The 57,671-nt window shown below is 42.6% G+C and carries 53 protein-coding genes (1 of these 53 running past the window's edge); 29 read left to right on the forward strand and 24 right to left on the reverse strand.

Annotation, left to right across the window (positions count from 1 at the left end; genetic code table 11):
- Positions 1 to 199: 199 nt before the first annotated feature.
- Genes G337_RS0106250 through G337_RS0106260 form a run of 3 tightly spaced genes read right to left on the reverse strand, consistent with a single transcriptional unit; the run spans position 200 to position 2,449 of the window.
- Positions 200 to 847 (reverse strand): hypothetical protein, encoded by a 648-nt coding sequence (locus G337_RS0106250; protein WP_028863126.1) that lies wholly within the window; start codon positions 845 to 847, stop codon positions 200 to 202.
- A gap of 17 nt (positions 848 to 864) precedes the next feature.
- A complete protein-coding gene (locus tag G337_RS0106255; protein ID WP_028863127.1) occupies positions 865 to 1,965 on the reverse strand; it encodes a YcbX family protein in 1,101 nt (366 codons plus the stop codon).
- 25 nt (positions 1,966 to 1,990) lie between these two features.
- Entirely contained in the window at positions 1,991 to 2,449 is a 459-nt protein-coding gene (locus tag G337_RS0106260; protein ID WP_028863128.1) for a methylglyoxal synthase, read from the reverse strand.
- A gap of 356 nt (positions 2,450 to 2,805) precedes the next feature.
- On the opposite strand from G337_RS0106260, the gene G337_RS0106265 reads away from it, so the two are divergent.
- Positions 2,806 to 3,300, forward strand: a complete 495-nt coding sequence (locus tag G337_RS0106265; protein WP_028863129.1) for a hypothetical protein — start codon at positions 2,806 to 2,808, stop codon at positions 3,298 to 3,300.
- Positions 3,301 to 3,401: 101 nt separating this feature from the next.
- On the opposite strand, the gene G337_RS0106270 is transcribed toward G337_RS0106265, so the two are convergent.
- A complete protein-coding gene (locus G337_RS0106270; RefSeq protein WP_028863130.1) occupies positions 3,402 to 3,761 on the reverse strand; it encodes a YijD family membrane protein in 360 nt (119 codons plus the stop codon).
- Positions 3,762 to 4,004: 243 nt separating this feature from the next.
- On the opposite strand from G337_RS0106270, the gene sthA reads away from it, so the two are divergent.
- Positions 4,005 to 5,435, forward strand: coding sequence for a Si-specific NAD(P)(+) transhydrogenase (sthA, locus tag G337_RS0106275; protein WP_051303014.1), 1,431 nt, complete (start codon positions 4,005 to 4,007; stop codon positions 5,433 to 5,435).
- Positions 5,436 to 5,465: 30 nt separating this feature from the next.
- On the opposite strand, the gene nudE is transcribed toward sthA, so the two are convergent.
- The gene (nudE, locus tag G337_RS0106280) at positions 5,466 to 6,035 is read right to left on the reverse strand and encodes an ADP compounds hydrolase NudE (protein WP_028863132.1); all 570 of its coding nucleotides are present in this window, start codon (positions 6,033 to 6,035) and stop codon (positions 5,466 to 5,468) included.
- 157 nt (positions 6,036 to 6,192) lie between these two features.
- On the opposite strand from nudE, the gene yrfG reads away from it, so the two are divergent.
- Entirely contained in the window at positions 6,193 to 6,840 is a 648-nt protein-coding gene (yrfG, locus tag G337_RS0106285) for a GMP/IMP nucleotidase (RefSeq protein ID WP_028863133.1), read from the forward strand.
- 75 nt (positions 6,841 to 6,915) lie between these two features.
- Here the strand turns inward: yrfG and G337_RS0106295 are convergent, their stop codons facing one another.
- Entirely contained in the window at positions 6,916 to 9,480 is a 2,565-nt protein-coding gene (locus G337_RS0106295; RefSeq protein ID WP_037027161.1) for a PBP1A family penicillin-binding protein, read from the reverse strand.
- Between the two features lie 197 nt (positions 9,481 to 9,677).
- On the opposite strand from G337_RS0106295, the gene G337_RS0106300 reads away from it, so the two are divergent.
- The 12 genes from G337_RS0106300 to G337_RS27610 all read left to right on the forward strand — a co-directional run bounded on the left by G337_RS0106300 (position 9,678) and on the right by G337_RS27610 (position 22,573).
- Complete coding sequence (locus G337_RS0106300) at positions 9,678 to 10,736, forward strand: pilus assembly protein PilM (RefSeq protein WP_028863135.1); 1,059 nt, start codon at positions 9,678 to 9,680, stop codon at positions 10,734 to 10,736.
- On the forward strand, positions 10,736 to 11,293 hold the full coding sequence (locus G337_RS0106305; RefSeq protein WP_028863136.1) for a PilN domain-containing protein: 558 nt from the start codon (positions 10,736 to 10,738) through the stop codon (positions 11,291 to 11,293). Before G337_RS0106300 ends, G337_RS0106305 begins: the two co-directional genes overlap by 1 nt.
- Entirely contained in the window at positions 11,293 to 11,862 is a 570-nt protein-coding gene (locus tag G337_RS0106310; RefSeq protein WP_028863137.1) for a type IV pilus inner membrane component PilO, read from the forward strand. The genes G337_RS0106305 and G337_RS0106310 overlap by 1 nt, the downstream gene beginning before the upstream one ends.
- Positions 11,862 to 12,380 carry a pilus assembly protein PilP gene (locus tag G337_RS0106315; protein WP_084605301.1) on the forward strand — a complete coding sequence of 173 codons (519 nt, stop codon included), beginning with the start codon at positions 11,862 to 11,864 and terminating at the stop codon, positions 12,378 to 12,380. Before G337_RS0106310 ends, G337_RS0106315 begins: the two co-directional genes overlap by 1 nt.
- Before the next feature lie 26 nt (positions 12,381 to 12,406).
- A complete protein-coding gene (locus G337_RS0106320) occupies positions 12,407 to 14,545 on the forward strand; it encodes a type IV pilus secretin PilQ (protein ID WP_028863139.1) in 2,139 nt (712 codons plus the stop codon).
- Between the two features lie 172 nt (positions 14,546 to 14,717).
- On the forward strand, positions 14,718 to 15,233 hold the full coding sequence (aroK, locus tag G337_RS0106330) for a shikimate kinase AroK (protein ID WP_019613548.1): 516 nt from the start codon (positions 14,718 to 14,720) through the stop codon (positions 15,231 to 15,233).
- Positions 15,233 to 16,303, forward strand: coding sequence for a 3-dehydroquinate synthase (gene aroB, locus G337_RS0106335; RefSeq protein ID WP_028863140.1), 1,071 nt, complete (start codon positions 15,233 to 15,235; stop codon positions 16,301 to 16,303). The genes aroK and aroB overlap by 1 nt, the downstream gene beginning before the upstream one ends.
- 4 nt (positions 16,304 to 16,307) lie before the next feature.
- Positions 16,308 to 18,020 (forward strand): AAA family ATPase, encoded by a 1,713-nt coding sequence (locus tag G337_RS0106340; RefSeq protein ID WP_028863141.1) that lies wholly within the window; start codon positions 16,308 to 16,310, stop codon positions 18,018 to 18,020.
- Complete coding sequence (locus G337_RS0106345) at positions 18,013 to 18,840, forward strand: Dam family site-specific DNA-(adenine-N6)-methyltransferase (RefSeq protein ID WP_028863142.1); 828 nt, start codon at positions 18,013 to 18,015, stop codon at positions 18,838 to 18,840. Before G337_RS0106340 ends, G337_RS0106345 begins: the two co-directional genes overlap by 8 nt.
- Before the next feature lie 57 nt (positions 18,841 to 18,897).
- Positions 18,898 to 19,572: a ribulose-phosphate 3-epimerase gene (rpe, locus tag G337_RS0106350; RefSeq protein ID WP_028863143.1), complete on the forward strand. Its 675-nt coding sequence runs from the start codon at positions 18,898 to 18,900 to the stop codon at positions 19,570 to 19,572.
- A 134-nt stretch (positions 19,573 to 19,706) separates the two neighbouring features.
- Entirely contained in the window at positions 19,707 to 20,708 is a 1,002-nt protein-coding gene (gene trpS / locus G337_RS0106355) for a tryptophan--tRNA ligase (protein ID WP_028863144.1), read from the forward strand.
- Positions 20,709 to 21,154: 446 nt separating this feature from the next.
- On the forward strand, positions 21,155 to 22,573 hold the full coding sequence (locus G337_RS27610) for an Ig-like domain-containing protein (protein WP_028863145.1): 1,419 nt from the start codon (positions 21,155 to 21,157) through the stop codon (positions 22,571 to 22,573).
- A gap of 73 nt (positions 22,574 to 22,646) precedes the next feature.
- Here the strand turns inward: G337_RS27610 and gloA are convergent, their stop codons facing one another.
- The 3 genes from gloA to plsY all read right to left on the reverse strand — a co-directional run bounded on the left by gloA (position 22,647) and on the right by plsY (position 24,257).
- On the reverse strand, positions 22,647 to 23,051 hold the full coding sequence (gloA, locus tag G337_RS0106365) for a lactoylglutathione lyase (protein WP_028863146.1): 405 nt from the start codon (positions 23,049 to 23,051) through the stop codon (positions 22,647 to 22,649).
- A 92-nt stretch (positions 23,052 to 23,143) separates the two neighbouring features.
- Positions 23,144 to 23,569: a c-type cytochrome gene (locus tag G337_RS0106370; protein WP_051303018.1), complete on the reverse strand. Its 426-nt coding sequence runs from the start codon at positions 23,567 to 23,569 to the stop codon at positions 23,144 to 23,146.
- 91 nt (positions 23,570 to 23,660) lie between these two features.
- Positions 23,661 to 24,257, reverse strand: a complete 597-nt coding sequence (plsY, locus tag G337_RS0106375) for a glycerol-3-phosphate 1-O-acyltransferase PlsY (RefSeq protein ID WP_028863148.1) — start codon at positions 24,255 to 24,257, stop codon at positions 23,661 to 23,663.
- 137 nt (positions 24,258 to 24,394) lie between these two features.
- Here plsY and folB point away from each other — a divergent pair, with 137 nt between their 5' ends.
- The 3 genes from folB to G337_RS0106390 are packed head-to-tail and all read left to right on the forward strand — an operon-like array spanning position 24,395 to position 26,064.
- Positions 24,395 to 24,748 (forward strand): dihydroneopterin aldolase, encoded by a 354-nt coding sequence (gene folB / locus G337_RS0106380; RefSeq protein ID WP_028863149.1) that lies wholly within the window; start codon positions 24,395 to 24,397, stop codon positions 24,746 to 24,748.
- Entirely contained in the window at positions 24,748 to 25,230 is a 483-nt protein-coding gene (folK, locus tag G337_RS0106385; protein WP_028863150.1) for a 2-amino-4-hydroxy-6-hydroxymethyldihydropteridine diphosphokinase, read from the forward strand. The genes folB and folK overlap by 1 nt, the downstream gene beginning before the upstream one ends.
- 30 nt (positions 25,231 to 25,260) lie before the next feature.
- Positions 25,261 to 26,064 carry an undecaprenyl-diphosphate phosphatase gene (locus G337_RS0106390; RefSeq protein WP_028863151.1) on the forward strand — a complete coding sequence of 268 codons (804 nt, stop codon included), beginning with the start codon at positions 25,261 to 25,263 and terminating at the stop codon, positions 26,062 to 26,064.
- A gap of 43 nt (positions 26,065 to 26,107) precedes the next feature.
- On the opposite strand, the gene G337_RS0106395 is transcribed toward G337_RS0106390, so the two are convergent.
- The gene (locus G337_RS0106395; RefSeq protein WP_028863152.1) at positions 26,108 to 26,827 is read right to left on the reverse strand and encodes an ABC transporter permease; all 720 of its coding nucleotides are present in this window, start codon (positions 26,825 to 26,827) and stop codon (positions 26,108 to 26,110) included.
- Positions 26,828 to 26,862: 35 nt separating this feature from the next.
- Complete coding sequence (locus G337_RS0106400; protein ID WP_028863153.1) at positions 26,863 to 28,095, reverse strand: multifunctional CCA addition/repair protein; 1,233 nt, start codon at positions 28,093 to 28,095, stop codon at positions 26,863 to 26,865.
- 76 nt (positions 28,096 to 28,171) lie between these two features.
- On the opposite strand from G337_RS0106400, the gene G337_RS28880 reads away from it, so the two are divergent.
- The 3 genes from G337_RS28880 (at position 28,172) to G337_RS27615 (ending at position 32,580) form a co-directional block, all read left to right on the forward strand.
- Positions 28,172 to 29,887 carry an AAA family ATPase gene (locus G337_RS28880; protein WP_169719611.1) on the forward strand — a complete coding sequence of 572 codons (1,716 nt, stop codon included), beginning with the start codon at positions 28,172 to 28,174 and terminating at the stop codon, positions 29,885 to 29,887.
- Positions 29,888 to 30,106: 219 nt separating this feature from the next.
- Complete coding sequence (locus G337_RS0106410; RefSeq protein ID WP_028863154.1) at positions 30,107 to 31,735, forward strand: AAA family ATPase; 1,629 nt, start codon at positions 30,107 to 30,109, stop codon at positions 31,733 to 31,735.
- The gene (locus tag G337_RS27615) at positions 31,735 to 32,580 is read left to right on the forward strand and encodes a general secretion pathway protein GspB (RefSeq protein WP_028863155.1); all 846 of its coding nucleotides are present in this window, start codon (positions 31,735 to 31,737) and stop codon (positions 32,578 to 32,580) included. The genes G337_RS0106410 and G337_RS27615 overlap by 1 nt, the downstream gene beginning before the upstream one ends.
- A gap of 48 nt (positions 32,581 to 32,628) precedes the next feature.
- Here G337_RS27615 and G337_RS0106420 read toward each other — a convergent pair whose 3' ends face one another.
- The 3 genes from G337_RS0106420 to G337_RS0106430 all read right to left on the reverse strand — a co-directional run bounded on the left by G337_RS0106420 (position 32,629) and on the right by G337_RS0106430 (position 35,328).
- Positions 32,629 to 33,237 carry a TIGR04211 family SH3 domain-containing protein gene (locus G337_RS0106420; RefSeq protein WP_028863156.1) on the reverse strand — a complete coding sequence of 203 codons (609 nt, stop codon included), beginning with the start codon at positions 33,235 to 33,237 and terminating at the stop codon, positions 32,629 to 32,631.
- 126 nt (positions 33,238 to 33,363) lie between these two features.
- On the reverse strand, positions 33,364 to 34,629 hold the full coding sequence (locus tag G337_RS0106425; RefSeq protein ID WP_028863157.1) for an inorganic phosphate transporter: 1,266 nt from the start codon (positions 34,627 to 34,629) through the stop codon (positions 33,364 to 33,366).
- A gap of 18 nt (positions 34,630 to 34,647) precedes the next feature.
- Complete coding sequence (locus G337_RS0106430) at positions 34,648 to 35,328, reverse strand: TIGR00153 family protein (protein WP_028863158.1); 681 nt, start codon at positions 35,326 to 35,328, stop codon at positions 34,648 to 34,650.
- Between the two features lie 177 nt (positions 35,329 to 35,505).
- Here G337_RS0106430 and G337_RS0106435 point away from each other — a divergent pair, with 177 nt between their 5' ends.
- Positions 35,506 to 37,017: a CYTH and CHAD domain-containing protein gene (locus G337_RS0106435; protein WP_028863159.1), complete on the forward strand. Its 1,512-nt coding sequence runs from the start codon at positions 35,506 to 35,508 to the stop codon at positions 37,015 to 37,017.
- 194 nt (positions 37,018 to 37,211) lie between these two features.
- Positions 37,212 to 38,444 carry a methyl-accepting chemotaxis protein gene (locus tag G337_RS0106440; protein ID WP_028863160.1) on the forward strand — a complete coding sequence of 411 codons (1,233 nt, stop codon included), beginning with the start codon at positions 37,212 to 37,214 and terminating at the stop codon, positions 38,442 to 38,444.
- 73 nt (positions 38,445 to 38,517) lie between these two features.
- Here G337_RS0106440 and G337_RS0106445 read toward each other — a convergent pair whose 3' ends face one another.
- The 4 genes from G337_RS0106445 to G337_RS0106460 form a co-directional block, all read right to left on the reverse strand.
- The gene (locus G337_RS0106445; RefSeq protein WP_028863161.1) at positions 38,518 to 38,859 is read right to left on the reverse strand and encodes a hypothetical protein; all 342 of its coding nucleotides are present in this window, start codon (positions 38,857 to 38,859) and stop codon (positions 38,518 to 38,520) included.
- A 2-nt stretch (positions 38,860 to 38,861) separates the two neighbouring features.
- Positions 38,862 to 39,509: a hypothetical protein gene (locus tag G337_RS0106450; protein ID WP_028863162.1), complete on the reverse strand. Its 648-nt coding sequence runs from the start codon at positions 39,507 to 39,509 to the stop codon at positions 38,862 to 38,864.
- 162 nt (positions 39,510 to 39,671) lie between these two features.
- Positions 39,672 to 40,355 carry a PspA/IM30 family protein gene (locus G337_RS0106455; RefSeq protein WP_028863163.1) on the reverse strand — a complete coding sequence of 228 codons (684 nt, stop codon included), beginning with the start codon at positions 40,353 to 40,355 and terminating at the stop codon, positions 39,672 to 39,674.
- A gap of 12 nt (positions 40,356 to 40,367) precedes the next feature.
- Complete coding sequence (locus G337_RS0106460; protein ID WP_019613574.1) at positions 40,368 to 40,781, reverse strand: YjfI family protein; 414 nt, start codon at positions 40,779 to 40,781, stop codon at positions 40,368 to 40,370.
- Positions 40,782 to 41,036: 255 nt separating this feature from the next.
- On the opposite strand from G337_RS0106460, the gene glnE reads away from it, so the two are divergent.
- The gene (gene glnE / locus G337_RS0106465; RefSeq protein WP_028863164.1) at positions 41,037 to 43,877 is read left to right on the forward strand and encodes a bifunctional [glutamate--ammonia ligase]-adenylyl-L-tyrosine phosphorylase/[glutamate--ammonia-ligase] adenylyltransferase; all 2,841 of its coding nucleotides are present in this window, start codon (positions 41,037 to 41,039) and stop codon (positions 43,875 to 43,877) included.
- Positions 43,878 to 43,958: 81 nt separating this feature from the next.
- On the opposite strand, the gene lpxL is transcribed toward glnE, so the two are convergent.
- Positions 43,959 to 44,882: an LpxL/LpxP family Kdo(2)-lipid IV(A) lauroyl/palmitoleoyl acyltransferase gene (gene lpxL, locus G337_RS0106470; RefSeq protein ID WP_028863165.1), complete on the reverse strand. Its 924-nt coding sequence runs from the start codon at positions 44,880 to 44,882 to the stop codon at positions 43,959 to 43,961.
- A 177-nt stretch (positions 44,883 to 45,059) separates the two neighbouring features.
- Here lpxL and G337_RS0106475 point away from each other — a divergent pair, with 177 nt between their 5' ends.
- Positions 45,060 to 47,333 (forward strand): sensor domain-containing diguanylate cyclase, encoded by a 2,274-nt coding sequence (locus G337_RS0106475; protein ID WP_028863166.1) that lies wholly within the window; start codon positions 45,060 to 45,062, stop codon positions 47,331 to 47,333.
- Between the two features lie 11 nt (positions 47,334 to 47,344).
- On the opposite strand, the gene menE is transcribed toward G337_RS0106475, so the two are convergent.
- The 5 genes from menE to G337_RS0106500 form a co-directional block, all read right to left on the reverse strand.
- Complete coding sequence (gene menE / locus G337_RS0106480) at positions 47,345 to 48,730, reverse strand: o-succinylbenzoate--CoA ligase (RefSeq protein ID WP_028863167.1); 1,386 nt, start codon at positions 48,728 to 48,730, stop codon at positions 47,345 to 47,347.
- Positions 48,731 to 48,794: 64 nt separating this feature from the next.
- A complete protein-coding gene (menC, locus tag G337_RS0106485; protein WP_028863168.1) occupies positions 48,795 to 49,775 on the reverse strand; it encodes an o-succinylbenzoate synthase in 981 nt (326 codons plus the stop codon).
- A gap of 11 nt (positions 49,776 to 49,786) precedes the next feature.
- A complete protein-coding gene (gene alr, locus G337_RS0106490; protein ID WP_028863169.1) occupies positions 49,787 to 50,863 on the reverse strand; it encodes an alanine racemase in 1,077 nt (358 codons plus the stop codon).
- Between the two features lie 39 nt (positions 50,864 to 50,902).
- On the reverse strand, positions 50,903 to 52,303 hold the full coding sequence (gene dnaB / locus G337_RS0106495) for a replicative DNA helicase (RefSeq protein WP_028863170.1): 1,401 nt from the start codon (positions 52,301 to 52,303) through the stop codon (positions 50,903 to 50,905).
- A gap of 28 nt (positions 52,304 to 52,331) precedes the next feature.
- The gene (locus G337_RS0106500) at positions 52,332 to 52,688 is read right to left on the reverse strand and encodes a diacylglycerol kinase (RefSeq protein ID WP_028863171.1); all 357 of its coding nucleotides are present in this window, start codon (positions 52,686 to 52,688) and stop codon (positions 52,332 to 52,334) included.
- Positions 52,689 to 52,934: 246 nt separating this feature from the next.
- On the opposite strand from G337_RS0106500, the gene plsB reads away from it, so the two are divergent.
- From plsB to hemG, 4 genes are all read left to right on the forward strand, one after another.
- The gene (gene plsB / locus G337_RS25730; protein ID WP_037027151.1) at positions 52,935 to 55,292 is read left to right on the forward strand and encodes a glycerol-3-phosphate 1-O-acyltransferase PlsB; all 2,358 of its coding nucleotides are present in this window, start codon (positions 52,935 to 52,937) and stop codon (positions 55,290 to 55,292) included.
- A gap of 161 nt (positions 55,293 to 55,453) precedes the next feature.
- A complete protein-coding gene (locus G337_RS0106510; protein ID WP_037027153.1) occupies positions 55,454 to 56,086 on the forward strand; it encodes a YigZ family protein in 633 nt (210 codons plus the stop codon).
- Between the two features lie 14 nt (positions 56,087 to 56,100).
- Positions 56,101 to 57,558: a TrkH family potassium uptake protein gene (locus G337_RS0106515; protein WP_028863173.1), complete on the forward strand. Its 1,458-nt coding sequence runs from the start codon at positions 56,101 to 56,103 to the stop codon at positions 57,556 to 57,558.
- Between the two features lie 58 nt (positions 57,559 to 57,616).
- Positions 57,617 to 57,671: the 5' end (the start) of a menaquinone-dependent protoporphyrinogen IX dehydrogenase gene (hemG, locus tag G337_RS0106520; RefSeq protein ID WP_028863174.1), read on the forward strand. It continues 467 nt past the right edge of the window; only the first 55 of its 522 coding nucleotides appear in the window; it begins with the start codon at positions 57,617 to 57,619; its stop codon lies off the right edge, out of view.

Genomic DNA, 57,671 nt, shown 5'->3' on the forward strand with positions numbered 1-57,671 from the left:
GAAAACTGTTTGAACGCTATTAGTTTTTTATAAGGATTAGTAAGTTTGCGTCATCAGTAAACAACTAACAGCGCTTTAAGAAAACTGTTTGAACGTTATTGATTTGTGATGGTGATCAGTCAAATTCGCTGTCTATAAACAACAGACAGCGCTGTTTATTAACACTGTTTGAATGTTATTGAGCCGCTGCGGCTGCCTGTTATTCCGGGTTCTTAATTAATTTTAGAAATAATTTTGTTGCCTCTTTAAACTGAGGCTGCATCTTTATCATCTGACTTTTTTTGCTCATTTTTCCCACGACCTTCATAGACGGGCGAAAAACCAGTTTAAAGTGCTTGTCATCCTGCTCAAGGCAAAACTCATCTTCTGAAAATACCCCCTGCTTCTCCGGAGCATAGGCTTTAAAAAACTCAACTAATGTCGCCATGCTTGGGCCGGAAACCGTATGCTGCGCTAAAGTCATGCCTGCAGCATTAGAGATAATTATTTCAAAGGGGTTAGAGCGGTAAGCTAATACCGAATATATTTTACGCAGCTGAATTGAAGTCGGTTTCACGGCGGTATGAATTTTCCCGTCAATGCAGAAACGCACCAGCTGCTCCCTGGCCATAAACGCTATCATGTCGGTATCAATAATTGAGTGTTCCTGACCAAGAAAATCCGGCAGCAGTTTCAGAACGTCGAGGTGATTTTTACGTTTAAAGCAGTTACTGCGGTCCAGGTGTAATAAGCGTCCGTCCGGCAGTATATAACCAGCCTCATTAATGTTGCTGGTTAAACCAAGTACCTCAATAAGTTTATCTGTATCGTTTTCCGGGATCTGTGAATTATTGGATTCTGTATTCATGTTTCTCCCATTATTTATTAATGTGCAACGCTGATATCTGACAGCGGAATGCAGCTGCAGGCAAGAATATAACCCTGTTCAATTTCTGAATCGTTTAAACCTTCATTATTAAGGGTTATGACTTCACCTTCGAGCAGTTTCACCTTACAGCGCCCGCACTTGCCGCCGCGACAGGAATAGGGGATATCAATCCCGGCCTGTTCAGCCTGATCCAGCAGCAGCTGCTGGTTATTGCCGCTGATTGTTATATCTGCTCCCTGATAATGTATCTCTACTGATTTTTTACTGCCTGCCTGCTCTTCAAGCTGTGAGCTGTAAAAAGGAGCGCCTTGAGCAGCAGTGACCTGAATTTCATCACCCGTGCGGATCATACCTTGATTCAGCGGGATCAGATTCAGCCCGAAATCCACATTTCCCTGGTAATAGCGGAATTTTTCCAGAGTTGCCAGCGGTTCATTGCTGCCGGCAATGCCGGTTTCAGGATCAACATTGATAAACAAGCAGCGTGAACAAGGCTTGCTGACTTCAAATTCAACTTCTCCAATTTTTATGCGCGACCATGTATCTTCAACAAATGGAAAATCCCCCTTAACAACAATGTTAGGACGAAAATGTAAAGCTGTTACCGGAGTTTCTAAGCGTGCGTTAAGCAGGTCAACGGAAGCCTGATTGATCAGCAGCAGCGGGTAGCCGTCGGCAAATGAAACCTGGGTCTGTTTGTTTTTTACTAAGCGTTTTGTCTGCTCTACAAAATAGAATAACCGGCAGTCCTGCTTCAGATAGTCAGAAAACCATAAATCGTAATCACTACGGCAGTGTAGAGCATCTACCTGATCTGACCAGACTTGTGTCTTTTTCATCTCTTTGCCGAAATCATCCGGGTTGATAATGAGTGTCGGCATATTGGGGGCGTTTACCAGTAGGGTATTTTGTGAAAACTGCACCTGGACCTGCGTCAGCTGCGGCTGGGTACGGCCGGTAATAAATTTGCCCTGCTTATCAACCAGCATATAGCGGCGGTCAAAACTTAAACCCTTTTCTTCAACCTGAGCTGCCGGCTGGCTGATCGCTTTAACCGATTTAATCGGGTAAATGTAGATATCGCTAAGTGTCTGCAATTTTTATTACCTTCCTGCTGTTATTCTATTGCGTACGTTCAGCTAAGTATCCCTGATAATCAGGGATACGAGTCTGATAGCTGTTCTCCAGATGTACTGAATCTATAATAAAATCAGCGGTAGAAATATTGGTGGCAACCGGGATATTCCATACGGCTGCTAAACGCAGTAATGCTTTTACATCCGGATCGTGCGGAACCGCATTCATCGGATCCCAGAAAAAAATAAGTAAATCGATTTCACCTTCCGCGATTTTTGCGCCAAGCTGCTGATCACCTCCCATTGGGCCTGAATACAGGCATTTGATAGGTAAACCTATTTTTTGAGATAATAATGAACCCGTTGTTCCGGTTGCATAAAGATGATGTAGTTTTAAAATTTCACTGCGTTTTTCTGACCAGTCAAGCAGCTGTTGTTTCATATGGTCGTGTGCAACCAGTGCAATACGTTTATGCTTAGGTAGTTCTCGTGTTGTATAGTTCATTTGTATCCCTTTAATAATCTCATAGCCTGTTCAGAGGGCCATACGACACAACAATATGCATTATTGCAGTGATAAGTAATGTGACCAAGCACAGGCTTTCTGCTTGAGCTTTATCGCAAGCAGTACTGTTGTCATAAAACCGCTATAAATCAGTACACGCTAAGTTATAAACTGGTCATTATTTCAGCTGTATGTCTAAAATCTGCTTATGAATCGCTCGTCAGAGTCCGGCATTTTCATCTGCTTCACTTATAGTACTTGTAAAGTAAAAAGTATCGGTTAAGCTTTATTGTCAGTAGTCTTTTATCTTGTTGTATTTGAGTGAGAATCTCAAATATATTTTGTCTGGAGTTTTTATGAAAAACAGTGACCAGTTATCTCTTTATTTTGCAGATCAATTACCAACATTATTGATTGCTCACCCTACTTTTAAGTTTATCGGCTTAAAAATCAATCGAGAAGAAAATCAAACGGCCCTGCATTCAATTTATATTGAAAAAGAAGATGTTTCGGATGAGCTGCCTTTTCGCGCTTTGATTACTATTGCAGAGTGGAACAACAAAAGTGAAGAAGAAGAGTTCTTTTTAGAGGCATTAACAGCTGAGCGCTTAATTGAAAAATTACAGCGTTTTGAAAATATCGGTTCCTTTGTGTTTTTCAAGATCCCCCGCTCAGTGACTATGGACACTGTAAATATGTATCCGCAGCCTATGTTCTGTAAATTATTTCCGGAACTGGGAGAGTTTGATCGTGATTCTTCTGTGCAGGAGTTACAGCAGCTTGAAGAAAAGTCAGTTAAACTGCTTGAAGGTCTGGAACTGCGTTTAAAAGGGGAGCAGCAGTCAGAGTAAGTATCTGAGTATCTGTTTATTCTGCTGTACATAGCAGACTTAATAAAAAGGGCGTATTAATATTCATTAATACGCCCTTTTTTGTTTACGGCAGATAAGCATTAAGCGGAATAATGTTTATCACCGAACATCAGTTTGTACATTAGCCAGATGCTTAAAAGCAGAGTTAATGTAATTGAAATAATGTTGGAACCAAGTTCGGGGTGTAATGCACCGACAACAGCTGCATAGGAGAAAATTCCGATAAAGAAAGCCGCCCAGGCTGGACGGATACTTAGTTCATTATGCGTTTCTTTTATATAAATACTATAAAAATGGTTTACAGCAAAATACAGGGTAAGAAACGGAAAAATTGAAAACGGCACAATAGAGATCGTTAATATCGAAAAACAGGCGTTAACTGAAAGTCCGATCAAAAACGTGTAAGCAAGCCATTTTAAAGAAATGCGGTTTTGATTCATGAAATGCTTCCTTAAAAAATGTTAAAAAATAAATTTTGTTAACCTTAAAAATAACATGATAATTGATATTTTTCCCATTTTTTTTATAACTTTAGCGGCAGCTTAAAGTACTGCTGTGATATTAGTCCTGCCTAGCGCACGCTTTGTTAGCGGAGTGTGTGACAAATGATAATGCATTGTTAATATTCTTTTTTGTTTTATATTTCGATAGTTGAGTGTGTGTTTCTTCATCAGAGGTTGGTCATGTCCGAGCAGAAAAATAATAAGGTTAAGCCAGAATGTTATGATTACGATGCGGTTGTTATCGGCTCCGGCCCGGGGGGAGAGGGGGCTGCAATGAAGCTGGCCAAAGGCGGCTTACGTGTTGCTGTGATCGAAAAATATCATGATATCGGCGGAGGCTGTACACACTGGGGGACAATCCCTTCAAAAGCGCTGCGCCATAGTGTCAGTCAGCTTATCGAGCTGCAGCACAATGCCCTGTTTATTAATAATTACCCGCAAAAACAATCATTCACTTTTGCAGATGTTCTGCGTCATACGGAGCAGGTTATCAGCAGGCAGGTAAGTATGCGCAGCGGTTTTTATAACCGTAATAACTGCTCATTACATTTTGGTGAAGCTTCTTTTATTGATAATCACACTATCGCTGTTAGAAATAAAGACGGCAGCAGTGAGAAGATCACTGCAGAAAATGTGATTATTGCTACCGGATCCCGGCCTTATCATCCTGAAGATATTGATTTTTCAGCTGCGAATATATACGACAGTGACACTATTCTGTCATTGGACTATCAGCCGAAGCATATTGTGATTTATGGCGCCGGCGTTATCGGCTCTGAGTACGCTTCTATTTTTAGAGGTCTGGGGGTTAAAACCGACTTAATTAACACGCAGAACCGCCTGTTGTCTTTCTTGGATGATGAAATGTCCGATGCGATATCTTATCATTTTAGAAATTCAGGCATTATTCTTCGCCATGACGAGGCTTATAAAAAAATTGAAGCGGTCAAAAACGGGGTGGTAATTCATTTCAAGTCGGGTAAAAAAATGAAAGCCGACTGCCTGTTATTTGCAAACGGGCGAACCGGTAATACCGATAAATTAAATCTGCAGTCTGTAGGTTTAAAACCTGACGGACGAGGCCAGCTGGCGGTAAATTCTCATTATCAGAGCGAAGTAAAGAATATTTATGCCGTTGGTGATGTAATTGGTTATCCCAGCCTTGCAAGTGCCGCTTATGATCAGGGACGAATTGCAGCGCATGTCATTCTGACCCGTGAAGGTAAGAAAAAATTAATTAAAGATATTCCAACGGGGATTTTTACTATTCCGGAAATTAGTTCCGTGGGAAAAACTGAGCAGATGCTGACGCAGCAGCAGGTACCCTATGAAGTCGGACGTGCGCAGTTTAAAGATCTGGCGCGTTCACAGATTTTAGGCTCTGAAGTCGGCAGTCTGAAGATTTTATTCCATCGAGAAACAAAAGAGATATTAGGCATTCACTGTTTCGGTGAGCGTGCCGCTGAAATTATCCATATCGGTCAGGCGATTATGGAGCAGAAAGGGGAAGCTAATAGTATCGAGTATTTTGTAAATACCACTTTTAACTACCCCACAATGGCAGAGGCTTATCGTGTGGCCGCTTTAAATGGTTTAAACCGGTTGTTTTAAATTTAGGGGGTAAGTTGTTTATCCCCGCTGTTAAAACTGCTTATTTTCATCTTCGAGTGCTTTCAGTGTTAATAGTAATGCACTAATGCTTCGCGCTTCCTGGAAGTCTTCTCTGGTTAATAATTCATCAACTTTATTCAAAGGCCATTTTATCACTTCAAGAGGCTCCGGCTCATCACCTTCTAATTTTTCCGGATAAAGATCAAATGCCATAAACAGGGTCATCTCACTACTGAAATAGCTGGGAGCAAGACTTACTTTTTTTAACTTTGTTAAACGCCGTGCACCAAATCCCACTTCTTCTTTTAATTCGCGATCGGCCGCTGTTTCGGGCGTTTCGCCGGGATCTATCAGACCCTTGGGGAAACCTAGCTCATAGCTGTGCGTGCCGGCAGCATACTCGCGAATAAGCAGAAGGGTATCTTTATCGTAAAAGGGGACAATTAATACCGCCCCTGGATGATTGCCCTGCATCCGCTCAAATTCGCGCTGCTGGCCGTTGCTGAATTTCAGCTGGACCGCTTCAATATTAAAAAAACGGCTGCTGGCAATCAGGCTGCGTTTTAAAATTTGCGGTAACGTTAGTGATGACTGGCTCATGAATTTTTCTCCACACTGGAATAACCATTCTGTGTTTATTGTGCCTTATTCTGACTTCCGAGTCGGGCTCTGAATCTGTATTTTCAGGTAGTTTAGATATATATCATGTTATCTTACAAGCAACTGTTAATTAATTATAATTTATCGAGGTTTTTTTATGCATCTGCTCAGCGAAGTTGATACCGTGCTGCTGGATATGGACGGCACCCTGCTGGATTTACATTACGACAATCACTTCTGGATGGAGTTTGTTCCTAGTCAGTATGCGCAGAAATTACAGATCCCTTTAGCTGAAGCTCAGCATCATGTATTTGCTCAGTATGCAAAGGTATCAGGCCGTTTAGACTGGTACTGCTATGATCACTGGAGTAAAACCTTCGGCTTAGATATTCATCAGCTGCAGCACAAAACTAAGCATAAAATTCAGGTCCGCAGCGATACATTATGGTTTTTAGAGCGCCTGTCTCAGCTTAATAAACGGGTGGTTATGCTAACTAATGCGCACCGCAGCGGCATTGCTGTAAAAATGCAGGAAACGGGTATCAGCCATTATTTTGAAAAAATCATTTCCAGCCATGACTATCAGGCTGCCAAAGAAAACCCGCATTTCTGGCAGTCGGTTGAATCCGATCTTAAGCTGGATTTATCCCGCTGCTTATTTATTGATGATAGTGAAAAAATATTAAAAGCTGCAGAGCTGGCTGGTGTTGCGTATCTTCGCGGTATTGCTGCACCTGACAGCACCCAGACGGCCCAGAATATGCGTGACTTTAAGGTTATTAAATTATTTTCCGAACTGTTCTAGGAGATTAGATATGAATCTGAACTGCGCTGTAAAAACAGCTGCAGTTCAGATTTTTGAGATGCTCTGCGGCTTGAGCTAAAAAAGCTCATCAGCTGAGGCGGGATTATTATCTGTTTTTTCCTGATCACCCAGTTCAAACAGCGGCGGTTCAGTACTGCCGGCTTCATCGGTATATTCAGTGGGTGTTGAGCCTGCATTAAAGTATTCAAAACGGGTTGTATAATCCGTTTTGTAGGTTAACAAGCCCGTTGTACGGTCGATGCGTGCGGTGGAAATTTTATTCGGCCTAGCAGGTTTCTGCACCGGCTGCGAAAGGGCAGTTTCTTTCATAAAGTCGATCCATCCAGGCAGTGCAGTCCTTCCTCCAAACTCACCGCCGGAAATCTGCTCTTTACCTAGATTTGAATTCCAGGCTGCTTTACCCAGGTTACGATCGAAATTGTCAAATCCAATCCAGAATGTGGCGGCTGTATTACCTACATAACCAGAGAACCATGCGTCTTTTGAATCGTTGGTTGTTCCGGTTTTTCCCCCAATATCTCTTCTTTTCAGAGCGTTGGCTGCGCGCCAGCCGGTACCGTTCCAGCCTGTTTTATGCTGCCAGCTTCCGCCGCCCCAAACCGCAGTATAAAGCAGTTCACGGGTTAAAAATGCGGTTTCTTCACTGATTGCAGGAACGGCAATCTGCTCCTCACTAATCGGTGAAATTGAACAAACCTGACCCAGCCTGCTTTCCGCTGATGCATTGGGGGTAAGCAGCTCGGATTGTGCCTGCTGCTTATAAAGTTTTTTACAGTCTCGACAGACAGTTTTCGGCGCAGCCTGATATATTACAGTACCGTATGAATCTTCAATACGTTCAATAAGATACGGCTCTATTTTATAGCCGCCGTTAGCGATAATTGCATATCCAGTCGCCACTTCTAGCGGTGAAGCTGATGCTGACCCTAAGGCAATGGTATTATTTCTTGGTATATCTTCTTTATTAAAACCAAATTTTTCAAGCTGGCTGATAATTTTAGAGAAACCAAGGTCCTGCACTAAACGCACAGAGACAACATTTTTAGACTGCCCGAGTGCCCGTCTTAAGCGGATTGGTCCGTCATAGACCGGTGGTGAGTTTTTTGGACGCCATGCGGCGCTGCCGCTCCATTGATTAATTGGGGCATCATTAACCAGGGTTGCCAGCGTATAGCCGTTATCAAGCGCCGCAGAATAAATAAAGGGTTTAATATTTGAACCGACCTGGCGTTTTGCCTGGGTGACACGGTTAAATTTACTTTGTACAAAACTAAAACCCCCGACCATCGATGTGATAGCACCATCCTGCGGATTCAGAGACACGAATGCCGCACTTGCGTCTGGGTATTGAGATAATTCTAAAAGCTGATCGACCTGACGCACCCATATCTGCTCTCCTGCAGAAACAATTTCTGCAGCCGTCTTAGGCGGTTTACCCTGTCTGGAATCGCTTTTAAACGGGCGTGCCCATTTCAGACCGTCCCAGCCGATGGTTTGTATTTCAGTACCTGAGTCTTTAGTGATCACTTGAATCGATTTATCGTCGACCTGCATAACAACCGCAGGGCGGAGATCGGCAAAACTAGGCTCTTTTTTCAGGCGGGCGGCAATATCTTCAACTGACCAGTTTTCATCAGGTGCCTGCCATAACACCTTTTTAGCGCCTCGATAACCATGACGTTGATCATAAGCATGCAGGTTTTCAATAACGGCTTTGTTGGCTGCTTCCTGAGTCTTTTTGTTAATGGTTGTGTAGACGCTGAAGCCGTCGTTATAGCTGCGCTGTTCACCGTAAAGTTCTACCAGTTTGTTGCGGGCTACTTCAGCTACATAATGAGCAGACAGGGTGATCTCTGCACCATGGTATTTGCCGGTAATCGGGCTCTGCGCTGCTTCATCAAATTCCGCCTGAGTAATATATTTTTCGTCGAGCATGCGGGCTAGAACGATATTACGGCGTTTTTTGGCATTTGCAGGTGAATAGATCGGATTTAAACGAGACGGGGCTTTTGGTAAACCTGCAAGTACAGCCATTTGCGGCAGGGTTAATTCCTCTACTGATTTTCCATAATAAACCTGAGCAGCAGCACCTACGCCGTAGGAACGCTGTCCTAAGGATATTTTATTGAGATAAAGCATCAGAATTTCGTCTTTAGTCAGTATCTGCTCAATCTGAACGGCAATAAATATTTCTTTAATTTTACGGATGAAAGTTTTTTCCCGGGTTAAAAAGAAATTACGTGCCACCTGCTGTGTAATAGTACTGGCTCCTTGTCTGGCCTGACCAGTTGATGCATAAACCATAGCCGCCCGGGCGATACCGATCGGATCAATGCCGAAATGCTGATAATAGCGGCTGTCTTCGGTTGCTAAAAATGCATGAATCAGCTGTTCTGGTACGTCTTTTCTGGCCAGGGGTATGCGTTTTTTTTCGCCATACTGAGAGAGCAGTTCACCGTCAAGACTGAATACCTTCATTGGTACCTGTAACTGGATATCCTGAATAGAAGCAACATCCGGTAAATCCGCTTTAACATGATAATAAATAACAACTATTGCTCCAATGCCCGTCAGGGTTAAAAAAGCAGAAACTAAGAAAAATCGTTTCATCCATTTCATCATTTTAGATATACCTTAAACATTTCTTACAAATAGTTGATTTAAATTGATATTATTATCTGTCATGCCCTAGTATATAGTGATATTTAGGGAGTTAAAGAGGGAAGTGTGACTTATCGCCTTGTAGTTAGCGATTTTCGTCTTATTATTAATCCATAAAGTGTTCTCTCTTTTCAAATAATTATGGCAAGGATGTTATGTTTGCAGGTCTAAAAAAAACAAATCAGAATGCGTTGATCGGCATTGATTTCGGTTCAAATTCAATTAAAGCGATTGCTCTTTCCAAGGGCAGGGGAACTTTTCAAATTGATGCTGTCGCTGAAGCGCCGATTGCAAAGGGTCTAATTGTTGATAATCACTTTGAAGATATTACAAAGCTCAGTCAGATTATTAAGCAGTTACGAAAAAATTTCCCCGCTTCATATCAAAATGCAGCTATCGCAGTAACCGGCGCTGATGTTATTACCAAAGTTATGCCGATGAATGCTGATTTAAGCGAGATTGACTTAGAAGCACAAGTTGAGCTTGAGGCAGAAAATAGCATCCCGTTTCCGCTTGATGAGATTTTCCTGGACTTTGAGGTTCTCGGGCCGAATGCTGCTAACAAAGAGTTAAATGATGTACTAGTAAGTGCCGCTCGTCGGGAAACTGTTTTATCACAGGTTGACTGTGTGGAAGTGGCCGGCTTAAAGGTAAAAGTTGTGGACGTAGCCAGTCATGCCCAGGCAAGAGCGTGCGAACTGCTGTTTGAACGGGATGATTTCGATAAGGGCATTGCATTTATTGATATCGGCGCGTCACAAATGATGCTGAATATTATGCATCAGGGTAATGTTATCTTTTCTCGTTCTAAGAATCATGGCGGTGCTGTGTGTACGCAGATGATGGCGGATCATTATGGGATGAGTTTCAGTGAAGCGGAAAAAGTAAAAGTTGAGCATAACTGGCCTGTTGACTGTGACATTGATGTCGTTGCTCCTTTTATTAATATGACAGTTAATCATTTACGCTTTGATCTGCGTATGTTTACCAATACGCCTAATAATATTCAGATTGATAAAATTATACTGACCGGGGGCTGTCAGTTAATGCCGGAACTGGTAAAGCAGTTAGAAGAAGAGCTGGACTTAAATGTTGAAATAGCTAGTCCGTTTCCTGGTTTTGAATATAAAAATGAATCGGACAATGTGCTGCTTCAGAAAGTTGGCGCCAAATATATGCTGGCATTAGGTCTGGCATTAAGAGGGGTTCAATAATGTCTAATATTAACTTATTACCCTGGCGTGATGAATTTAAAAAGAAAAAGAAACACGCCTTTTTTGTTATTTTAATTATTACTTCGATCGTTGCACTGCTGCTTTCCTATGCCGGAAAAATGTATGTTGATGAATTAATCGGAGCACAAAATGAACGTAATCAATTTCTACAGACTCAGACCATTATTTTAGACCGCCGGATTGCCGAGATTAATAAGATAAAAAAAGAAAAAGCGGAGCTCGAAAGCCGTATTAACGTGATTCAGAAATTAGAGGAAAAGCGTAATTCAGCAACTCGTCTGTTTAATACATTAGTGGATGTGGTTCCTGCGGGTATTTATTTAAAGTCTGCTTCCTTTTCTAAGGAGCAGGTTGATGTAAAAGGCATGAGTGAATCAAATAACCGTTTAGCAAAAATGATGAGAAATATAGACGGATCCGGGTGGTTAGGCGATTCATATATCAGCTCTATTGTTGCCGGACCAAGCAAGCCGATCAAGCTGAGCAATTTTGCAATGAAATTTGTTGTTGTTCCTGAAACTAAAGGGGAAAAATAATGGATTTAAATGAGTTAGATTTTGAAAATGTAGGCAGCTGGCCGAAACTTTACCGCGGAGTTTTTATTGTTATTATCTGCGCAATAATAAGCGGTGCTTTTTTCTACTATGTGACTATTCCGCAGTTAGATAAACTGGAGGTTGTAAAAGCCAAGGAAGTTACCCTTAAGAATGAGTTTAAAGTGAAAGCTGCATTGTCTGCTAATTTAGAAGCATACCGTGCTCAAATGGTTGAAATAAATATTATTTTTGAAGGTTTGTTAAATAAGTTACCGAGTAAGAAAGAAGTTGCCAGTCTGCTTGATGATATCAGCTTTATCGGCGCTGATAATGGTTTACAGTTTAAAAGTATTAACTGGGGGGTGGTAAAAAATCAGAAACTTTCTGTCGAGGTTCCTATCAGTATTCAGGTTGTCGGCACCTATCAGGAGCTCGGGCACTTTGCCGCTGATATTGCCGCTTTACCACGCATTGTAATACTGGACGATATGCGTTTAACAAAAGGCAGTAAAGATTCTTTAGTGTTAAATGTTGTTGCTAAAACATACCGTTATAAGGGAGGTAAATAATGAGAATTATTATTATCTTACTTGTGAGTTTTCCTCTTTTATCATGTGTGGAAGCCGATGTTAATGATTTAAGTGCCTTTGTTGTTGAAGCAAAGTCAAAAGTGTATCCAATTAATGATAAAGTACCGGCATTAAAGAAAATTGAAGCGTTGGAGTTTACTCAGGAAAAAGGGCGTAACCCGTTTGTTGAACCTAAAGCAGAAGTTGCCGCACCAACTAAAAATGCACCTAAAAGTTGTCCGCAGCCTAATTTCAAGCGTAAGAAACAAGCGCTGGAGATGTATTCGCTTGGTAACTTAGTGATGCGCGGTACCTTGTTTATGAATGATGAATTATGGGCTCTAGTACAGGTTTCCGGTGGTGAGATACATAAAGTCAGGCCTGGGTATTATCTGGGGTTAAATCACGGAAAAGTATTAAAAATAACCAAAAACGAAATTGAATTATTAGAGTTGGCCTCAGACAGAGACGGCTGCTGGCAGGAGCGGATTACACAGATTACGCTGCAGTCAGAATGATCTTAAAGCAGGGATGAAATAAAATCATGAAAATACAAAACTTAAAAGCATTACTAAGTCCACTTTGGCTGTTATTTATATTGTTAAGTGCACCGGTGGCGCAGGCTGAATCACAGCTCATTAAGTTGAATGTGAATCCACTTATTGACGGAAAGTTTGAACTGAAGTTTGAATTTAATGAAGCCGTTACTCGTTATCAGGATAAGCTGCATTACCGGCCGAATCAGCTGGTAATTGATGTTGAAGAAGCCAGCTCAGTTTTGAAGTTAAATCCGATTCAAATTGATAAAAACGGGGTTAACAATGTTGAAGCTAAGCGTACTACTGACGGCCTGCGCCTGATTATCGCACTGGATACTTTAATGCCCTACCGCATTGTACAGGAAGACAAGCACCTGTTTGTGCGTTTCGGTGATGCATCAACGCCGCTTGTAGATGAAAACGAAAGTGAAACAGCGCTGGCCGCCGCAGTAGCACAGGAAAGCGCCAGTCAGGCCGCCGCTGTCTCGCTGCTTGCCCAGGCCGCAACGGAAGAGAAAGCCGCTGCAGCGGTATCTGAAGAGACTCCTAAGGGTTATGTAAACAGCGTTAAATCAATTGATTTTAAACGAGGTTCTGAAGGTCAGGGTAAACTGCTGGTGTACCTTGATAATTCCAGTGTTGCTGTTGATATCCGCCGCCGCGATCAGCAGCTGATTGCTGAATTCCAAAGTACGCATATTCCCAGTGAATTCTTATACATTATGGATGTGGTTGATTTTGCTACGGTAGTGGAAAAAGTTGAAACTTTTAAAGAAGACGGAAAAACGCGTTTTGTTTTTGATATAAAAGATGAATATAACTATCGTTATGATCAGCTGGATACCCTGTTTATGATTGAGGTATCTGAAAAACCTAAAGATCAAAAAGAAAGTGTGTATCAGGGCAAAGCAATATCTCTGAATTTCCAGGATATTCCTGTGCGTACGGTTCTGCAGTTAATTGCTGATTTTAACGGTTTTAACCTGGTTATCACCGATTCCGTAAGCGGGAATATCACATTACGTTTAGATGATGTTCCCTGGGAGCAGGCTCTGGATATTATCCTGAAGGTAAAAGGGCTTGGTAAACGCATGGACGGTAACGTTCTGATGATTGCTCCGGCGGTTGAATTAGCGGCCAAGGAGCGTGAGCAGTTAGAAACAGAAAAAGAAGTTGCTGAATTATCACCGCTTTATTCTGAGTTTATTCAAATTAATTATGCCAAAGCCGCTGATATTTCAGCAATGTTATCCAGCGGTAATGCAAGCCTGTTATCTGCACGAGGCTCGGTAAGCATAGACGCTAGAACCAATACCTTATTAGTAAAAGATACCGCTAATGTTATTGATGCGGTAAAAGATATGATTGAGGTCTTGGATATTCCTGTGCGCCAGGTTGTTATTGAAGCGCGTATGGTGACTGTGAATGACAGTGTCGGTGAGGAACTGGGGATCAAATGGGGCGTGACAGCACAAGGCGGCAGCAGTGCTACCTCGGGCACACTGGTTGGAGCCGCTGCCGCTAATGCCGGCTCAGTGGCTGACCTTAATGATCGTCTCAATGTTAATCTACCTGTTGCAGGCGCACCTTCAATTGCTTTTCAGGTTGCTAAATTAGCTAATGGTGAATTATTAGACTTAGAGCTTTCTGCATTGGAGAAAGAAAATAAAGCTGAAATTATTGCCAGTCCGCGTATCACCACTGCAAATCAGCAGACTGCGTATATTGAACAGGGTACAGAAATTCCTTACGTAGAGTCTGCATCGTCAGGTGCAACTTCGGTAAGCTTTAAAAAAGCGGTATTAAGTTTAAATGTAACACCGCAGATCACGCCTGATAATAAAGTGATTTTAGATCTGGTAATTACTCAGGATTCAAAGGGTGAAGTTATTCCTACCGGAATCGGGCAGGCCGTTTCAATTAACACCCAGGAGATTGGTACGCAGGTGTTAGTTGAGAACGGTGAAACCCTGGTATTGGGTGGTATCTATCAGCAGCGTATTACTGATACTGTAAGCAAAGTTCCTGTTTTAGGTGATATTCCATATGTAGGCTTCCTATTCAGAAACACGATTCATGAGAATGAAAAATCTGAGCTGCTTATATTTGTAACACCACGAATAGTAATGCAGACTAAATATTAATCAGCCCAAACTCAGCTGCTTATATACATAGGAAAATAAGCTCGAAGTTAATCTTCGGGCTTATTTTTTTTTATACGCTTGCAATAACTTATTAACAATTGCGATAATGTACAGCACTTCTTTTTTTATAAAAGGGTTTTCCATTAATCAATCACTTGAGTAGTAATTCAACATGGCAGAACAACGTAATATTTTCTTAATTGGCCCTATGGGGGCTGGTAAGAGCACAATCGGTCGTCATTTAGCACAAATGCTCCACCTTAACTTTCATGATTCAGATGCTGAAATAGAGAAAAAAACGGGTGCGGATATCGCATGGGTTTTTGATGTTGAAGGTGAAGAGGGGTTCCGTAACCGTGAGCGGGATATGATTGACGAGTTAACACAGAATCATGGTATTGTTTTAGCTACCGGCGGCGGCGCAGTGCTGCGTTCCGAGAATAGAACACATTTGTCTGCACGAGGCATTGTTGTCTACTTAAAAACAAGTGTTAACAAACAGTTAGCACGCACCCTGAAAGACAAACGTCGTCCGTTATTACAAACGGAAGATCCCCGAACTGTACTTGAAGCTTTAGCTGAAAAACGTAATGAGCTGTATGACGAAGTTGCAGATTATACAATCGAAACTGATGAGCAGAGTGCTAAAGTCGTTGCAAGTCAGATTATTGCACTATTGGATTTCTAATGGATAAATTAATTGTTGATTTAGGTGAGCGTAGTTACCCGATCTCTATCGGAGAAAATCTGCTTAAGCAGTCTGAGCTGTTTTCCAGTGTTATTACCGGCAAAAAAGTGATGATTGTAAGTAATGATGTCGTTGCGCCGCTTTATCTGCAAGTGTGTAAAGAAACATTAAAAGATTTCCAGATAGATGAAATTATTTTACCTGACGGTGAAAAATTTAAAAATTTAGCGACCTTTGAAACCATTTTAAGCGGTTTACTGTCTAAAAAACATGCCCGTGATACCACAATTGTTGCCCTTGGCGGCGGTGTTATCGGCGATATGGCTGGATTTGCAGCTGCCTGTTATCAGCGTGGAGTTCCGTTTATTCAGATCCCTACAACTGTTTTATCACAGGTTGATTCTTCGGTTGGAGGAAAAACAGCGGTTAACCATCCTCTTGGTAAAAATATGATCGGTGCCTTTTACCAGCCTCAAGCAGTTGTTATTGATATTAACTGTCTTAAAACATTACCTGAACGTGAGTTTGCCGCAGGTATGGCTGAAGTCATTAAATACGGCATTATTTACGATTCCGACTTTTTTTCCTGGTTAGAAAACAATGTCGAAGCGATTAAAGCGCAGCAGCCGCAGGCCCTTATTTATATGATCAAACGCTGCTGCGAAATTAAAGCGGAAGTTGTTGCTCTGGATGAAAAAGAGCACGGTATTCGCGCGTTACTTAATCTTGGTCATACATTTGGTCATGCTATCGAAGCAGAGCAGGGCTATGGTAACTGGCTGCATGGCGAAGCGGTTGCCGCAGGTATGGTTTTAGCTGCTAAAACAGCATTAATTCTTGGTTTAATTAACCGCTCCCAAGTTGAGCAGATTATGCGTTTAATTAAGCAGTTTGATTTACCGCTAAGTGCACCAGAAACGATGGGGTACGAACAATTTGCTGAACATATGCAGCTGGATAAAAAAGTACTGGACGGAAAATTACGCTTAGTATTACCAACTTCGATCGGTACAAGTGAATTAATTGGCAGTGTCAGTGAAGCAGTGCTTCGTAGTGTTATAGAACACTAAAGCCATGGTCGAGCGCACGCAAATATCTATTATTTCTCAATTGCAGCTGCTCGACCGACTGCAGCATCTTATCTACCTGTCTTCTTCTTTGATCTTCGTTTCCGGAGAAAAAGGAAGCGGTAAAAGCACACTTGCGCAGCTGCTTTCAAATAAGCTGCCGAATACTATTCAGCAGGTTTATGTGCAGTTAGCGGAATCACTGTCAGATTCACAAATCAGGCAGCAGATATTATCGCAGTTATACGAACAGCCGTTATTTAATCCCCAGGATGATCTGTTCACTTCAATGTCGTTACTGCAAGAAAAACATAATAGCGATGCCGCGCGTTTAATTATACTGGACAATGCGCATTTAGTTTCTTTTGAGCTGTTAACTGAGTTATTACAGGTTATTTCACAAAAAGAGCAGTTTGGTGACAATGAGGTTAATATCTTATTTCTTGCTGATGGTTCTAGCAATCAGCAGATGATGAGTTTAATCAAACAGGCTGAGCAAAAACAATTACGAAAATCTGCCTGTCTGGAGTTTAAATTAGAGCCCTTAGGCAGAGGTGAATCAACCGCCTTATTAAACCATATCTTTAAACAGTTCAGTTATAAGCCGCAAATTGACCACCAGGATGCTTTATTAAAGCAGTTGAGTGCCTGTTCTGGGTCTCCGCAGAAAATAATTCAATTAGCTGAGGAAATAACAGCTGGGACATTAGAAAACAGTGAGCCCTCCTGGCTGAAAGCACGCCTCCCTGCGGTTCTATTAATGCTGTTTATGCTTCTTATTGTCGGCGGTCTTGGTACCTACCTGTATCCGCATTTTATAACTTCAACACCTCCAGCAGTCGATTTTGAAGCAAATATTGAAGTTGAGAGTAAGCTTCTGGACGAAATTACAGACTCTGGGATTACTGCTGGCCAGGAGGTATCAACACCCGATGCTGAAGTTGAGGTACTGGCGGGAAGCTGGTCAAATTCTGAAAAAAAGCAGATAGAAAGCAGCCGCCTGCAGGTTGGGGATAGTGATCAGGCTGATAAACGAGTGACTATATCAGAGCAGCAGATATCAGCCTTGCCTGATTTTAAAGCGCTCCCTTCTGCAAATGAACAGGTTGAAATAACTCAACAGAAGCAAGAGACAAAAGTAGAACAAGTTAATGAAGACGGCTATTTAAGCAGGGACGAACAAGATGCAGGGGGGACTGAACTTTTGCTGTCAGTCGTTACCCCTGTAGAAAAGCAGCAAAGTATTATAAGCAGTGCGGCCGCCACTGTGACTAAAAACGGACAAATTGAAAAGCCGCTCAACAGTGAAATTGTTATAGAAGAAACTATAAAAGCTAAGACAGTTCCAGTCGCTGTCGAAACTGCTCCGGTAAAAGTCCATGATGCAGTTAATAAGCCAGATTATTACTCAGTTTTTACTGCGAGAGAGAGTTTATTTGCTGTAAAACCGTCTTTATACACCTTACAGCTGTCTGGTATGAGCTCAGAGCTAACTCTGCAGCGCTTTATATCTAAGCATCAGTTACCGCGAGAAAATGTTTATCTGTATCAGACTATACGTAATAAAAAACCTTGGTATGTCGTGATTTTCGGACAGTATAAAAGTCTGCAGGAAGCTAGAGCAGCAGGTAAGAAGCTGCCGGGATCACTGGTTAATATGGACAGCTGGGCTAAAAAATATCAATCGGTACAACAGGATTTACGTTTAAATAATGAATAAAAAGAATAGAGCATTCTTGAAATGGGCTGGCGGAAAATTCACTCTGACAGAACAGATCAACCAGCGTTTACCTAAAGGAGGGCGTTTAATTGAGCCTTTTGTCGGAGCGGGATCGGTTTTTTTAAATAGCGATTTCGATGAATATCTGCTTAACGATATTAACCCTGATTTGATTGAAATGTATAAAATAATCAAACGTAAACCTAAGCAGTTTATTCATGATGCCAAATACTATTTCCAAGATAAATTTAATGATGAGAGCACCTATTATCAGCTGCGTGCAGAGTTTAATGCCAGCAGTGATCTTTATCAGCGCTCTTTACTTTTTTTGTATATGAATCGTCATGGTTATAACGGGTTATGCCGTTATAACAAAAGCGGCGGTTTTAATGTTCCATTCGGACGATATAAAAAACCCTATTTCCCTGAAAAAGAGCTGCTGTTTTTTGCTGAAAAAGCCAAAAAAGCGACTTTTATCTGCAAACCCTATCAGAAGTTATTTCACTATCTGCGCGATGATGATGTTTTGTATTGTGATCCTCCTTACGTACCGCTGAGTAAAAGTGCTTCATTTACCAGCTATGCAAGCAGCGGTTTTACTTTAGATGATCAGGCTAATCTTGCTAAACTGGCAAGGGAGTCAAAGTGCAGCGTACTGTTGAGTAATCATGATACGACGTTGACTCAGGAGCTTTACCGGGATGCGCTTTGTGATAAAGTGCAGGTCTCGCGTACTATCAGCAGTAAATCATCAACCCGCCAGCCTGTCGGTGAGTTATTTGCCCTGTTTGCCGCGCAAACTCCTGAAAATAAAAAATAGTCTGTTGGCTTTTGCTTCGGTAGAATAAGCACTCACTTTACATACTGGAAGCAAACCATGACTGATTATTTAATTGCCCCTTCAATTCTTTCTGCTGACTTTGCCCGTTTAGGGGAAGATGTTGAACAAGTTCTGAACGATGGTGCCGATGTGGTGCATTTTGACGTAATGGATAACCAATACGTACCAAACTTAACGATTGGTCCTATGGTTTGTAAAGCGCTGCGTGAATACGGCATTTCTGCACCTATTGATGTGCATTTAATGGTGAAGTCCGTTGATACTATGATTGTGGAGTTTGCTAAAGCCGGCGCATCAATTATTACCTTTCACCCGGAAGCCAGTGAACATATAGACCGTTCACTGCAGTTAATTAAAGACCACGGCTGTAAAGCCGGTCTGGTTTTAAATCCGGCTACGTCGCTTGAAGTATTAACGCATGTAATGGACAAGCTGGATGTTATTTTATTAATGTCTGTAAACCCTGGTTTCGGAGGGCAGTCATTTATTCCCCATACATTGAAAAAACTGCGTCAGGTAAAAGCCTTAATTGAAGCAAGCGGTCGAGATATCCGCTTAGAGGTAGACGGCGGCGTTAAAACTGACAATATTAAAGAGATTGCTGAAGCCGGTGCTGATATGTTTGTGGCAGGATCTGCTATTTTCAGCCAGCCGGACTACAAAACCGTTATTGATGAAATGCGCAGTGAATTAGCCGGCGCCGAAGCTTAGTTCTGATAGAAAACTATCGCACTGATTTATGCTTATAACTATATTGAGTCTGTATTGAGACTCAATCCAGATTGCATTATTGATCAATTTCATAATTATTAAAGCTGCTGTAAAAGCACAGCAAGGAAAGACAAATGACTAAACCAATAGTATTAAGCGGCTGCCAGCCGTCGGGGTCACTGACCATTGGTAATTATATGGGCGCGTTACGTCAATGGGTGCAAATGCAGGAAAGCCACGACTGCCTGTACTGCTTAGTTGATCTGCATGCGATTACGGTACGCCAGGATCCAAAAGCATTACGCAATGCAATTTACGACGGTCTGGCAATGTATCAGGCTGTGGGTATCGATCCGCAGAAAAGTACTATGTTTATCCAGTCTCAAGTGCCAGAACACGCTGAGCTTTCGTGGATTTTAAACTGCTATACCCAGATGGGGGAATTGAACCGCATGACGCAGTTTAAAGATAAATCGCAGAAGAATGTGACTAATATTAATGTCGGCCTGTTCAGTTATCCGGTACTGATGGCTTCTGATATTCTTCTTTACGGCCCGAACCGTGTACCGGTAGGCAGTGACCAGAAGCAGCATCTTGAATTAGCACGTGATATTGCAACACGTTTTAATAATGCCTATGGTGATACTTTTGTTGTTCCTGAGCCGGCTATTCCAGAGCATGGTGCGCGCATTATGAGCCTGCAGGAACCGACTAAAAAAATGTCGAAATCAGATGATAATGTTAAAAACTTTATAGGTTTATTAGAAGATCCTAAAAAAATCTTAAAAAAAATCAAAAGTGCGGAAACAGATTCAGATGAACAGGCACGTATCTATTTTGACACCCTTGAAAAACCAGGGGTCTCAAATTTATTAACTCTGCTTTCCTGTTCAACGGGTAAAACAATTGACAGTTTAATCCCTGAATACGAAGATAAAATGTACGGGCACCTGAAGAAAGATACAGCTGAAGCGGTTGTCACTTTATTGGAGCCTATTCAGGCGCGTTATAAAGAGCTGCGTGAAGATGAAACTGCATTACAGGCGATTGCTCGTGTAGGGGCCGCTAAAGCGCGTGAACGTGCTGCTGTGACCCTGGCTGAGGTTTATGACAAAATCGGTTTCCTGCCGAAATAAGTAAAACAACAAGAAGGCTAAACTTATTAGCCTTCTTTAGCCTTTCTTAATATCACCCCGACTTCCTGTATTTTTTTGCCCAATAAAGTAATTATTTCCAGAATAGAAAACCGCACTTTTAGCGACAATAATAACTATTATAACGGCAGCTCAATACTTGTTGATTAACTGTACGATTTTATTAATACTATTGTGTTTGTTTTTTTATTTATGTTTATTTAAATAATTGTTAAAAAAAGCTGCTTGTGAACAACGAATGCTGCTCAATTTATCTATGTATATACGCTTGGATTTACAGTAAATAAGAGTTCTTCTTAGAATGTATGATGTAAGAAACAATAAATTCAAGCATAAGAGCGTATTTTTACCTTGTCCTTGTTTAGTTTATATTGCATTTATATTATATTGTGCTTTTTTGGCTCTTATATATTTAAAAGGACTTTTGCATGCGATTACAGCCCACTCTTCTTTCCGGATTACTAGCTGGATTACTTTCAGCCTGTGGCGGTAGCCTTGAAGGTGAAACAACAGCAACAACTACACCTTCGACAACAACTACAACAACGACAACAACAAGTGGAGCTGTAAGTACGGCCCCGGTAGTTGATGTTGCAACGGGTAAAGCTTCTTACTTTACGTATGCAGGTGCATCGCCTGAATGGATTACAATTAAAGGTACTGGTGCAGTCAACACTCAAGAAAATTCAACGGTTACATTTAAATTAGTTGATGCAAATGGTGCGGCAATTGTTGGCGAACCGGTAACATTTACATTGCTTATAAAACCTGCTGGTACCATTCTTGATCCAGATACGGTTACTGCTGTCTCTGATGATTCCGGTATGGTCAGTACACTAATAAAATCTGGTGAAGTAGCTGGCCCTGTTAGTATAAAAGTTGTGTCAGACAATAATCCTGATATTTCTAAAACATCAAATGGGTTGAGTGTTTCAACGGGTTATCCGGATCAGGATAGTTTTTCAATATCTATTGATAATTTTTCTCCGGAAGGTTTAGACTACGATGGTGTTGAGGTTGGTGTAACCATTCGATTGGGCGGTGGAGAAGACAATACAGCTATTCCAGATGGAACGGTTGTTAATTTTAGAACTAATGCTGGGAAAATAACGGATGAAACAGGCACGTTATCATATTGTAAAACAGCCGGCAGCCTTTGTAAGGTGAAATGGACTTCCCAACGTCCGCATTCAGATAATGGACGTGCGACTATAACGGCTTACAGCATTGGTGAAGAGAGCTTTACTGATTTAAACAGAGATGGTTTATATTCAGAAGGCGAAGCTTTTATTGATAACCCTGAAGCTTTCTCTGATTATAACAATAACGGTGTTCAGGATGGAACGGAATGGTATTCAGATAAAAATGTTGATCAAAGTTACTCTTTGGGTGATGCGAAGTACACTGGAATGCAATGCCCAGAGAATGCTGATTACTGTAATCGAGACTTAGTTAATATATTTTCGAATGCGGAAATTGTTATGTCAGGGAGCTTTCAGACTTGTAAATTTACGGATTTGTCCGGTGCAGAACTATCAACCGTTGATTTAACAACAGCAACAGGCAGTGAATCGGTAAAAGTCAACGTGTCTGTTTTTGATGACAATAAGAATGTACCTCCATCCGGTTCAACGATCTCTTCGGATATTGGCAATGGAACATTAGCGGGTAAATCGGCATGGACTATTAAAAATTCAGTTGCTCATTCATTTGATTTTATTGCTGAATTCACAAGAGAGGCGGAATTGAATGAACGTACATCAGGCACTGCCACTTTTACTATAACTACACCTAAAGGAAATGAAACTCCTTGTTCTCTTACTGTTATAGATGATCCTAAAGCGTAAAATATATATTTTACAATAATAAAAAAGGAGCCTCGGCTCCTTTTTTATTATCTATAAAGACCGTTATTAAAACTTAACCTAGCCCTTTTCCCGCATCTTTTTTATTGATCAGTTCAATCATATAACCGTCCGGATCTTTTACAAAAGCAATCACTGTTGAACCTCCTTTTACCGGGCCGGCTTCACGAGTAATTTCTCCGCCCATGCTTTTTATCGTTTCGCAGGTCGCATATATATCATCGCATTCAATGGCAATATGACCATAGGCATCACCTAGCTCATATTCACTGGTATCCCAGTTATAGGTCAGCTCGAGTACTGTGGTATCGGCCTCATCACCATAACCTAAAAAAGCCAGTGTATATTTGTATTCATTGTTTTCAGACTGGCGGATTAAATTCATATTTAAAACTTTAGTATAAAAGTCAATGGACTTTTGTAAGTCAGCAACACGTAACATAGTATGTAATAAGCGCATATTAACCTCTAGATATTATTGAAAATTAAATAGTTAAGAAACAAAAAAGCCACCGCAAAGGTGGCTTGAAAAATAAGTATTGGGGCTGTGTTTTAAAGCAGGCCTTTGGTTAAGAACTCGACCGTATCGGCCATTTCTTGATCACTACAGTCTGCACATGTTCCTTTGGCCGGCATTGCATTTAAGCCTTCAAGCGCATGTTTTAATAAGGTTTTCTGGCCCTGGGCTAGGCGAGGCTCCCATGCCGCCGCATCACCTTTTTTCGGTGCGCCGGCTGCCCCCGTTGCATGGCAGGCAACACAGTAAGTGTTATAGATTTTTTCACCATCACGCGGACCGGCAGGCTCCTCTGGTTCTGAGTTTTGAGCTGCTGCAATTTCACCATCTAAATAAACATCACCTACCGGCGCAATACGCTCAGCAATGGCATCTTCTGAAAAATCCTGAGCAAAACTTGCAGTAGTGAACAAACAGATTGTTAAGCCGATCAGCAGGGTGATACGTTTAATAAGATGCACTATAAACTCCAATTTTATGTTGGTAATGATTATGTTGTAAAAATGTTAATTATAACGAGGTTGTTTATAACTACCAATCTCTTTATGGGCATTATTGTTTCCAGTTCACTATTTTTTTCTCTTTGCCTGTTAATAAGCGTCGAATGTTACTGATATGACGAAGAATAATTAACACTGAAAGCATAATTACCGGCGTAGTGAATTCCGGTTTTATAAACTCCACAAAAACTGGTGCCAGGATTGCGGTAACAATAGCAGCTAATGAGGCATAGCCGCTGACGGCGATGGTAAACAGCCAGGTTAAAAGTAGAAGGCCGGTCATATCCATGCCGAGAGGAAGAAGAGTACCGAGACCGGTGGCGACAGCTTTGCCGCCTTTAAACTGGAAATAGGGAGGGAAAATATGACCAAGGCAGGTGGCGATACCTACTAAACCGATTGCAAACGGTGAGTAACCAATAAAATAAGCAAGGTATACGGGAATAGTACCTTTTAACAGATCAAAAATAAGGACCGCGCTGGCCGCCTGTGCGTGGTGTAAGCGCAGAATATTCGTCGCTCCCGGATTTTTTGAACCGTGCGCGCGGGGATCCGGCCACCCTTTTAGCCTGCACAGTAATATTGCGCCGTTCAGCCCGCCGATCAGATAAGCCGCGCTGATAAATAATAAAGTGGTCAGGATAATCATTTGTATTTATTTCTTCTCGATCAGGTAAAATACTGCACTTTAATAAGCTGCTGCTAAAAAGGTCATTGATTACAACCTGATAGTACGTGGATTTTTGTGTAAGAGATAGCGTTTTAAAATAACAAATAGGTTCTTCAATGGATATTGTTTTTATTAAACAGTTAGAAGTTATCAGCACTATAGGTGTTTATGACTGGGAAAAATCGTTACAGCAGAAACTCTACTTTGATTTAGAGATGGCGTTTGATAACAGACCAGCTGCGGCCGATGACGATATAAATTTAGCGCTTAATTATTTCAGTGTATCTGAAACGGTGAATAAGTTTGCCCAAAGCCATCAGTTTGAACTGCTTGAAACAATGGCTGAACGAGTTGCTTCTCTTATTATGGAGCAGTATCCGGTTCCCTGGATAAAAGTAACCCTGCATAAACCCGGAGCATTGCCAAAAGCACAGTCATTAGGTGTGCAGATCGAGCGTGGTACCCGCTAGTGGCACAGGTTTTTATCGGTATCGGTTCAAGCATCAATAAACGCATCAATGTCCGCCTGGGATTGACCTCTTTACGAGCTGAGTTTGGTGATTTAAAGATCTCGCCGCTGTATGAAAGTGAAGCCGTGGGTTTTTCCGGTGTTAATTTTTATAATCTGGTGGTTGAACTGCATAGTGATCTAGATGTTCATGCATTGATTGTTAAATTAAAAGCAATTGAACGAAAGCACGGCCGAGAAGAGAATGCACTCAAGTTTGCACCGCGAACCTTAGATCTGGATCTGCTTTTATATGACCAGCAGATTGATGCTGAGATCGATCTGCCGCGCGCTGAAATAACCAGAAATGCATTTGTATTAAAACCGTTAGCTGAATTAGCACCGCTGTTAATACACCCCGCTTTAGGAAAGACCTACCAGAAACTCTGGCAGGATTACCCGAAAGACAAACAAAAATTATGGAGAGTTGAAGATTTACTTTAACTTTACCCCTGAATAAGAAAGAGAACAAAAATGTCACTGCTTGAGATTGTCGTACTAGCCTTGATTCAAGGTTTAACTGAATTTTTACCCATTTCCAGCTCCGCACACCTGATTCTACCGTCACAGCTGTTAGGCTGGCAGGATCAGGGCTTAGCCTTTGATCTGATACTGAATATCGGCACATTATCAGCTGTATTAATTTACTTCCGTTATGAGGTAATAAAAATGCTGCGGGCCTGGACTACTTCTCTGCGCACCAAGCAGCAGACCCGGGACAGCAAGCTGGCCTGGTGGATTATCTGGTCTACTATTCCTGCCGCTGTAGTGGGCTTTTTAGGCAAGTCACTGGTCGAAACCTATCTGCGCAGCGGTTATGTGATTGCTGTAACGACAGTTATTTTTGGTCTGCTGCTGTGGTGGGCGGATGCTCAGGCTAAGCAGATGAAAACTGAATACCAGACGGGGTTAAAAGGTGCGCTTATTATCGGTTTCGCTCAGGTGCTGGCTCTGATTCCCGGGACATCACGTTCCGGTATCACGATTACCGCAGGTTTAATGCTCGGTTTGACACGAAATGCGGCAGCGCGTTTTTCATTTTTAATGTCCATTCCAATTATTGCCATGGCGTCTGGTTATGACATGCTTAAATTTATATTATCTGACGAATATGTTGACTGGAATGCCCTGTTTTTAGGAGCCGGTATCTCGTTTCTCAGTGCGATTTTATGTATCCATGCATTTCTGATTCTGCTTAATAAAGTCGGCATGCTGCCCTTTGTTATTTACCGTTTAATCCTTGGCGCTACTCTGTTTTATGTACTTGCCGGAGTCTAGGCCCTGGGTTATTTTGTTATAGCAGGCTTAGCCTGCTGTTTCTTTATCTACTGTTTTTGCTCTCACTGTGTCTGCTCAGTATTAAAAACAGTGCTGATGACATGCCTGCTGACGCAAACACCATGCACATCACAACTATCTGATACCTGGCTGCAATAAACGGGGAAGTACCGGACAGGATCTGTCCGGTCATCATGCCGGGCAGGGAAACTAAGCCGACAGCAAACAGGGCATTGGTATTAGGAATAATCGAGGCCTGAAAGGCGGTTTTTCTGGCGCTGATATAATCACAACCCCGCTCTAACTCTGCATAAAAACGTTCTCCGGAAAGGCTGACACTGTTCATACAGCTGGCAAAAATCATGCCTGCCAGGGGAATAATAGACTGTGCCTGATACCAGGGAGCTAATTCCAGCACGCCCTGGCTGATCACCAGCAGGGTAAAGCCTCCCGCCAGCGTTATAGAAAACACAGCCCGTTTTAATAATAATAAACGCAGCTCTTTGATATTACCCAGAGCTATCCAGCTGGAAAACAGCACCATGATCAGCAGCATAGTGACAACAATCCAGACATTGGAATTATCAAAAATATAGCTGAGAAAATATCCGACCAGCAGCAGCTGGATCAGCATACGCGACAAGGCATATAAGGCGAATTTTCCGTTTAATGACCATTTAAACAAAATGCCCAGTACGATTAAAACAGGGATAAAAGCAATAGCCAGCTTATCCAGTGCAATGATTGAAAGTGTATTTTCCATGAATATATATCTTCTAATCTTTTATAAGATGAATATTAAGGGTTCAATACTTCCTGTTTATAAAGGTTAACCGCATCAATGCGTGCCTGCTGGAGCTGCATTTTAATTTGTGCTCCTGCATAACCTTTTTTAATTATATCCTGCACATTTACCTCTGCTGCCGTTTGCAAAGCCTGCCAGATATAGTGTGCATTGGGGTAATCTTTATCTTCAAAACCAGTACGGCCTTTGGTATCTGCAATACAGCATTCCAGCATTTGTAAAAACCGCTGCGGTTTACGCCAGGCATCACATTTATCCATTAATTTAACCAGGGTTGACGCTTTTAACTCAAATGCACTGTGCACCAGCGTATGATGCTCACTGACTAATAATGCTAAATCACGACATTCATTGGGGATTTTAAGGCGTAAGCATAAATCTCGAATTGTCTGCAGACCTAAAACACCATGGCCTCTATGGCTTGGCCAGTTTTCTTTAGGGGTCAGCGCTTTTCCAAGGTCATGCACTAAACAGGCAAAACGAAAAGCAACGGAGTCTGAAAGTTTTACTGACTGCTCAACAACCATCAATGTATGGATGCCGGTATCGATTTCAGGGTGCCACTGTTTCGGTCCCGGGACACCAAATAAACAGTCCACTTCAGGGAATAACAGACGCAGAGCACCGCAGTCACGTAATACCTGAAAATAGATCTGCGGGCTGTCTGTCTGTAATGCTTTTGCTGTTTCAAGCCAGATACGTTCGGCCGTTAAATGATCCAGTTCACCGCTGCTGCTTAGTATCTGCATCAGCTCCAGTGTTTCGGGGGCGATCTTAAATCCAAGTTTATAAAAGCGGGCGGCAAAGCGTGCGACCCGGAGAACCCGGAGTGGATCTTCACTGAATGCGGGGGATATATGGCGTAATGTTTTTGTCTGTAAATCTTCTAGCCCCTTATAGGGATCAAACAATTCATCCTGTTCGGATAACGCGATGGCATTAATGGTCAGATCCCGGCGTAACAGATCATCTTCAAGTGAAACATCCTGCCCTGCGTAACACTCAAAACCGGTATAACCGCAGCCCTGCTTGCGTTCGGTACGGGCAAGGGCATATTCCTCTCCGGTCTGCGGATGTAAAAATACCGGAAAGTCCTTACCAACCTGCTGATAGCCCAGCTGCCGCATATGTTCCGGAGTACTGCCGGTTACCACATAATCGCGGTCTTTGACTGTAAGCTGTAATAGTTTATCCCGAACAGCACCGCCGACTAAAAATACCTGCATTGTTTTCCCTCTTTATTATTTCTTTAACTATTATATGTAATTAACTGTGTTGTCACTATCTTCTTTGGACTTTGCTATGTACCAGGAATTTTTTTCATTAAAAACACAACCTTTTTCTCTCTCTCCGGATCCCTCTTTTCTGTTTTTGAGTGAACGTCACAAAGAAGCGCTTGCACATCTCAGTCATGGATTAGAAGGCCGAGGCGGTCTGGTTCTATTAACGGGAGAGGTCGGTACCGGAAAAACAACTGTCTGTCGTTCGCTGCTTCAGGATCATGCAGAAAATACAGATATCGCTTTTATTTTAAATCCGGCATTAACTGAAGTTGAGTTAATAGAAGCTGTCTGTGATCAGTTTAAAATTGCCTATGATCCGGCTAATGTCTGTTTGAAAACATTATTAGATTTATTAACGGAATGGCTGCTCAATAAGCATCAGCAGGGACATCGAGTTGTTATATTAATTGATGAAGCGCAGCATTTGAGTTTTCTGGATTTACAGCTGTTATCTGTATTAGCAGATATTGAAGCAGATAATAAAAAGGTACTGCAGGTCATTCTGATCGGCCAGACTGAACTGCAGCAGATGCTGAAACAAAGCGAATTTCGCCAGTTAGCACAGCAGATTACAGCCCGTTATCATCTATTAGCGCTGACCCGGCAGGAAAGTGAGGATTATATTAATCATCGCTTAAATGTGGCTGGTGTATACGGGCCCGTTTTTGATAAGAGGGCTTTGTCTGTTATTTTTGAAGTCAGCGCGGGGATCCCGCGAATCATTAATCTGCTTTGCGATCGCAGTCTGCTGTGTGCATATGTACAGAATTCGTTAGCGGTAAACGCCGCTATGGTAAGAACAGCTGGTTTTGAGACTGAATTATTAGTTAAGCAGACTTTTTTCTTTTCTTCTCTTAAATATGTGCCTTTAGTTATTATATTAGTTTGTATAGGTCTACTGACGGTAAAGCTGGCTCCCTATGTTTCTGCCCGCTTTGGCGGTGCTGCAGTAATGGCTGAATCAAGCTCTGTACATATACCTGAATATATTGAAAATATTGAAAAAAGTGTGGGTAGGGAAATAAAACCTCGGCAGCAGTTGAATGCAGCACAGCTCGTTTATGTCACAAATTACTTTAGTGCCGAGACAGCGGCTGACGCTGATAAAGCAGGAGAGTTTAGCGTTCTTCCGTTAGTTGAGGCCGATAAAACAGAGTTCTTTAGTATGCTGCTGGTTGAGGAAAATACAGCTGGGCTGTTTACTGCCCAGGCGGCCGCTGTTACAAACAGCAGTGAGACGGCAGGTATTCAGCCGATAGTAAAGAACAACGCAGAGGCTCTGCCTGTATCAATACAAGTTAATACTGTGCAAGCCGTTATAACAGCAGACAGTGTAGTGAAATCAACCTCTGAATCGAGTCTTGAACAAAAAAAACAACCTGTTGTTGAGGCGCAGAAATCTAGTGAAAGCCAAGCCCTAGAGCAGATGTTTACGCCAAGGGAGCTGCTGCTGGCCGTATCTCCCGGCGCATATACTGTGCAGTTATCTGGTTTTTCCTCTGCTGCCGCACTGCGCCGATTTTTTGTACAGCATAAGCTTCCTCGAGATAACATTTATATTTATCAGACGCTGCGCAAGAATAAACCCTGGTATGTTGTTATTTCCGGTCAGTATCATGGTTTTAAAGTCGCCAGAGAGGCCGCTGAGCACTTGCCGGGTTCGCTGTTTGCTATGCCTTTCTGGATAAAAACATACCGGGATGTTCACAGGCAGGTGCATTTAAATGAACAATAAAAAATTACTGCGTTTGTAATCAGGTGAGGAATAAACAATAACGAGACCGTGCAGGGCAGCTCCTTCTTGAGCTAGCTCCGTTCTCCGGTTGATTATTGACTGAATAAATTGCTCTTGAACGGTATTGTCGATTAAAATAGTTGCATTGTTTTCCTGCGCTGTTATTGCGGGGCTGACGGGCAGTTAACTCCGCTGCCGCTATTTTCTTTAGGCTTTGTAATGTATCAAGAATTTTTCTCTTTAAAAGAACAACCTTTTTCGATTTCTCCAGATCCTGATTTTCTGTTTTTAAGCGAACGTCACAAAGAAGCGCTTGCGCATTTACAGTATGGTCTGCAGGGTAACGGCGGTTTTGTACTTTTAACAGGTGAAGTTGGAACAGGCAAAACAACTGTGTGCCGTTCTTTACTGCAGAACCTGTCTACAGATACGGATATTGCATTTATTCTTAATCCGGCATTAACTGAAATAGAGCTGTTAGCGACGGTTTGTGATGAATTTAAGATTGAATACGACAAAGATAAAACCAGCTTAAAACTGTTATTTGATGCACTAACTGCCTGGATGATGAACAATCATCTGCAGGGACGAAGTGCAATTGTATTAATCGATGAAGCACAGCATTTAAGCTTTTCTGTATTAGAACAGCTGCGTTTATTAACTAATATCGAATCGAATAATAAAAAACCCCTGCAGGTTATTTTAATCGGACAGACTGAACTGCAGCAGAAGTTAAAACAAACTGAACTTCGTCAGCTTGCACAGCGAATTACCGCTCGTTACCACCTATTGCCCTTAAGCCGCCAGGAAAGTGAATATTATATCCTGCATCGCCTTAATGTCGCAGGTGCGCGTTTCCCTATTTTTGAGCGTAATGCTTTAAAACATATCTATAAATCAAGTCAGGGAATTCCACGGTTAATTAACTTGTTGTGCGACCGCTGTTTATTATGTGCCTACACACAAAACGTGCCTAAAGTAACCGTGCCTGTGGTGAAGAAAGCCTGTGTTGAAATGGAATTAAGCGAAAATAACGGCTCTTTTATTATTAATAACTGGCGAATAACCACGCTGATTGTTTTATGTCTGTTAACCGGGATACAGGCACCACAAATACTTGCTCGTTTTAATGATGCGCGGCCGGCAGCTGCAGCAGAGCAGGAAAGCCCGTTGTTAGAGGAGGTAAAGCAGGTAAGTGAGCCGGAAATTCAAGCGCCGCCGGTTAAACAGGCTGCGCAGTGGTTTGATGCTTATCCTGATTTACAGTTATCCAATGCATCTTTTGATAATGCTCTGCTGAACTTATATGCGGTGTGGGGATATCAGGCTGATATTGACACTGTAGACTGCGGACAGGGTGAAGGTGCGCTGCTGTCCTGTTACTCGATAAACAGCAGTTTAAAAAAACTAAAAAAATTAAATTATCCCAGTATCATTAAGTTAGAAAACAATGCGCAGGATAGTTTGTATGCGGTTCTTTATAAAATCAGTGATAAATACCAGCTTCTGATCGACGGACAGGTTATAAGGGTTTCTGAAAGCTGGTTTAATCAGTATTGGACGGGTAATTTAACACTTCTATGGCAGGCTCCGTTTGCAGAGCAGAAAGTACTTAAATTTGGTCAGCAGAATGAGCAGGTAGCCTGGTTAGTAACACAGCTTAATAAGGTGCAGGGGTTGGCTAGAGAGGATAAAGATCGTTTTGATCTGCAGCTGCTGCAGCAGGTAAGCACTTTTCAAAGGGCGCAGGGGCTGTCAGATGATGGTCTCGTTGGTTTTCGGACTATGATGCCGTTGATGCAGTTAGCTAACCCGGAACTGCCTCGTTTGATGGAGAGCAGTAACTAATGTCGACAATTTTACAAGCATTACAGAAACAGCAGGCGAATCAGAACACTCAGGTTCACGATAATATGCTCTTAGAAAGTGATAATTTAAAATGGAAAGCTGCATTATTAACGGCGCTGCTAGTCATTATCTGCTTATTAGGTATATTGATTTATATGCAGTTTAACCCTGTTAACAGAGAAAGTACTGAGCAGGCCGTTATTGCTCCGCAGAAAACAGAGAAAGTGCGCATTGCTGAGCCCGTCAGCGGTGCTGAAAATGCACAGAAAGTGAGTATCGATAAATCCGACAGTAGAAATGATAAACCTGTTGTTCAGAAATTAACTTTTGTGACCAAACCGCTGCCTGAGGTAAAAGAACTGGAGCCTGCACAGCTTATTCTGTCGGCGCAAAAAGAGCAGATACCAGTGGTACGGGAAAACAACAGTAATGCAGCGCATAAATCCGCGCCGCCAGAGCCGGTGCCGGAAAAAACATCGCAGGAGCTGGATTACAGCGGGGTATCTGATGATTTACAGAAGCGTTTTAAACAGGCCGTATTAGAGAGCCGGGACGCTTCTAATAGTCCTGAAATTGAGGAGGAGCAAGCTGGTGACGGCAGTGATATTCATCAGATGGGTTATGCATTTCAGGAAAAAGTTCCAGCCATGAGCTATGACTTCCATGTGTATTCTACTATTGCTGAAGACCGCTGGATCCGTATTAATGGTGAAGACTTACGTGAAGGGCAGTCTGACGCAGACGGGACAATTAAACTTATTGAAATTCAGCCGCAGCGCAGTATATTTCGCATAGGAAGACAGAGCTTCAGCCTTGAGTCATTAACGGACTGGAAAGGTTATTAATAAATAGTCAAACGCACAGCAGTGTGCGTTTGACCTGATATCCTGGTTTTACCAGTTATTCTGACGTTTTTTACGACGAGGTATAAAAGGAATAAGTAAACCAAGTAATAAACCAAACAGCAGTACACCGCCGCCGTTCAGCAGCCATTCCATTTTAACTCGTTCATCCTTAGTATCCTGGAGCAGATCCAGCTCTAAATTGCGTGCTTTAAGCTCCTCAATGGTCAGCTGCAGCGTTGCTTTTTCACTCTCCAGAGCCGTGATTAAACCTTCTTTGTCCGAAATTGACTGTATTTTTTCAGCTAGAATTTTGTCGTTTTCTGCTGCAATACTGTCTAATTTAGCCTGTGCTTGTTTAAGCTCTTTCTGCACTGTCGGCAGCATAGTTTTTGCTGGTAATGACTTTTGTAACTCTTTGTTATTAACCCAGCCGGTTTTTCCGGATTGTGTTTTTACCTGCATAAATTTAGTGCTGTCATCGTATTTTAAAGTCGTAACGGATGCGCCGACTTTGATAGTACCGATAATACGGTAGTCTAAGCTTGGTCCTGAATGCAGGTAAATAAATACGTCGTCGCTGACATAACGTGTTGCAGCCGATACATTCAAAGAAAGCGTCAAAGAAAGCATAGTTATCGCAAATTTTATTATTTTCAAGGAGAAAATCCTGTTAACTGGAGTGAATAAAGGTTTATTCTAAAAGTAATTGCCGGCAAGGAAAAGCATTAGATACAAAAAAGAGAGCCGAAGCTCTCTTTTTCTTTTCTCAGCGCAGACTGCCGCTTAGCTGAAAACAGCTTTTAAGATATAGAAGAATACAATAGACAGGCAGGCGCCGATCGGTAGTGTTACTACCCATGAAATAACGATATTACGCACAACACCCAGGTTAAGTGCCGCGATTCCTCGCGCCATACCGACACCTAATACCGCACCGACAAGAGTCTGTGTTGTTGAAATAGGTAAACCTGTACCCGATGCAATTACTACCGTTGATGCAGCTGCAAGCTCGGCGGCAAAACCTCGGCTTGGTGTTAAATGAGTAATGCCTGAACCTATGGTTGCCATTACACGTTTACCGAAAATAGCCAGACCTAGTACGATACCGATACCGCCAAGTGGTAAAATCCACCATGCCAGAGTTGCTTTGGCGGCAATTTCGCCGTTGCTTCCAACGATGCTCACAACAGCCGCCAGTGGACCGATTGCGTTAGCTACATCATTAGAACCATGCGCAAATGCCATTGCACAGGCAGTTACTATCATTAATACCGCAAAGATTTTTTCCACATTGGCAAAGTGCATATCTTTGTCAGCTTTAGGATCGATTTTAACACGGTTAATAAATACCTTACCAACAACGGCAACAGCTATACCGATCAGGGCTGCAAGTATAAATGCCTGGCCGGTAGTGAAGTGCAGGCCGACATGTTTTAAACCTTTAGTAATGGTCACCAGAGAAAGCATAAAACCAGCTAAAAACATGTATCCGGGAACATAACGCTTGGCGTTATTGATCGGATCGCTGGTATCAAAGATTAACTTCTGCGAGCTCATGAAAATCATATAGGCAATAACACCGGATATCAGCGGGGTGATAATCCAGCTGCCGACAATGCCGCCGACCTGGCTCCATGTCACACTGTCCACACCAACGCCGACAGCAGAGAAACCAACAATAGCACCAACAATCGAATGCGTGGTTGATACCGGCCAGCCGAAATATGAGGCAATTATTAACCACATGCCGGCAGCTAACAGAGCCGCTGTCATACCAAATGCTAATAATTCCGGCTGATCGATGTAGAAACTTGCATCGATAATGCCTTTACGTATGGTAGACGTCACTTCTCCACCGGCTAAATATGCACCGGCAAATTCAAAAATCATTGCGATAATGATCGCCTGCTTGATAGTTAAGGCTTTTGAACCGACAGAGGTACCCATTGCATTGGCAACATCATTTGCACCAATACCCCAGGCCATAAGAAAACCCACTGCCGCTGCAAATATTACCAGCGTGCTGCCATATGTAGTTAAAATATCCATGATAAATCCTAATGAACGTTACGAGCGAGCAAGAATAAGTTCAAGCTGTGTGCCGATTAATTCTGAGTGATCGGCAAGGCCGCCCACCCATTCTAAAATTTGGTAAAGGAACATTACATCAACAGGATTGTAATGCTGTTCTACGGCTAACAGGCCGCGGCGAAGTTTGATCTGCAATGAATCAGTATCATCTTCAATCATTTCAAGTTCAGTGATCATTTTAGTAACAACATCAACTTCACGACCCTTAAAACCTGTTTCTAATAATTCATCAAGCTCATTAATTGCTTTTCTGGCTTGTTGAACAGCATCTAAACAGCGCTGCAGGTAAGTCATAAAATCGTCAGATATTTCACTCGGCAGCTGCAGCTGTCGACCGAAAACACGGCCAGCAACATCTTTAGCCGCATTGGCGATTTTATCCTGACGGTTTGCAAGTTCTAGTAAATCACCACGCGCGATAGGCATAAACAGGCCTTTCGGCAGGGTTAAACGTAATTCACGTTTTAACTCATCAGCTTGTTTTTCAAGTTTTGATATCTCTTTTCTTACTTTGTCTGCTTCTACCCAGTTCTGTTCATGGCTAGCTTTAAAAAAAGGTACTAGTAATTCACTGCAGGCAGCAACTTTGTCAATATGCGCCTGAATGGGTTGAATTGGAGATTTTGCAAAGACTCCAAATATTGAGTTAACTGGCATGATTCATCCTATTTTTGAGGTTTGATACCGTATAAATGATCAAAATGAACAACAAATATGCGGCGCATGTTATCTTTCTTTTGCACACAATTGAACATGAATTTAGTATAATTCATAAATTATTACGATCTAAATTGATCGCAGCATCCACTTTGTATAGGTTTTTGGTAAAAAATTATGGAAACAGAAATAGAGATTAAGTTTTTTTTCAGCACTGAATTTGAGCTTGAACTATATGAAACGATTAATAGCCATCGCTATATCGCCAACAAAAAACAGCTTCTGCATAATGTTTATTTTGATACTGCCGGCCGCTCGTTACGTAAAATGGCGATGTGTCTGCGTGTCCGCACCTGTGATGATAAATCGGTACAAACTGTCAAAACTGCCGGTCGAGTAATAGGCGGGTTACATCAGCGCCCGGAATATAATGAAGTCATCGAAGGGCTTCGCCCTGAACTTGCCCGCTTTAATAGTAAAATATGGCCGGAAAACTGCAGCATTAAAGAATTAGAGAATGAATTAATACCTATTTTCAGTACTGATTTCGAACGTCAGACCTGGCTGGTGGAGATGCCGGACGATACCTTGATTGAAGTTGCCTATGATAAAGGTTTTATTGAAACCAACCAGGGTAAGGTTGAAATCTGTGAAATTGAACTTGAATTAGTTAAAGGTGATGAAAAACAATTATTTATATTAGGCGACGATATTGCTTTATTACCTCAGGCGCGCCTGGGAAATGTCAGTAAAGCACAGCGCGGCTATATGCTTGCTGACGGCAGCAGCTTTGCAGTAAAGCCGCTTGTACACTCGCCGCTGGATCCTTCAATGTCGGTTGATCAGGCTCTGCTTACCAATATGCAGCATGGTTTACGTCATATCCAGTACCATGAACACTGTTATTGTGAGCAGTTTAACGACGATGCTTTAAAAGAGTTTTTAAAAGGTATTAAGTTCCTGCACCAGAATTTAAAACTGTTTAAAAGTGCGCAGCCTGTTTTACTTGAGGCAGACTGGATTGAAGATCTGCACTGGTTAGCCCGGACTTTTTCCTGGCTGGATGAGCGTTTTATTAATCAGAATCTGCTGGAAGATAAAGGTCATTATCTGCGTAAACTGCCGAAATACAAATCACTGGTTAAAAAACTGCAGGCTCAGAATGAGCAGCTGCCCAGTCAGCAGGCTGTTTTAGAGCTGCTTTGTTCAACAAGATATTGTCAATTCATTCTTAAGTTTACTAACTGGATGATTCAGTTTGAAAAAAGCACCTTTTCTAATGACAATGCCGACAGCATAAAAGCTTTTTCCAGTCATTGTTTAGATACAGTATGGGGAGAGCTGATGCTTGCTCTGGAAGAACAGGAAGTCACCTCAACCTCTCATATATTATCCTGCCAGGGGCTGTTAGAAGGTACTTTGCTGACCGGCTTAAGTGTTGGAAATGTTTTTTCACAGCAGAGAAGCATAGCATTCCGCTCTCCCTGGTTAGATATAAAGCAGGGCATAGAAGGGTTAGCAATGCTTGATGTTATTGTTGATATGGCTGAGCAGGAAGATAACAGCGAACTGCAGAATGAATATTTCAAATGGATAAAACGCAAAGAAGAATCTTTACTGCATGCGGTGGAGCAGTCTAAGCAGCAGGCTGTCCAGAAAGAAATCTACTGGCACAGTACTGAGCAATAACTATTGTATGATGATAATTAACTGATCTAATTGAAGATCACAGAATGGAGGTATTTATTGTTTTGTAATAGGGTTTCTGGATATTAGCTCTAAACTTTGTTCATATTCAGCCGACCAAATCTACAGCGGCTTAGCTGATATTTCAGTTTAAGCCTGCATCCGGGTATAAAATAAATCACTATGTGGGTATAAAAATGGCAATCTTAAAATTAAATGGAATTGAAAACCGATTTGCGAATATTTCTCTGACCAGGAAATGGCTTATTATGCTGCTGATCGGCGGTTTCTTATTTATCACAAAAAGTTTAACTGCCGGCCTGATATTAACTGAGCAGGCACTTTCTGAGGCACAGGATCCTGCTGCACTTGTTAATACCTACCATTTCTGGTCAGGTCTGATTTTCAGTTTTATTTTCCTCGGTTTTTTATACTGGCTGGTGATGATAATAAAAAAACAGATTGAAGTGATGAAGCACAACCTCTCTCTCGCTATCGAACAGGGTACTCTGGACAATTATGCTCAGCAGCTTCCAAAAGATGAAATCGGCGGTGTTGTGGCTTTAGTCTGTCAGGAATCTGGAAAATTACAGGCTGTTTTTCAAACTCATGCAAAAGGTGCCGGCGAGCTGACCGAAGTTAGTGAGCAGCTGTCAATCTGTATGGAAATTATTAATGATTCCATGGAAGAGGAATTTGCTCAGATGGAGCAGCTTGCTACGGCTATGAATGAAATGACCGCGACGGTGAAAGAAGTAGCGGCTAATGCCGGCAGCGCTTCATCTTCGACAGCAGAAGCCTCGGAAGTGGCACAGGAAGGCAGTCAGTTTGTCGGCGCAACAATTTCTACCATTAATTCATTATCAGGTAATATCGGTGCTTCAGCCGATGCAGTGAATAATGTTGAATTAAAAGTTGAAGGAATCGGCAGTGTCGTTGATACGATCCGCAGTATTTCAGAGCAGACCAACCTGTTAGCATTGAATGCTGCTATTGAGGCTGCTCGTGCCGGTGAGGCTGGACGCGGTTTTGCTGTTGTTGCGGATGAAGTTCGTAATCTGGCAAAACGTACTCAGGATGCGACGGTTGAAATTCAAGGTATGATTGAGCAGCTTTCGATCAGTGCGCAGGATGCGGTTGGCCTGATGGGCAAAAGTGTTCATGAAGCGGATGTTGGTGTGGATCAGGTTACTCAGGCCGGCACAAAACTATTCGGTATTGTTGAGAAGATTCACCATATCTCGGATATGAATTACCAGATAGCATCGGCTGCCGACGAACAGACTACAGTGGCTGCTAGTATTAATGAAAGCCTGGATCAGGTAAAAGAGGTGGTTGAAGGTTCGGTGACCGTATTAAAAGAGGTGACTGAAATGACGGAAACAATCACTAAGCATGCGCAGGATTTAAATAATGGTGTAAATGGTTAACAGCGCCTAGGGTTTCATATATTAAAAAAGCACTTCAACTGAAGTGCTTTTTACTTTTAAGTCATATTAACAACTATTCTGATTTATTAAATTCACTTTTCAATGCGAACTGGGTTAATTCTTCAACCACTGATTTTTTTATCTCCAGCTGCTGATCCGCTGGTATCTGGTAACGTTCACCTAACTGTTGATAATCTTCACTGCTTAAGCTGACCGTTAAACGCGGGCGTTTAGGTTTTTTATGGGTCGGTAGTTCTAATAAATGACGAATCTGCTCCGACGGACTGATGCCCTTGTCTAATGCACTGCGCCTAATGCTGTACTGCAGTTTGGTATCCATATCAAATGCAATTTGTACCGCTTTAATAACCTTTGCTGACTGCTGCCACTTTTCAGGCAGTTCTTTGTTAGACATGTTTATTCTCCTTTAATCCATAATTCAGCAATTTCACTGGCGGGCCTTAAAAAAGACAAATAGACATCGGTATCACCATTTTCGAAAATAAATATGTCAATACAGCGCTGTCCCTGACCGCCCTCCAGGGAATAATATTCAAACTCCCGGCCGTGTTTTTCTTCATTATACTGCGGCGGGGTCGCATTGCGGTAGTCTTCCTGGTGCAGATAACCTGTGGTCATAAAATCCTGCTGTATATACTCGTCGGCAACCATATCTGCGTAGTCATGGTTTGTTGTGACAGGTTTTAAACGAGCATTACCCGGCTGTTCAAAAATTTCAGAAAAATCATCTAAATCAAACAGGGCTTCTACATCATTCCTGTTCAGCAGCAGGCTGAATTTTACCAGTTTTTGTGGATTTCTCGGAAAGCTTAAGTAAACCTGCTGCGTACCGCTGCCTTGAGCGGTTATCTGCGCATAGTGTTCATGTTTGAACTCAATGCTCTGAATATCTGTTACCTGAAGCTGCTGTTTACGCATTGCCGGGGGTAAAGAAAAGCTGTCACCAAAGGTAAAAATATCATTTTCCAGCAGTTCATTCGGGTGTGTTAATACCCTAGTTGGTGCCGGCTGTTTTTTAGCAAACAGTGATTTAAAAAAGCTCATAATTATTACCCTCGTTAAATGCAGATAACCCGGAGCACTGGCAGTGCTCCGGGTTATTAATTTTTATATTATACCTGTTAGGTTTTCAATTTTATGCATAGAATCGACTCATCTATTGAGATGCCGGTTCTGCATCTTGAAGTGTAACGAGTACAGACTTTATTACTTACTTTTCAGACGATCTAAAATTGACTGTGCACTTGACTGCTGCGTGCCGATCCCGGCTTCCTGTAACTTGCTCTGCAGTGAGCTGTCGCCGTTTTCCGACTCAAGTGTTTCGGCCGCTTTTAACTTATCATCAAACATCGCTTGTTTTTGTTTAATGCGCTCTAAAGAGTCTTTTGCATTTAACAGCTTAGAGTTGCTTGCTGTGAAGTTATCGGTAATTGCTGATGTTGCTTTCTGCACACTCTCAGTCGTTTTTACCATGCTTAACTGACGCTTATAATCAGTTAACTGGCGTTCACTCTTTTTAATCAGCTCTTTCAGGCGGTCTGCACTTTTAAGGTAACTTTCGTTAGCCTGCTGCTGATCTGCCGCGCTGCTTTCAAGTTCTGCAATTTTTTCCGCTACTTCAATCGCCAGTGCTTCATTACCCTGATTCAGAGCCTGCACTGCATAACCTTCATGCTCTTTAATGCTTGCCTGAAGCTGGCCTAACTCGCGTGCAGCCTGCATCTGCTTAGCCATCACTTCTGTTAAGTCACGTTTAGCGATAGTGATATGCTTTTCCGAGTCACGAATTTCCTGTTCAAAAATACGTGTTGAATTTGCATCAACAACCGCTTCTCCAGCTTCTCTTGCTCCACCGCGTACTGCTGTTATAATTTTTCTAAATATGCTCATAATAACTCCGAATTAGTTTAGGTAACTGTCCATTTCATTGATCACTTCAAGGCTGTTATCACTTAAAGTAACAATTTCCAGCTCGATATCATCAAGGCTTGAATTGACTGATAAAGCGCCGTATACCACATATTTGTCTTCTACTTTTGCAAATGAAGAAAGCGGCATAGGAACATTCATCTCCAGCATCGCTTCCATCATATTGCTTCTCAGGTCTGTTATTACCTCGTCTTCGCCCCACAAATAAGCAATACACAGTATCTGGTTATCGCTCAAAGAAAGGAAAATAGGAATTTCTTCGCGTCCTATAATCTCAACCTGCAGTACATCAATGTCACCATTAATTGGTGTACAGTCAAAGTTAAAACCAGTTTCAGTATCATCAGCAAGCTGATTTAAATGAGTCGCAATTTTATGAATATTCATAACACTCCTTAATAGCATAAGACATTTAATGTCTTGTTGCCTGTTAATTTAGTTCCCTTGCCATTATATGTCAAGTGATTTGGGGTTTTATTTCTTTTATCTGTTCATTTTATTTATTTGTGCTTTTATATATATTGCGGATGAACCACTATTTTTCAATGCCTAATTTGATTTATTACTGATCATCCTTCACACAACTGATAAGTTAAAGGATGTTTATCCTTTTTATTTTTTGTCTTACGCAGGTACTTTCTTATGTCTTTGTTAAGTGATAGCGCATTATCTCATTTTGAGAGCATCAGGCAGCTGCTTGATTTAACCTCTTTCAACGAGCAGCAGAATAGTGATTTAAAAACCGTATTAGGTTTAAGTGATTTTATTGCTGATGCATTCACCCGGCAGCCTGAGCTGCTTGTGGAGATATTAAACAGCGGGCTGCTCGAGCTGGATCAGCGCTGTGCACAGATTAAGACGGAGCTGCGGGAAGTTCTGCTCAATACTGCTGATGAAACAGCCCTGCATAAAGCACTGCGTTTATTCCGGCGCAGGCATATGGTGATCATTGCCTGGCGGGAACTGCTTGGCAAAGCCGGTTTAGCGGAAAGTTTTGAGCACACTTCCTACCTTGCGGATCAGCTGATTATGCAGAGTATGAACTGGTTATATGAAAAACAGTGCGCTGAGCAGGGGACTCCGATGAACGCGGAGGGGGTTAGGCAGACTCTGTATATTTTTGCTATGGGCAAACTAGGCGGTCGGGAATTAAACTTTTCGTCGGATATCGACCTGATCTTTGCTTATCCTGAGCGCGGACAAACGCAGGGCGGACGGCGCAGTATCGATAATCAGGTCTTTTTTATTAAGCTGGGGCAGCGCATTATTGCCGCCCTGCATCAGATAACAGTTGACGGTTTTGTTTACCGGGTAGATATGCGTCTGAGACCTTTCGGTGAGTCCGGTCCTCTAGTCAGCAGTTTTACCTCTATTGAAGATTATTATCAGAGCCACGGCCGGGAATGGGAGCGTTATGCCATGGTCAAAGCGCGGGTGATCGGTGAGCAGGGACCCTATAAAGAGGCGCTGCAGGAATTACTTAAACCTTTTGTCTACCGTCGTTATATTGATTTCAGTGCCGTTGAGTCGCTGCGTAAAATGAAAGCTATGATCAGTGCTGAAGTGCGCCGTAAAGGTCTAAAAGATAATATAAAATTAGGCATGGGCGGAATTCGTGAAATAGAGTTTGTTGCGCAGGCATTTCAGCTGATACGCGGCGGGCGAACGGCTGAACTGCAGCACCGCGGCCTGCAGCAGACGCTTAAGGTGATCGGCGAGATTGGCGCTATGCCGGCTCCGCGGGTACAGAGTCTGCTTGATTCCTACCATTTTTTACGCTCTGTGGAAAATGTACTGCAGCAGATTGGGGACAAACAGACGCAGACCCTGCCGGTAAATGAACTGGATAAATTACGTTTAATTTATGTAATGGGTTTTGCTGACTGGCAGAGTTTTTATCAGAAATTAAACCAGGTTATGCTTAATGTTCATCAGGAGTTTAACTGGGTGGCAGGGGACAAAGAGGATGAAAATGAGGCCCCTGAACAAGATTTATGTGAATTATGGGCATTAAACCTGGATCAGCAGGAGGCGGAACATCTGCTCCAGGAAAAAGGTTTAGCTGCGCCTGCCGCCGGGCAGTTTGCTCAGCAGCTGCTGGGGTTTAAAGAGGATGCCAATAAGCGTCCGATCGGTCCGCGCGGTCAGGAAACGCTGGATAAATTAGTACCGCGAATCATTAAATTAATATGTGCTTATCCGGATCCCGGCGCATTGATGAACAGAATCCGCAGTCTGTTGTTAAATATTATGCGCCGCACCGCTTATCTGGAGCTGTTAAATGAGAATCAGGGGGCGCTTAAACAGCTGTTAAAATTATGCAGTGCCAGCCCCCGTGTTGCTTCACAGCTTGCCCGCCATCCTATTTTGTTAGATGAATTAATCGATCCTCAGCACCTTTATAACCCCACTGAGCTGCATAACTATAAACGTGATTTACGCTTGTTTATGCTCCGTGTTCCGGAAGAGGATATGGAGCAGCAGATGGAGGCGTTACGCCAGTTTAAGCAGATGCAGTTTCTGTATATTGCAGCTGCAGATATTGCCGGGGGAATTCAGTTACCGCAGGTAAGTGATCATCTGACCTGTTTGAGCGAAGCATTAATGGATTATGTGGTGCAGACTGCATGGCATCATATGGTTGAAAAGTACGGTTTACCGAGCAATGTTGCAGGTCAGGAGCGCAAAGGCTTTGCGGTTATCGGTTACGGTAAAATGGGCGGTTTTGAGCTGAGTTACAGTTCTGATCTGGATGTTGTATTCCTGCATGACCAGGATATTCAGGGCGAAACAAGCGGCCCGCGGGTAATTAATAATCAGCTCTTTTATTTCCGTCTCGGGCAGCGCATTATCCATCTGTTCAGTGCGCGTACTAATTCCGGTATTTTATATGAAATAGATATGCGTCTGCGTCCGTCGGGGGAATCCGGACTGCTGGTGGCAAGTATCGACGGTTATAAGCGATATTTAGAAAATGATGCCTGGACCTGGGAGCATCAAGCCCTGGTTCGTTCCCGCGCGGTATTTTCTGATCAGAAGCTGCTGAGTGAATTTAATCAGGCTCGTCAGGCGGTGCTTTCTCAGATAAGGAATAATACCGAACTGGCAACTGAGGTCAGTGATATGCGGGACAAAATGCGTAAACATTTAAACCGTGCTGGCGATAATCAGTTTGATTTAAAACAGTCGCCCGGCGGTATGGTTGATATCGAGTTTATTGCCCAGTATTTAGTGCTGGCGAATGCTTACCATTTTCCGCAGGAATTATGTAAATGGTCGGATAATTTACGAATTTTTGAAACCTGCAGAGAGCTGGGGTTATTAAGCGAAACCGAGGAAAGCTTATTAACGGAAGCCTACTGTCATATTCGCGATGCGGCCCATAGATTATCGCTTAATAAACAGACCCGTATAGTCGATGGTGGGTTATTTAAGCAGGAAAGGCAGGATATTGTACATATCTGGGACAAGTTTTTTGCTTAATTAATCCAGTAGAAAGGTGCTTAATAAACACCTTTCTACTGGATTATAGTCAAACTGTTTGCAGAGGCTGATCCCGCATCCTTATTTATAAAGCGAAGGTTCGCCTTGTGGACGGGTTTTAAAGCGGCTGTGCATCCACATATACTGATCGTCACATTCGCAAACCATTTTTTCAATCTGCTGATTGGTACGCCTGGTATCCTGTTGAAGATCTTTACTTGGAAAATCCTGCAGCGCCGAATAAAAAATAAGTTCATAACCTGCTTCTCCCGGCAGGCGTTTTAAAAATACCGGGATCACACAGCTGTTTTTAGTGCGGGCCAGATTACTGGTTCCTGCGACGGTATTGGTATTTTCTACGGCAAAGAAAGGTGCAAATACACAGCTTTTATGCGGGCCGTAATCATGATCCGGTGCATACCATAATGCTTCGCCTTTTTTTAGGGTACGCAGCATAGATTTAAAATCTGTACGGTCTAACATAGCGTTATGCTCACGCATTCTGCCCCAGTAAAACCAGAAATCTAACACCGGGTTGCTGTGTTTGCGGTAAACCGCAGAACAGGGCTGCACCAGTCCGAGAGCACGGGCTCCGATCTCTAATGTTAGAAAATGTGCGCCGAGAAAGATAATCCCCTTGCCGTCACGATTGGCTTGTTCGACATGCTCTAAACCGGTTACTTTCAACAGGCCTTTAACACGCCAGGACGGCCAGAACCAGGCCATGCCCATCTCCAGAAGCGCGATACCGGTATTTTCAAAGTTAAGGCGTACTTTCTGTTCAACTTCAGCTTCTGATAGTTCGGGAAAACATAACTGAATATTCCGACGGGCAATTTTTCCTCTAGACTTGACGATAAGAGAGGATATTCTCCCAAGCTGCCTGCCTAGCCAGAGTAAAGCGCTATAGGGTAATAAGGAGCTTAAAAATAGTGCCAGAATGCCTGACCAGGCAAGCCAGTATTTCGGGTGACAGAAGCTCATTTTTAGTTTGTAAGGAGTCATAAAGATAAAACCTGCAGATAAACAATGAATTATTCTACCGAATTATCGAATAAATGCCTATTTTGTCGCGGATTCTTTTTTTGATTTAACTACACTTATTGGGCAAAGATTTTTCGATTCCGCATTGCAGCTGGTTAAATATAAACCGTCATTTTCTGATTTTCATAGGTATCATTTATGGTAAATGCTGAACGCCCTCCTGTTTTTGATTATATTAGCGGTTTTCTGGGGCTGATTTTATTATTCAGCCTAGCTGTTTTAATTCTCGACAGGAGTGGTAAAACAGTACAGATAAAACAGAACCAGAAACAGATCAACAGTTCATATGCAACGATTCTGCAGCAGAGTAAAAAGGATGCGGTTCTGTTATTTGAACTTCAATATAACAATCCGGAAATTGTTTTTCTGCTCGATAAGGTTGAATCGTCATTAAATGATGCGCAGATGCTGAAACGTTATCGCCAGCAGCTGCGCAATATTCTGCATTTAAAGTTTCAGACAAGCCGTCAGTATTTTCCCAAGCAGCGCCTTTATCTTCCTGATGGACGTTCTCTGTTAAGTCTGGATTCTCCTTCTAAGGCAATGCTCAGCGATCCTGAATATAATGTGGGTTTACAGAAAGTATTAGCAGAAAAAATCCCCTATTTCGGACTTGCACTGCTGGATGGTGTTTATGTTTATCGTTTCTTTTTTCCGATTTTTAATGATTACCATGAGCTGACAGCCGCAGCTGAAGTTAGTCTGCCGTTAAAGAGTATACAAAGTTTTCTTTTCGCTGAGCACGGGACCCGCAGCCGTTATCTTTTTGCAAAACGGCCGCTGTCCGATGTTAGTAATAAATGGAGTCTGTACCAGGAATCAATTTTATCCGATGATTATTATGTGCACAAACAAACACGTAAAACTAAAAAATATAATATGTATTTAGATAAGCAGCAGTCTCTACAAATAAAAAATACTTTTACAGAGAGTCATTTAATTTCTTTATTCAAAATGGAGGAATTTTCCTTTGAAGCACAATTGAATGATACAGACGGTTTTGTCAGTTTTCTGCCGCTGAAAAATATTAACGGTGATCTTGTCGGGCAACTGCTTACTTATACTCCTAACTTAGTCACGACTTCTGTTAATAACAATCGTATTTTATTATTTGTCACCCTGTTTGTATCCCTGCTGCTGAGTGCTGTTTTTTACTATCGCAAGTCGGGACACGATCAGTATATGGTTTCTTTTTATAAAAGCATGATTGATGCGCTGCCTTTTCCGGTTTTTTCAAAAGATAAAAACAATCATTATCAGCATGTTAACGATGCTTTTTTAAAACACTTTAATCTGACAGCTGATACAAATTTTGATGACGGCGGTGATGCTTTTGAAAAAGAGCCTGAGTGTATACAAATATCCGCACAGGAATTAATGGAAGCAGGTGGAAGCAGTAAAACTGAGAGTGAAGTGATAGAAGGGCTGAGCAGTTCTAATTTTGTTACCTCATTATTTGTTTTACAAAATCAGCACCAGAGTATTACCGGGCTGTTAGGTTTTATTAGCGAAAATACGGAGAAAAAATCGCTTAAAAAAGCGCTGGCGGAGGCACTTTTTTTCCAGCAGCAGTTATTAAATCTTATACCTATGGGAGTGCGTTTATTTAATGCAGATAGACAAATATCAGAGATTAACCAGGCTTTTGAACTGCTTAGTGGATTTAATAAAAAGCAGATGTTAAGCGCCGACTGTGAAAATATGTTTACCTGCCTGCAGTGTAACCCTGAAGAATGCCCGCTGAGAAAAACCCAGGAGGATAGACTTCATCACCAGATTGAGACGGTTAAATATAAGGCTGACGGTGAAGTGGGTACTTTTGTTGTTTCTTACGCGCCTCTTCAGCTTAAGTCTGGAGAATTCAACGGGATTATCGAGCTAACAACAGATATCAGTGATAAAAAAAGTTTATTAGATAAAACCCGTGAATTAATTATTAATGATGAACTAACTGGTTTACTGAATATGCGCGGGCTTTTGAATATAGGTGCAAATTACTTTCGCTTATCAGAGCGCACTAAAAAACCATTTTTTGCTCTTTATTTTGATATTTTCGGCATGAAAAAGTTAAATTATCAGTTTGGTGAGAAAGCTGGTGATCAGCTTTTAAAAGATTTTACTGAAATTCTTAAGGATACTTTCCGCGATACGGATTTAATTGCACGTGTCGGAGGAGATGAATTTGCGGTGCTGTTAAACGAAAGTGATTATCGGATTAGTGATCGTGGACACTTTACCCGGCTGGAACATAATGTGCAGAAATACAATCAGCACAGCAGTAATGAGTATAAGCTGGTTCTGGATACCGGCATCGTTGAATATTCACCGCAGCTGCATGTCGATCTGCAGGAGTTAATCAGCGAAAGTGAAAAATTAGTTTATGAGCAGAAACTGAAACGAAATATCAGTTGAAGATCATAATCCTACAACAGTGCACTGGCGGTTTTCTGCAGCTCTTTTAAGGATACTTTAAGGCCGTTCTGCGGAGTTAACAGGAAGTAATGAACAGGGCGTTTAAATGCGCTTAATCTATTTTTAATATAATTATTCAGCTGTTCTTCCTGTTTATGATCATTAAACCAGTCGATAAATGCCACGGGACGCTGACCGAATAACTGATCTTCAACAGCAACGACATAAGCCTGTCTGACTCCCTGAAAGCTTAATAGGATATTTTCAATCTCCTCGGGCTGAATATTTTCACCGCCGCAGATAAATAAGCGGTCTTTACGGCCTGTTATCTGCAGGGTGTTCCCCCTGAGAATACCTAAATCTCGACTGGCAAACCAGTGCTCTTCAGGGAGCAGGCTGGCAGCTAAGCTGTTGTTAAAATAACCTAAAAAACGGTTTTTACCACGCAGATAAATTTCATTGGCAACTATTTTTACTTGAGTACCGGTTAATATTTTCAGGCTCTGGCTGTTTGTTGAAGTCGCAACTTGAGAACTCATCTCACTTAGACCATAACTTAAATGATAGGTAAAACCCCGTTCTCTGGTCTGATTCAGCAGGCGCTCCGGAAAAGTGCTTCCACCAAGCAGCAGGTGTTTTATATTCAGCTTGTCTTGTCTGAATAGCGGTGTTTCTAATAAGCGAAAAAGCTGTGTGGCGACTAATGAAAGATGGGTAATCTGCTGCTTGTGCAGTAAATTCAGGTTTAATTTTTCTGTACTGATAACTAAAGTCGCGCCGGCCAGCAGAGTACGCATAACCGCAGCATAGCCGCTGATATGAAAGAGAGGTAATGACAGTAAGTTTCTGTCGCCTTTGTGCAGCGGGATGACCTGCTGTGAAGCAGCTGCGCTGTAATAATGATTACTGAAACTGTGCATAACCGCTTTTGCCCGGCCGCTGCTGCCTGAAGTAAAAATGATATTGCAGACTTGTGATGCCTGTATTGCAATTGCTTTTAAACTGTTCTGCTGCTGTTTATCCGCAGCAAAACTAATGACCAGGCCGGTTAAAGTACAGGAGTCAGGTCTCTGATCCAGCCATATATACTTACTGTTAAGTATTTTAAGGCGTGACTGTATTTCCTGCTTACTGAAACGCGGATTGATCGGGCTGAAAATAACCCCGTTACGGATACAGGCAAGCTGCAGTAAGATAAGCTTAAGCGAGTTTGGGGCGACACAGGCTAGGCGGTCACCTCTGCTTAGTCCTAATAAAAGCAGCTGTTTTACTAAGCATGAAACACGCAGATCCAGCTGGCTGAAAGTCAGTGTCTGACCGTCTTGTTGTATCGCGATGCCTTCGGGGTCTGCCGCCGCCTGTAAACGAAGCGGGCAGAAATTCAACTTGTGATCCATAAATGTTCCGGCTGTATGGTGATATTTGGGGGCTGCGGCGTCTGTAAACAAAGCGGGCAGAAATTCAGCTTGTGGCCCATAAACACTCCAGTTGAGAGAGAGCTTCAGGAAGATTTTCCGCTGTGGTTAACGGCCCTGCGGCAAAATATTTAAGTGTGTCTAAGCCTAATGAAATATCCGTTGAATTCTGCCAGTATAAAGCTAAGCAGGTTAACTGCTGCAGACCAACAATAGACTCAAAAGAGGAGCTGATGCTCACCTTCAGCTGATCCCTATGAGCATTATTGATTAAGGCCTGCATGCGCTGCAGTGAGCCGATTAAGCTTGGTTTGATAACTAATGCTTTAATACAGCGTTTATACTGGTAACAGAAATCAGGCTGCAGCAGGGTTTCATCAAGCGCCAGAGCTATCTGGTGCTGTTCTGCTAATTGTATATTATCTATATAACTAGCTGTTGGTTCTTCAATATAATCCAGCCGGCTGCTGTTTATACTGCTGAAAAACAGATCTGCCTGTTCGACTGTCCAGGCCTGATTAGCATCACAGCGGATCAGTAATAGCGGATTAATAGATGTTAATTGATTAAATAATAGAATATCTGCTTCGGGTGACTGTCTGGCTGCTTTGAGTTTAACCAGATCAGGGCACTTTAAAGCAAGATACTGTTTGATAACCGTCTGATTATCTCCCTGTAGTAAAGGTACTTTATCTAGATTTACTGCCTGCGGTGCGCAGGGGATTTTCTGTGCCGCATAATCCAAAGCAAACTGTACGCTTGGATACAACTCGCTCTCTTCGCTTAAGTTTTCTAGCCCCCGCTCGAGCAGGCCGATAACCTGCTCTTTAGCCTGCGCCAGTGTCTCACGGCTGAAACCGGGCAGCGGAGCTATTTCAGCAAGGCTGATATCCCCGTCTTTATCCTGCAGCTGTAAAATGAGACCTTCGCGATATTTGAGGTTAAAGCCTTTAAAGTTTAAAGGCTTTAAAAAAGGGATTTTATAAGCAAATAGTTTAATGACTTCAGAGCGCCGGCCAGTCTTCATCTGTTTGTCTCTTAATTGATATAGTGCAGGGCAACACGCGAGGTTAACTTGGTGACTAATTCATAAGCAATGGTGCCGATATGTAAAGCAACCTGCTCAGCCGGCAGACCTTCGCCCCATAAGGTGACATCATCACCGACTTGATCCTGCGCATCAGCCCCTAAGTCAACGGTTAACATATCCATAGATACCCGGCCGACAATGGGGACCTGCCGTCCATTGACCAGTACTGGTGTACCTTCAGGCGCCATGCGCGGATAACCGTCGCCGTAACCTACGGCAACAACCCCGAGCATAGTATCTTCAGCTGCTGTCCAGTTTGCGCCGTAACCGACACTTTCTCCAGCATAGTGCCTGCGTACTGCAATTAACTGTGATTTTAAGGTCATAACCGGTGCTAACTGAAAATCCTGTGCGGTTTGATTTTCAAAGGGAGATATCCCGTATAAAGCGATACCGGGGCGAATAACATCCTGGCGGGCTTCCGGCCAGGCAAGCGCAGCTGCGGAATTTGCTAAGGAGTTTAAACCGCTGTGGGGTTTTATATGTTTTTTAAACAGTGTTATTTGTGCCGCAGTTATCGGGTTATCCAGTTCATCTGCACAGTTAAAATGGGTGATTAGGTTGATCGGCTTCTGTACGTTTTTACTATGCAGCAGCTGCTGATAAACAGCGTCAAACTGCTCACTATGAAAACCTAAACGATGCATGCCGCAGTCAAGCTTTAACCAGACCGGCAGCGGTTTGTCCAGATCCGCCTGCACAATGGCATTAACCTGCTCCTGTGAGTGCACCACACAATGCAGTTCTTTTTCTATCAGAATCGGCAGATCAGCTGTCTGGAAAAAACCTTCCAGTAAAACTACCGGCTTTTTAAAACCTGATTCACGCAGAATTAATGCTTCATTTAGACGAGCGACGCCGCAGGCAAAAATATCCGGCAGACTTTGTGCAACCCTGACCATACCGTGGCCGTAGGCATCAGCTTTTACCACTGCTAAAATTTTACTGTGAGGCGCGGTCTGCTGTAATACCTGCAGGTTTTTCTGCAGGGCTTTCAGGTTAATAACGGCACGTGTGATATCCATTAATAGGCTCTATTTTTTTTTATTAAGTTGCGCATCTGCTTACTCATCACCGTGATATGCCGCACCGGTATAGTCATCAAAGCGCGAATAACGACCCTGGAAGGTTAAGCGTACCTTACCAATCGGACCATTACGCTGTTTACCGATAATGATTTCTGCAATACCTTTATCATTACTGTCTTCGTTATAAACTTCATCACGATAGATAAACATAATCAGATCGGCATCCTGCTCAATCGCGCCTGATTCACGTAAATCCGAGTTAATCGGGCGTTTATCGGCACGCTGCTCAAGACCACGGTTTAGCTGAGAAAGTGCAATTACCGGGCAGCGCAGTTCTTTTGCTAATGCTTTTAATGAGCGTGAGATTTCTGAGATTTCCAGGGTACGGTTTTCACTTAATGAAGGTACGCGCATCAGCTGCAGGTAATCGACCATGATCATACTGATGCCGCCGTTATCCCGGGCAATACGGCGGGCACGGGAACGAAGCTCCGTTGGTGTAAGGCCCGAACTGTCATCGATAAACATCTTACCCTGATTTAACAGAATCGACATGGTTGAAGAGAGAGAAGCCCAGTCGTTCTCATCAAGCTGACCGGTACGGATTTTACCCTGATCAATTCGCCCTAGTGATGCCAGCATACGGTTCATAATCTGATCTGCAGGCATCTCCAGAGAAAAGATTATTGTAGGTTTATCTGAATTGAGCGCCGCGTGTTCAGCAAGGTTCATGGCAAAGGTTGTTTTACCCATGGACGGACGCGCGGCAACGATGATTAAATCACCCGGCTGAAAACCGGTAGTCATCTGATCTAAATCGTTATAACCCGAAGACAGACCGGTAATACCGTCGCGCGGGTTTTTACATAAATCATCAATTCTGGCGACGGTTTCTTTAAGAATATCTTTAATCGCCTGCGGGCCTTCGCTTTTATCACTGCGGGCTTCGGCTATCTGGAATACTTTTGTTTCAGCAAAATCAAGCAGCTCGGAGCTGTCACGACCTTCAGTTTCATAACCTGCTTCAGCAATTTCATTAGCAACACCGATTAACTCACGGACAATGGCACGTTCACGTACGATATCCGAGTAGTTATTGATATTAGCGGCACTAGGAGTGTTTTGTAAAAGCTCCGCAAGGTAGGCAATACCGCCAACCCCTTCCAGCTCCTGGTTATTTTCAAGGTGCTCGGAAAGGGTTACTAAATCAACCGGTATATCTTCACTGCTGAGATGTTCAATGGTTGAAAATATCTGCCGATGGGCGCGATGATAAAAATCTCGCTCAACCACACGCTCTGCAACATCGTTCCAGGCTTCGTTATTAAGTAATAAACCACCGATTATCGCCTGCTCTGCTTCAAATGAATGCGGAACGCTTTTAATCGGAGATACAGTTTTATTTTTTTTAGCTGGGAAAGGTGCTTTATCTGCCATATTTAAATCCAGAATTTGTTAATTGAGCTTATAAAAAGAGGATTTCAAGCCAAATATACGCGGTTAATAATAAGGCTATCAATACAGCCGCTGAACCCATATCTTTTGCCCGGCCGGAAAGTTCATGATGCTCACTGCCGATACGATCCACAACGGCTTCAACTGCTGAGTTAATGATTTCAATGATCATAACCAGCACAACCGGGGCGATTAATAAAATGCGTTCAATTTGAGAAACATCCAGATAACAGGCAAGCGGAATTAAAAGCAAAGCGAGAAATGTTTCCTGGCGAAATGCCGCTTCATGTTTAAATGCGCTTTTCAGCCCCTGCAGCGAATAACCGCCTGCTAAAATAATGCGTTTTAATCCGGTATTTTTTTTCATGAAATGACAAACCTGCTGCTCATTGTATCGGAGGGCTACTTTAGCAAAAGGCAGAGGCAAGGTCACTTTCTCTTTCGTAACAAGCCGCTCTTTCTGAGCCGCTTGTTGCGCTGGGTTTACATCTTTTCCGGCTGCTCTGCCGTTATTGCCTAAATATATATGTGCTAGTATTTGTTTTTCTAGGGCTATCTCGCCTCAGTACTTTTTCCAGGTTCTGGTGTCTGTGTTTTTATTTAAGGTGTTTCTGTGTTAGCAAAAGGCTCGGTTTTTTCTCATCTTATCAATAGATACTGGGTCCGCAGTGTCTATGTGCCTCGGCAGCCGATTTCTGAACTACAGCTCGATTTAAAGCGCCCGATTATTTATGTGGTGGAGCAGAATAGCGCCAGTGATCTGCTTGGCCTGCAGGCCGCCTGTGTGCAGGCTGGCTTGCCGGATCCTTACCTGCCGATAGAGGTCGCCGGGCAAAGTTTAAGTGCGGTTATATTTATTCATAACTGGTCCTGGTTTTCGCCGCGCCTTCCGCGCCTGCAGGAAACGCCGTATTTAGCGCAGTACCAGCAGTTATTAAATCTGCATAAGGCAAATAGTGAGTTAGATATCCAGCTGCTTCCGGTATCTTTTTACTGGGGAAGAAATCCGGGAAAAAAGGGGAAAACAGCAAGATTTGACCTGTCCGAACAGCGTCAGATCGGGGCCCTGCATAAGTCTCTGGTTGTTTTGAAAAACGGCAAAGATCATCTGCTTCGATTTAACCGTCCGATTTCAATTGCAGCTCTTTGTGAAAGAGAAAAGAATCAGGCCGGCGGCAGTAATTCAGATTCGCAGTTAGCGCATAAGCTTGCAAAAATTGCGATGACCTATTTTAGTCAGCAGAAGCGCACCAGTATCGGGCCTAAACTGCCGGGTAGAAAAGAGATGGTTGAAACTGTACTGCAGCAGCCGTCTTTACGCAAAGTCATAACACAGACCGCGGAGCAGAAACAGTCGAGTGAATCACAGGTTGAGCAGCAGTGCCGTTTGTACCTGCAGGAGATCAGTGCTGACTTCTCCTATCCGTTTTTACGTATTTTTCGCCGTATTTTAGGCTGGGTATGGAATTATATTTACCAGGGTATTGAAGTGAACCATGCGCAGGCAGTCCGCCAGGCCTGCCAAAGCGGTGCAGAAATTATCTATATGCCCTGTCACCGAAGTCATATGGATTATCTGCTGCTTTCCTATCTGTTATTTGAGCAGGGGTTGGTTCCTCCTCATGTTGCCGCCGGAGTGAACCTTAACTTTTTTCCTGCAGGAGGTATTTTTAGACGCAGCGGCGCTTTCTTCTTACGGCGCACTTTTAAAGACTCGCCGCTGTATGCAGAGGTGTTTAAAGCTTATTTTGCAATGCTGTTTAAACAGGGATATCCCATTGAGTTTTTCAGCGAAGGCGGACGAAGCCGCACAGGGCGTTTATTACCGCCGAAAGCAGGTTTACTGGCAATGTCTCTGCAGACTTATCTGAATCAGCCGGAGCGTAATGTTTTAATTATACCTGTCTATATTGGTTATGATCATATTATGGAAGTGAGCACTTACACAAAAGAGCTGGCTGGGCAGAAAAAAGAGCAGGAGAGTATCCGGCAGGTATTAGGCATAGTTAAAAAGCTGGGTAATTTTGGCCGGGCTTTTGTTAATTTTGGTGAGCCTGTCAATATTAAGCAGCATTTTGATCAGCAGATTCCAAGCTGGAAAGAAACGGATATTGATCAGCAGCAGTTTAAAGAACAAGTCGGGAAGGTGGCACAGAAAGTTATGGCCGGCATTAATCAGGCCGCCGCTGTTAATGCTCTGCCCCTGTGTGCATCCATTTTATTAGCATGTAAAAACTACCAGGTAGAAAAAACGCAGTTGTTTGAATATATTAATAAACATCTGCAGCTGCTGAGTTTAAAAAATTCATACAGTCTGGTTACCTGTCAGCTGCAGAGCGCTGCTGATGCCTATCAGCAGGCGCTGCTCATGAATAAATTCGAGCAGCAGGGTACTTTAGTACAGTGCTCTTTGCCGCAGGCGGCGGAGCTGACCTATTACCGTAATAATATTGTTCACTTGTTTGCTCTGCCGAGTCTGCTATGCAATACCGTCTCTTATCTGCTGCGTCAGAACAAGCCCTTAACATCTGCAGAGATTGTTTTTTATGCGTCAAAAGTTTACCCGTTTGTGCAGGCTGAATACTTCTTAAATACAGGGGCAAATATAAAGACACTGCTAGAGCAGGGATTAGGTGAATTACAGAGCCTTGCTGTATTAAAAGAGCTGCAGGGGACCTATATAGTTGCCGATGGTGCTTTGTTTAGTATTTTTGTCGGGCATATGCAGGAAAGCTACAGCCGCTATCATCATTTCCTGTTTTTATTAATCAGTAATAACAGCTGCTGGCAGGGTTTGGATTTTAAACAAACGGCACTGCAGACAAAAGCAGATTTACAAAACCGCAGTATTGAACCCTTTGATATTAAAGTTATTGAGGTTTATCGCGATACCCTGCAGAGATTATATCCGGATTTTATAAAGCCTAAGCAGGCTGAAACACTACTGGATCTGTTTGATCATTCTCTCTAATAACAAAATTTAATTTAAGGAAAAATGAGTTTTAAAGATGGTTATTTGCCGGCTGGTGGACTTTAACCCGGCAGGCTGCCGGGTTTGTCTGGGGTGAATAGTCGAATAAAGTAATATGCAGGAATTTATTTTGCTACACTTACCTTTTTATTTTTTGTGGAATGTCTGTGACTGAACCTTACCCTATTATCCAGGAAGGGCTGATCTTTCAAGAAGAGATTAAAAAAAGCCGTTTTATTACTTACCTGCAGCCCGCTGCTGGAAAAGAGCAGGCTTTAGCTTATCTGCAAAGAATTAGAGAACTGCATAAAGAGGCTCGACATCACTGCTGGGCTTATATAGGCGGCAGCCCGAAAGACAGCGTTAATATGGGATGCAGTGATGATGGTGAGCCGAAAGGCACCGCGGGAAAACCTATGCTGGCTGTTTTACAAGGTAGCAATTGCGGTGAAATTATGGCTGTGGTCGTGCGTTATTCCGGTGGAATTAAACTTGGAACCGGCGGACTGGTACGTGCTTACTCGAACGGCATACAGCAGCTGGTCAGACAGATGCAGACAATTGAAAAGCGTTTTTATCAACATTATCAGCTGCATTGTGACTATGCTCAAATGGCGCTGATAGAAAGCTTGTTAGCAAGATTATCTGGACGTATTGTGCAGGTTGATTATCAGCAGTTTATATCTGCCACAGTTGAAGTCGATCTGCAGCTGACCGAAGAATTTATTCAGCAGCTTGAATCGCTGACACAAGGAAAAGTTTTTGCGAAAAAAATCCCTATTAAAGCCGGCTAAAGTGAGATAACCAGGTGGCTTTTCGCTCAATAATTAGAATTGTCGGCATGTTAATCGGGTTATTCAGCCTGACTATGCTGCCGCCTGTACTGATCGCATCATTTTATAACGACAACGGTGGTAATGATTTTCTAGCCGCCTTTTCGGTTACCCTGCTGATCGGGTTTATTTTATGGATGCCCAACAGGCATATTAAAAAAGATTTAAAAGCTAGAGAAGGTTTTTTAATCGTAGTGCTGTTCTGGGCCGCCCTGGGCAGTGTTGGAGCGATCCCGTTCCTGATGAGCTCCAGCATAGAGATGAACGGCGCCTCCGCATTTTTTGAATCATTTTCAGGGCTGACCACTACCGGCGCTACAGTTATCGAAAACCTCGACAGTCTGCCTAAATCTATTCTCTTTTACCGGCAGATGCTGCAGTGGTTTGGCGGCATGGGGATCATTGTTTTAGCTGTTGCTGTACTGCCTATGCTGGGTATCGGTGGTATGCAGTTATACAGAGCGGAAACTCCCGGCCCGGTAAAAGACTCCAAAATGACGCCGCGCATAGCGGAAACAGCAAAAGCGCTGTGGTATGTGTACCTGTGTCTGACTGTTGCCTGTATGATGGCATTCTGGCTTGCCGGAATGAGTTTATTTGATGCGTTAGGGCATAGTTTTTCGACCGTTTCTATCGGCGGCTTCTCAACTCATGATGCCAGCATGGGTTATTTTGACAGTAATATTATTAATCTGATCACCGTGGTTTTTCTGATTATTTCCGGTGTGAATTACGCGCTGCATTTCAGTGCATTTTCAGCCGGAAAATTTTCTTTTAATATTTATCGCCAGGATCCGGAAGTACGTGCATTTATTTTTATTCAACTACTGTTAACAGCGGTCTGCTTTCTCGGACTGATAGGCAATGATGTTTATGATTCAATTGAACAGTCGTTTTCGCAGGCGCTGTTTCAAGCGGTTTCTATTTCTACCACGGCCGGTTTTACCACAACTTCTTTTGCTGACTGGCCTCTTTTTCTGCCGGTTTTATTAGTTATATCCAGCTTTATCGGCGGCTGTGCAGGCTCTACTGGAGGCGGTTTAAAGGTAATTCGAGTTTTATTGTTGAATTTACAGGGGATGCGGGAGCTAAAACGCCTGGTACATCCGAAAGCTGTATTTAAAATAAAACTAGGCGATAAAGCACTGCCGGACCGGGTCGTTGAAGCGGTGTGGGGTTTTTTCTCAACTTATGCTCTGGTCTTTATTCTGTGCATGCTGGCACTGCTAATGACCGGCATGGATGAAATAAGTGCTTTCTCATCCGTTGCAGCAATGCTTAACAATCTCGGGCCCGGGCTGGGTGAAGTGGCGGTACATTTTAATGAAGTAAGTGATGCATCGAAGTGGATTATGATTATTGCTATGCTGTTCGGTCGTCTGGAGGTGTTCACCCTGTTAGTTCTATTTACGCCGGTATTCTGGAAAAATTAAAGATTTAATAATAATTTAAACCTGCCTATGTTCAGGCTGGTATGTTGGGAAAAATTCAATGGCAAGTAAAACCCTGGTTATCTATTCGTCTGTTGACGGGCAGACGCTGAAAA

It is taken from the genome of Psychromonas aquimarina ATCC BAA-1526 (genome assembly GCF_000428725.1).
Taxonomy (GTDB): domain Bacteria; phylum Pseudomonadota; class Gammaproteobacteria; order Enterobacterales; family Psychromonadaceae; genus Psychromonas; species Psychromonas aquimarina.

Excerpts from the sequence above, each read along its gene's own strand:
- trpS (WP_028863144.1), top strand. The coding sequence starts at position 19,707 with ATGACTAAACCAATAGTATTAAGCGGCTGCCAGCCGTCGGGGTCACTG.
- aroB (WP_028863140.1), top strand. The coding sequence starts at position 15,233 with ATGGATAAATTAATTGTTGATTTAGGTGAGCGTAGTTACCCGATCTCT.
- menC (WP_028863168.1), bottom strand. The coding sequence starts at position 49,775 with ATGAAGACTGGCCGGCGCTCTGAAGTCATTAAACTATTTGCTTATAAA.
- G337_RS0106310 (WP_028863137.1), top strand. The coding sequence starts at position 11,293 with ATGGATTTAAATGAGTTAGATTTTGAAAATGTAGGCAGCTGGCCGAAA.
- G337_RS0106395 (WP_028863152.1), bottom strand. The coding sequence starts at position 26,827 with ATGGAAAATACACTTTCAATCATTGCACTGGATAAGCTGGCTATTGCT.
- G337_RS0106475 (WP_028863166.1), top strand. The coding sequence starts at position 45,060 with ATGGTAAATGCTGAACGCCCTCCTGTTTTTGATTATATTAGCGGTTTT.
- G337_RS27610 (WP_028863145.1), top strand. The coding sequence starts at position 21,155 with ATGCGATTACAGCCCACTCTTCTTTCCGGATTACTAGCTGGATTACTT.
- G337_RS0106300 (WP_028863135.1), top strand. The coding sequence starts at position 9,678 with ATGTTTGCAGGTCTAAAAAAAACAAATCAGAATGCGTTGATCGGCATT.
- G337_RS0106400 (WP_028863153.1), bottom strand. The coding sequence starts at position 28,095 with ATGCAGGTATTTTTAGTCGGCGGTGCTGTTCGGGATAAACTATTACAG.
- G337_RS0106435 (WP_028863159.1), top strand. The coding sequence starts at position 35,506 with ATGGAAACAGAAATAGAGATTAAGTTTTTTTTCAGCACTGAATTTGAG.
- G337_RS0106445 (WP_028863161.1), bottom strand. The coding sequence starts at position 38,859 with ATGTCTAACAAAGAACTGCCTGAAAAGTGGCAGCAGTCAGCAAAGGTT.
- G337_RS0106455 (WP_028863163.1), bottom strand. The coding sequence starts at position 40,355 with ATGAGCATATTTAGAAAAATTATAACAGCAGTACGCGGTGGAGCAAGA.
- folB (WP_028863149.1), top strand. The coding sequence starts at position 24,395 with ATGGATATTGTTTTTATTAAACAGTTAGAAGTTATCAGCACTATAGGT.
- G337_RS0106315 (WP_084605301.1), top strand. The coding sequence starts at position 11,862 with ATGAGAATTATTATTATCTTACTTGTGAGTTTTCCTCTTTTATCATGT.
- sthA (WP_051303014.1), top strand. The coding sequence starts at position 4,005 with ATGTCCGAGCAGAAAAATAATAAGGTTAAGCCAGAATGTTATGATTAC.
- yrfG (WP_028863133.1), top strand. The coding sequence starts at position 6,193 with ATGCATCTGCTCAGCGAAGTTGATACCGTGCTGCTGGATATGGACGGC.
- G337_RS0106320 (WP_028863139.1), top strand. The coding sequence starts at position 12,407 with ATGAAAATACAAAACTTAAAAGCATTACTAAGTCCACTTTGGCTGTTA.
- G337_RS0106450 (WP_028863162.1), bottom strand. The coding sequence starts at position 39,509 with ATGAGCTTTTTTAAATCACTGTTTGCTAAAAAACAGCCGGCACCAACT.
- G337_RS0106425 (WP_028863157.1), bottom strand. The coding sequence starts at position 34,629 with ATGGATATTTTAACTACATATGGCAGCACGCTGGTAATATTTGCAGCG.
- G337_RS0106250 (WP_028863126.1), bottom strand. The coding sequence starts at position 847 with ATGAATACAGAATCCAATAATTCACAGATCCCGGAAAACGATACAGAT.
- rpe (WP_028863143.1), top strand. The coding sequence starts at position 18,898 with ATGACTGATTATTTAATTGCCCCTTCAATTCTTTCTGCTGACTTTGCC.
- G337_RS28880 (WP_169719611.1), top strand. The coding sequence starts at position 28,172 with ATGTACCAGGAATTTTTTTCATTAAAAACACAACCTTTTTCTCTCTCT.
- lpxL (WP_028863165.1), bottom strand. The coding sequence starts at position 44,882 with ATGACTCCTTACAAACTAAAAATGAGCTTCTGTCACCCGAAATACTGG.
- alr (WP_028863169.1), bottom strand. The coding sequence starts at position 50,863 with ATGGATATCACACGTGCCGTTATTAACCTGAAAGCCCTGCAGAAAAAC.
- nudE (WP_028863132.1), bottom strand. The coding sequence starts at position 6,035 with ATGAGCCAGTCATCACTAACGTTACCGCAAATTTTAAAACGCAGCCTG.
- G337_RS27615 (WP_028863155.1), top strand. The coding sequence starts at position 31,735 with ATGTCGACAATTTTACAAGCATTACAGAAACAGCAGGCGAATCAGAAC.
- dnaB (WP_028863170.1), bottom strand. The coding sequence starts at position 52,303 with ATGGCAGATAAAGCACCTTTCCCAGCTAAAAAAAATAAAACTGTATCT.
- G337_RS0106265 (WP_028863129.1), top strand. The coding sequence starts at position 2,806 with ATGAAAAACAGTGACCAGTTATCTCTTTATTTTGCAGATCAATTACCA.
- G337_RS0106430 (WP_028863158.1), bottom strand. The coding sequence starts at position 35,328 with ATGCCAGTTAACTCAATATTTGGAGTCTTTGCAAAATCTCCAATTCAA.
- G337_RS0106410 (WP_028863154.1), top strand. The coding sequence starts at position 30,107 with ATGTATCAAGAATTTTTCTCTTTAAAAGAACAACCTTTTTCGATTTCT.
- G337_RS0106510 (WP_037027153.1), top strand. The coding sequence starts at position 55,454 with ATGTCTGTGACTGAACCTTACCCTATTATCCAGGAAGGGCTGATCTTT.
- G337_RS0106345 (WP_028863142.1), top strand. The coding sequence starts at position 18,013 with ATGAATAAAAAGAATAGAGCATTCTTGAAATGGGCTGGCGGAAAATTC.
- G337_RS0106305 (WP_028863136.1), top strand. The coding sequence starts at position 10,736 with ATGTCTAATATTAACTTATTACCCTGGCGTGATGAATTTAAAAAGAAA.
- G337_RS0106500 (WP_028863171.1), bottom strand. The coding sequence starts at position 52,688 with ATGAAAAAAAATACCGGATTAAAACGCATTATTTTAGCAGGCGGTTAT.
- G337_RS0106340 (WP_028863141.1), top strand. The coding sequence starts at position 16,308 with ATGGTCGAGCGCACGCAAATATCTATTATTTCTCAATTGCAGCTGCTC.
- gloA (WP_028863146.1), bottom strand. The coding sequence starts at position 23,051 with ATGCGCTTATTACATACTATGTTACGTGTTGCTGACTTACAAAAGTCC.
- G337_RS0106390 (WP_028863151.1), top strand. The coding sequence starts at position 25,261 with ATGTCACTGCTTGAGATTGTCGTACTAGCCTTGATTCAAGGTTTAACT.
- glnE (WP_028863164.1), top strand. The coding sequence starts at position 41,037 with ATGTCTTTGTTAAGTGATAGCGCATTATCTCATTTTGAGAGCATCAGG.
- G337_RS0106270 (WP_028863130.1), bottom strand. The coding sequence starts at position 3,761 with ATGAATCAAAACCGCATTTCTTTAAAATGGCTTGCTTACACGTTTTTG.
- G337_RS0106440 (WP_028863160.1), top strand. The coding sequence starts at position 37,212 with ATGGCAATCTTAAAATTAAATGGAATTGAAAACCGATTTGCGAATATT.
- plsY (WP_028863148.1), bottom strand. The coding sequence starts at position 24,257 with ATGATTATCCTGACCACTTTATTATTTATCAGCGCGGCTTATCTGATC.
- G337_RS0106295 (WP_037027161.1), bottom strand. The coding sequence starts at position 9,480 with ATGAAATGGATGAAACGATTTTTCTTAGTTTCTGCTTTTTTAACCCTG.
- aroK (WP_019613548.1), top strand. The coding sequence starts at position 14,718 with ATGGCAGAACAACGTAATATTTTCTTAATTGGCCCTATGGGGGCTGGT.
- G337_RS0106460 (WP_019613574.1), bottom strand. The coding sequence starts at position 40,781 with ATGAATATTCATAAAATTGCGACTCATTTAAATCAGCTTGCTGATGAT.
- G337_RS0106260 (WP_028863128.1), bottom strand. The coding sequence starts at position 2,449 with ATGAACTATACAACACGAGAACTACCTAAGCATAAACGTATTGCACTG.
- menE (WP_028863167.1), bottom strand. The coding sequence starts at position 48,730 with ATGGATCACAAGTTGAATTTCTGCCCGCTTCGTTTACAGGCGGCGGCA.